Origin of the sequence: Myxococcus virescens, assembly GCF_900101905.1 — a bacterium.
In the GTDB taxonomy this organism is placed as follows: Bacteria; Myxococcota; Myxococcia; order Myxococcales; family Myxococcaceae; genus Myxococcus; species Myxococcus virescens.
In genome coordinates this window covers 1,303,351-1,361,021 of the sequence record NZ_FNAJ01000001.1, presented here as the reverse complement: position 1 = coordinate 1,361,021, position 57,671 = coordinate 1,303,351, and the positions used below count along the sequence as shown (strand labels likewise).

38 protein-coding genes (1 of these 38 running past the window's edge) are annotated in these 57,671 nt (G+C 70.0%); 20 read left to right on the top strand and 18 right to left on the bottom strand.

Going from position 1 to position 57,671, the window contains the following annotated elements; genetic code table 11:
- Both BLU09_RS05530 and BLU09_RS05525 read right to left on the bottom strand, forming a co-directional pair.
- Window positions 1–2,150, bottom strand: partial view of an AAA domain-containing protein gene (locus BLU09_RS05530; protein ID WP_090486450.1) — the 5' end (the start) only. The gene continues 2,443 nt to the left of window position 1, outside the view; only the first 2,150 of its 4,593 coding nucleotides appear in the window; its start codon is at window positions 2,148–2,150; its stop codon lies beyond the left edge, outside the window.
- Window positions 2,151–2,218: 68 nt separating this feature from the next.
- The gene (locus tag BLU09_RS05525) at window positions 2,219–2,671 is read right to left on the bottom strand and encodes an HIT family protein (RefSeq protein WP_090486447.1); all 453 of its coding nucleotides are present in this window, start codon (window positions 2,669–2,671) and stop codon (window positions 2,219–2,221) included.
- A 255-nt stretch (window positions 2,672–2,926) separates the two neighbouring features.
- Here BLU09_RS05525 and BLU09_RS05520 point away from each other — a divergent pair, with 255 nt between their 5' ends.
- The 8 genes from BLU09_RS05520 (at window position 2,927) to BLU09_RS05485 (ending at window position 19,043) form a co-directional block, all read left to right on the top strand.
- Window positions 2,927–4,564, top strand: coding sequence for a carboxypeptidase-like regulatory domain-containing protein (locus BLU09_RS05520; protein ID WP_090486444.1), 1,638 nt, complete (start codon window positions 2,927–2,929; stop codon window positions 4,562–4,564).
- A gap of 423 nt (window positions 4,565–4,987) precedes the next feature.
- Window positions 4,988–6,658, top strand: a complete 1,671-nt coding sequence (locus BLU09_RS05515) for an Ig-like domain-containing protein (protein WP_167371027.1) — start codon at window positions 4,988–4,990, stop codon at window positions 6,656–6,658.
- A gap of 148 nt (window positions 6,659–6,806) precedes the next feature.
- Window positions 6,807–7,268, top strand: a complete 462-nt coding sequence (locus tag BLU09_RS05510) for a response regulator (protein ID WP_090486438.1) — start codon at window positions 6,807–6,809, stop codon at window positions 7,266–7,268.
- A 119-nt stretch (window positions 7,269–7,387) separates the two neighbouring features.
- Entirely contained in the window at window positions 7,388–11,212 is a 3,825-nt protein-coding gene (locus BLU09_RS05505; protein ID WP_090486435.1) for an nSTAND1 domain-containing NTPase, read from the top strand.
- Window positions 11,213–11,290: 78 nt separating this feature from the next.
- Window positions 11,291–12,355: an ADYC domain-containing protein gene (locus tag BLU09_RS05500; RefSeq protein WP_090486434.1), complete on the top strand. Its 1,065-nt coding sequence runs from the start codon at window positions 11,291–11,293 to the stop codon at window positions 12,353–12,355.
- A 208-nt stretch (window positions 12,356–12,563) separates the two neighbouring features.
- Window positions 12,564–13,775, top strand: coding sequence for an efflux RND transporter periplasmic adaptor subunit (locus tag BLU09_RS05495; RefSeq protein ID WP_244171433.1), 1,212 nt, complete (start codon window positions 12,564–12,566; stop codon window positions 13,773–13,775).
- 24 nt (window positions 13,776–13,799) lie between these two features.
- Window positions 13,800–16,994, top strand: a complete 3,195-nt coding sequence (locus BLU09_RS05490) for an efflux RND transporter permease subunit (protein WP_090486427.1) — start codon at window positions 13,800–13,802, stop codon at window positions 16,992–16,994.
- Between the two features lie 84 nt (window positions 16,995–17,078).
- Window positions 17,079–19,043: a 4-alpha-glucanotransferase gene (locus BLU09_RS05485; RefSeq protein ID WP_090486424.1), complete on the top strand. Its 1,965-nt coding sequence runs from the start codon at window positions 17,079–17,081 to the stop codon at window positions 19,041–19,043.
- Between the two features lie 11 nt (window positions 19,044–19,054).
- Here BLU09_RS05485 and BLU09_RS05480 read toward each other — a convergent pair whose 3' ends face one another.
- Complete coding sequence (locus BLU09_RS05480) at window positions 19,055–19,792, bottom strand: AMIN-like domain-containing (lipo)protein (RefSeq protein ID WP_425270573.1); 738 nt, start codon at window positions 19,790–19,792, stop codon at window positions 19,055–19,057.
- A 275-nt stretch (window positions 19,793–20,067) separates the two neighbouring features.
- Here BLU09_RS05480 and BLU09_RS05475 point away from each other — a divergent pair, with 275 nt between their 5' ends.
- From BLU09_RS05475 to BLU09_RS05460, 4 genes are all read left to right on the top strand, one after another.
- Window positions 20,068–21,372 carry a pyridoxal phosphate-dependent aminotransferase gene (locus tag BLU09_RS05475; RefSeq protein WP_090486419.1) on the top strand — a complete coding sequence of 435 codons (1,305 nt, stop codon included), beginning with the start codon at window positions 20,068–20,070 and terminating at the stop codon, window positions 21,370–21,372.
- Window positions 21,373–21,467: 95 nt separating this feature from the next.
- On the top strand, window positions 21,468–22,766 hold the full coding sequence (locus BLU09_RS05470) for an NTP/NDP exchange transporter (RefSeq protein ID WP_244171432.1): 1,299 nt from the start codon (window positions 21,468–21,470) through the stop codon (window positions 22,764–22,766).
- Between the two features lie 46 nt (window positions 22,767–22,812).
- Window positions 22,813–23,988 (top strand): SDR family oxidoreductase, encoded by a 1,176-nt coding sequence (locus tag BLU09_RS05465; protein ID WP_090486413.1) that lies wholly within the window; start codon window positions 22,813–22,815, stop codon window positions 23,986–23,988.
- A 137-nt stretch (window positions 23,989–24,125) separates the two neighbouring features.
- Window positions 24,126–25,625 (top strand): hypothetical protein, encoded by a 1,500-nt coding sequence (locus BLU09_RS05460; RefSeq protein WP_186817734.1) that lies wholly within the window; start codon window positions 24,126–24,128, stop codon window positions 25,623–25,625.
- Between the two features lie 251 nt (window positions 25,626–25,876).
- On the opposite strand, the gene BLU09_RS05455 is transcribed toward BLU09_RS05460, so the two are convergent.
- The gene (locus BLU09_RS05455; RefSeq protein WP_020478295.1) at window positions 25,877–26,161 is read right to left on the bottom strand and encodes a hypothetical protein; all 285 of its coding nucleotides are present in this window, start codon (window positions 26,159–26,161) and stop codon (window positions 25,877–25,879) included.
- Window positions 26,162–26,659: 498 nt separating this feature from the next.
- On the opposite strand from BLU09_RS05455, the gene BLU09_RS05450 reads away from it, so the two are divergent.
- Together BLU09_RS05450 and BLU09_RS05445 are read left to right on the top strand one after the other, a co-directional pair.
- A complete protein-coding gene (locus BLU09_RS05450) occupies window positions 26,660–31,570 on the top strand; it encodes a DNA topoisomerase 3 (RefSeq protein WP_373284007.1) in 4,911 nt (1,636 codons plus the stop codon).
- Window positions 31,571–31,834: 264 nt separating this feature from the next.
- Window positions 31,835–33,229: an MBL fold metallo-hydrolase gene (locus BLU09_RS05445; RefSeq protein ID WP_186817735.1), complete on the top strand. Its 1,395-nt coding sequence runs from the start codon at window positions 31,835–31,837 to the stop codon at window positions 33,227–33,229.
- On the opposite strand, the gene BLU09_RS05440 is transcribed toward BLU09_RS05445, so the two are convergent.
- Window positions 33,226–34,686 carry a phospholipase D-like domain-containing protein gene (locus tag BLU09_RS05440; protein WP_090486404.1) on the bottom strand — a complete coding sequence of 487 codons (1,461 nt, stop codon included), beginning with the start codon at window positions 34,684–34,686 and terminating at the stop codon, window positions 33,226–33,228. The genes BLU09_RS05445 and BLU09_RS05440 overlap by 4 nt on opposite strands.
- Before the next feature lie 539 nt (window positions 34,687–35,225).
- Between BLU09_RS05440 and BLU09_RS05435 the strand changes: the two genes are divergently transcribed.
- Window positions 35,226–36,056 carry a M57 family metalloprotease gene (locus BLU09_RS05435; RefSeq protein ID WP_186817736.1) on the top strand — a complete coding sequence of 277 codons (831 nt, stop codon included), beginning with the start codon at window positions 35,226–35,228 and terminating at the stop codon, window positions 36,054–36,056.
- 127 nt (window positions 36,057–36,183) lie between these two features.
- Here the strand turns inward: BLU09_RS05435 and BLU09_RS05430 are convergent, their stop codons facing one another.
- Together BLU09_RS05430 and BLU09_RS05425 are read right to left on the bottom strand one after the other, a co-directional pair.
- Window positions 36,184–36,564, bottom strand: coding sequence for a DUF5335 family protein (locus tag BLU09_RS05430; RefSeq protein WP_186817737.1), 381 nt, complete (start codon window positions 36,562–36,564; stop codon window positions 36,184–36,186).
- Between the two features lie 108 nt (window positions 36,565–36,672).
- Window positions 36,673–37,818 carry an AAA family ATPase gene (locus BLU09_RS05425; RefSeq protein WP_167371026.1) on the bottom strand — a complete coding sequence of 382 codons (1,146 nt, stop codon included), beginning with the start codon at window positions 37,816–37,818 and terminating at the stop codon, window positions 36,673–36,675.
- A 257-nt stretch (window positions 37,819–38,075) separates the two neighbouring features.
- Here BLU09_RS05425 and treZ point away from each other — a divergent pair, with 257 nt between their 5' ends.
- From treZ to BLU09_RS05410, 3 genes are all read left to right on the top strand, one after another.
- Window positions 38,076–39,935 (top strand): malto-oligosyltrehalose trehalohydrolase, encoded by a 1,860-nt coding sequence (gene treZ, locus BLU09_RS05420; protein WP_167371025.1) that lies wholly within the window; start codon window positions 38,076–38,078, stop codon window positions 39,933–39,935.
- A 309-nt stretch (window positions 39,936–40,244) separates the two neighbouring features.
- A complete protein-coding gene (locus BLU09_RS05415; RefSeq protein WP_090486391.1) occupies window positions 40,245–41,588 on the top strand; it encodes a discoidin domain-containing protein in 1,344 nt (447 codons plus the stop codon).
- Window positions 41,589–41,747: 159 nt separating this feature from the next.
- A complete protein-coding gene (locus tag BLU09_RS05410) occupies window positions 41,748–43,184 on the top strand; it encodes a M20 family metallopeptidase (RefSeq protein WP_186818036.1) in 1,437 nt (478 codons plus the stop codon).
- On the opposite strand, the gene BLU09_RS05405 is transcribed toward BLU09_RS05410, so the two are convergent.
- The 4 genes from BLU09_RS05405 to BLU09_RS05390 all read right to left on the bottom strand — a co-directional run bounded on the left by BLU09_RS05405 (window position 43,174) and on the right by BLU09_RS05390 (window position 47,957).
- Window positions 43,174–45,099 (bottom strand): DUF4135 domain-containing protein, encoded by a 1,926-nt coding sequence (locus BLU09_RS05405; protein ID WP_244171431.1) that lies wholly within the window; start codon window positions 45,097–45,099, stop codon window positions 43,174–43,176. The two genes, BLU09_RS05410 and BLU09_RS05405, sit on opposite strands and share 11 nt — an antisense overlap.
- A gap of 118 nt (window positions 45,100–45,217) precedes the next feature.
- The gene (locus BLU09_RS05400) at window positions 45,218–45,400 is read right to left on the bottom strand and encodes a hypothetical protein (RefSeq protein ID WP_090486385.1); all 183 of its coding nucleotides are present in this window, start codon (window positions 45,398–45,400) and stop codon (window positions 45,218–45,220) included.
- Window positions 45,401–45,452: 52 nt separating this feature from the next.
- Window positions 45,453–46,760 carry a JmjC domain-containing protein gene (locus BLU09_RS05395; protein ID WP_090486382.1) on the bottom strand — a complete coding sequence of 436 codons (1,308 nt, stop codon included), beginning with the start codon at window positions 46,758–46,760 and terminating at the stop codon, window positions 45,453–45,455.
- A gap of 3 nt (window positions 46,761–46,763) precedes the next feature.
- Window positions 46,764–47,957, bottom strand: coding sequence for a cupin domain-containing protein (locus BLU09_RS05390; protein WP_373284083.1), 1,194 nt, complete (start codon window positions 47,955–47,957; stop codon window positions 46,764–46,766).
- 140 nt (window positions 47,958–48,097) lie between these two features.
- Between BLU09_RS05390 and BLU09_RS05385 the strand changes: the two genes are divergently transcribed.
- Complete coding sequence (locus BLU09_RS05385; protein ID WP_090486376.1) at window positions 48,098–48,670, top strand: glutathione S-transferase family protein; 573 nt, start codon at window positions 48,098–48,100, stop codon at window positions 48,668–48,670.
- Between the two features lie 84 nt (window positions 48,671–48,754).
- Here BLU09_RS05385 and BLU09_RS05380 read toward each other — a convergent pair whose 3' ends face one another.
- The 7 genes from BLU09_RS05380 to BLU09_RS05350 form a co-directional block, all read right to left on the bottom strand.
- On the bottom strand, window positions 48,755–49,285 hold the full coding sequence (locus tag BLU09_RS05380; RefSeq protein WP_090486373.1) for a hypothetical protein: 531 nt from the start codon (window positions 49,283–49,285) through the stop codon (window positions 48,755–48,757).
- 27 nt (window positions 49,286–49,312) lie between these two features.
- Window positions 49,313–50,287, bottom strand: coding sequence for a HEAT repeat domain-containing protein (locus tag BLU09_RS05375; protein WP_090486371.1), 975 nt, complete (start codon window positions 50,285–50,287; stop codon window positions 49,313–49,315).
- Window positions 50,288–50,301: 14 nt separating this feature from the next.
- Complete coding sequence (locus tag BLU09_RS05370) at window positions 50,302–51,516, bottom strand: hypothetical protein (RefSeq protein ID WP_244171430.1); 1,215 nt, start codon at window positions 51,514–51,516, stop codon at window positions 50,302–50,304.
- A 95-nt stretch (window positions 51,517–51,611) separates the two neighbouring features.
- On the bottom strand, window positions 51,612–53,282 hold the full coding sequence (locus BLU09_RS05365; RefSeq protein WP_090486365.1) for a serine/threonine protein kinase: 1,671 nt from the start codon (window positions 53,280–53,282) through the stop codon (window positions 51,612–51,614).
- Window positions 53,283–53,406: 124 nt separating this feature from the next.
- Window positions 53,407–54,153 carry an ABC transporter permease gene (locus tag BLU09_RS05360; RefSeq protein ID WP_186818035.1) on the bottom strand — a complete coding sequence of 249 codons (747 nt, stop codon included), beginning with the start codon at window positions 54,151–54,153 and terminating at the stop codon, window positions 53,407–53,409.
- A gap of 24 nt (window positions 54,154–54,177) precedes the next feature.
- Window positions 54,178–55,110, bottom strand: coding sequence for an ABC transporter ATP-binding protein (locus BLU09_RS05355; RefSeq protein ID WP_090486359.1), 933 nt, complete (start codon window positions 55,108–55,110; stop codon window positions 54,178–54,180).
- Between the two features lie 123 nt (window positions 55,111–55,233).
- Entirely contained in the window at window positions 55,234–56,064 is an 831-nt protein-coding gene (locus tag BLU09_RS05350) for a metallophosphoesterase (protein WP_090486353.1), read from the bottom strand.
- 646 nt (window positions 56,065–56,710) lie between these two features.
- On the opposite strand from BLU09_RS05350, the gene BLU09_RS05340 reads away from it, so the two are divergent.
- Window positions 56,711–57,091, top strand: coding sequence for a DUSAM domain-containing protein (locus BLU09_RS05340; RefSeq protein ID WP_090486350.1), 381 nt, complete (start codon window positions 56,711–56,713; stop codon window positions 57,089–57,091).
- Window positions 57,092–57,671 lie beyond the last annotated feature (580 nt).

Genomic DNA, 57,671 nt, shown 5'->3' with positions numbered 1-57,671 from the left:
GCGGTGGCGAGCACACTCAAGGCCTGGGGCTGCTCGCGGTGGACCAGCGCCAGCTCCGCGTCCAGCGGCCCTTCCGCGAGCACCTGCCGCTGTGCCGCCAGCCCGTCGAGCTGTGTCCGCGCGGCCTGGACCGCGTCCGGCGTCGCCGAGCCCCAGCGCGCGAGGACGTCCGGACGGGCCGACTCCAGCAGTGGTGCCAGCTTCTCCGCGAAGGCGGCGCGCGCCGCGCCCTCGGCCCGAGGGTCCGCGCCGAAGACAGGCACGTCTGGTGACACGAGCGCATCCGCGTCCCGTGCCGCGCTGTCGACAGCGCTCAGGCGCTCGCGGTAGGTGGCCAGCGGCGTCGCCAGGTACGTGGCGAGCTCCCCGCCCAGGGCCTCGCGCCACGGGTTCTCCGGATAGCCTTCCTTGCCGCCGCGCTCCAGCACCTCGCGCACCTCGCGCTCGTGCGGCGTCACGTCGCCCAGCCGTGCGTGGGCGAGGCTCGACACGGCGGGCGTGAGCGCGGCGGGGGCCTCCACGGAGAACCACTGGCCCACCAGTTCGTGGAAGGAGGGCGCGGTGCCTCCGTCGGGGCGCTCGGAGAGGGCTCGGTCGGCGGCCGTCAGCTCGTCATGGAGGGACTGGAGCTCCGTGTCGATGCGCGCCAGTTCCTTGGCCACGGCCGCGTCGGTCCGTGTCTCCGGCAACGTGTCGAGCTGCTCGCGGATGCCCATGTAGAGGTCGCGCTGGTCACGCTGGGCGTCGTGGACGACGGCGCACAGGTGTCCCAGGCCGAGATGGTCCAGGCGGTGCTTCACCACGTCCAGCGCGGTGCGCTTGTCGCAGACGAGCAACACGCGCTCCCCGCGCGCCAGGTGGTCGCCAATGGCATTGGCGATGGTCTGCGACTTGCCCGTGCCCGGAGGCCCATGGATGACGAGCCCCCGGCTGCTGCGTGCCAGCCGCACCGCGCGCGCCTGGCACGGGTCCGCGAGTGTGACGAGCCGCTCCTCTTCCGTGCGCTTGAGCCCCTCCAGGTTGGGCTCGCCGCCGCCGTGTCCCGGGGGCAGGCCGAGAGAGACATCCACGCGGAGGAAGCTCTCCAGCGGGCCGGAGATGGGTTCTCCGTCCAGGAGCGCGCGCATGTCGTCCACGAGGCTCTGGTTGGACAGGGGGTACAGACCCAGCACGGCGCTGGGGAGGATGGCGGCCTGGGGCTGGGAATCGTCGCCACGCGGAATGGGGGCCAGGAGGGTTTCCGGCGAGAAGGGGGTGGGCGCGGGCAGCTCCATGGCCTTGCACACGGCGGCCACCAGTTCGTTCAGCTCGCGCCACGGGTCCTCGCCCGCTTCATCCGCGAAGAGGTCGCCCAGCCGCTGGCCCGTCTGCTGCTCCAGCCAGGCGAGCAGCGCGGTGTTGGGGGCCACCCGGTCCACGCCGGCCTCGGCGCCTTCCAGCTCCACCGACGGCACGCGGCCCTTCTTGAGCGTGAGCCGCACGGGGATGAAGGCGATGGGGGCCAGGATTCGCCGGGTGCCGAAGCCACGCTTGTCCTTGGCGCCCGGTGGCAGGTGGAGCAGGGGAAAGCCCACGTGAAGGACGTGCGCGCCGGTGTCCTGCTCGAAGGTACGGGCGTCCTCGACGATGGTGGCCAGCTTGCGGAGCAGGTCCTGCTGCTCCTCCTCCGCGCGGGAAGGCGCGGGGGCCTCATCCGGCGGAGGCGCGTTGTCGGGACGCGCGTGGCGGGAAGGCTCTTGGGGGTTGTCCAGCGGAAGCGCGGCGTCGGAAGCCACGTCGCGGGAAGGGACGTGGTTTTCGTCCAGTGCGTGCGCGGCCTTGGGCGCCGCGTCCAGCAGGTCGTCGGCATCCGTCCCCGTGGCATCGTCGTCCTGGGTGCGAGCGGCGCGGGCCTGGGCGGAGCCCTTGCGAGGGCGAGCCTCGGGAGGCGGAGGCGGCGGCTTCACCACGAGCCGGGCCTGGGCCTTCTCTCCGAGCAGGGCGGCCAGCAAGGTGTGGGGCGCGGTGCCATCCAACCGGCTCAGCGTGGCGAGGTCTACGCGCTGGCGGCTGTTGTGCGGCCGGCTGTTGAGGCTGGGGCCGGATGCGAGCGCGGCGTAGAGCCGCTCAAGCATCTTCTCAAGGACGCGGTTGCGGGGCTCGGGCGACAAGGCGGCACCTCTCGACGGGAGGGGAGGCCGCTGTCTCTATCACGCGAGGGTGGCTCTGGGCCCGGGCTTCAGCCCGCCAGCGCGGCGGCGAGCGCCTGCGCCGCGGCCTCCAGTTGCTGCGCGGGGAGGTGGTCGGAGGCGGGGGCGTCGAAGGCGGCCCGGCCCCAGAGCCGCTGCGGCGTCTGCGAATAGCGGGGGACGAGGTGCAGGTGGAAGTGGCGCAGCACATCGCCAATGGCGAAGGCGTAGGCGTGTTCGGCGCCCAGCACCTCGCGCTGGGCGCGCATGACCCGGGCGGCGAAGGGGCCGAGCTCGCTCGCCGCGTCCGGCTCCAGGTCATACCAGGCGCGCACGTGCCGGGCGCTGGAGATGACGACCCAGCCGGGCACGGGGCTGGGACCCGCCACGCCATGCAGCACCAGTCCCGGTGTGCGCGCGATGACGCCTCCCACGGGTCGTGTTTCACCGCGCACGATGGCGCAGCCGAGACATGGGTCATTCACATCCAAGACATCCGGCATGGGCTCACGCTAGCAGTCCGGGGAAAGCCCGGGTGGGTCACGTCATCGGGTCAACGGTGACTCATGTCCATGAGGGCATACGGGGTTCTCCGAGTGATCCGTGACACACCCGGTTACGGGCGTCTCGGTCGATGAGAACCCGCTTTGAATCAGGGGGGCTTCTTGACGGAACGGGCAAGTGTCGGAGAGTGTCCGGCTGACGCCTCATGAAGTGTTGAGGCGGCGATACTTGGGGACTTTTCTTTCAAGGCGGGGATGATGAAGAAGCATCTGGTAATGGCCGTGGTTCCGTTCCTGGCGTTCGGTTGTGGAGACGACCTGGTTGACGCGGACGGAGACGGAATCGCGGACGGCGTGCGCGAACCGGACACTGTGACGGTGGTGACGCCCGCCAATCCCAAGGGCACGGTGTCCGGCCAGGTGCTGAGCACGGACCTGCGGCCGCTGACCGAGGTCACGGTGGAGATGACCATCGGCAGCTCGGCGGAGCCGGTGTCGGCCATCTCGGATGCGAAGGGCAACTTCACCTACAAGAACGTCCCGGCCGGTTCGCACGTGCTGCTGACGTTCTCCAAGGCGGGCTATGCCACGCTGCGCGCGACGGCGCAGGTTCCGTCGTCCGCGGGCAACGTCCCCATCAACAACGGCAACGCGAGCTTCGGCCCCATCACCCTGGCGCGGCTGGACGGCACGCTGAACTTCCTGGTGGTGACGCCGCAGGGCCGTCCCGCGGCGGGTGTTCGGGCGACGCTGGAGGCCACGCCGGCCGGTGCCATCTCCAACGGCGATGAGTCCTCGTCGATGGTGAGCTCCGTGGTGGTGGAGGCAACCGCGAACGAGCAGGGCCTGCTCACCTTCACGGGCATCCCGAGCGCGTCTGAGCTGGCGCGCCTGCGCAACGGCAATGGCGAGTACAGGCTGTGGGTGTCGCCCATCGACGCCAACGGTGACGGCATCCCGGATACGGGGGGCTACGTCAGCACGTATTCTGGGGCTGAGGTGGTGGCCAACAGCACCACGCGGCTCATCAGCCTGCCGTACTCGCGGCCGCAGAACGTGCCGCTGAGCATCGAGAGCAGCAACGTGGCCAGCCTCCGGGGCGGCGGCGCTGACTTCCATCCTCTGCGCAACCTGGTCCGCCCGGGCGAGCTCATTCACCTGTTCTTCAACCAGCCCATTCAGCAGGGTTCGCTGCTCGTTCGCATGACGGACGAGTACGCGCGGGAGTCGCTGGGCGTGACGGCGACCGTGAACAACGGTGGCTACAGCGCGACCATCAACCCCGGGGGCACCGTCGAGGGCAAGGAGTACAACCTGGACGTGCGCGCGGTCTCCGCGGAGGGCGGTTCGCTCTATAGCACCGTGGGTTACTTCTTCGCCGGTGCTGCGACCGGTCCGCAGCAGGCGACGGCCATCGCGGAGGCTCGCTACCAGGAGACCTCTACCGTTGGAACGCCGACCCTCAATCCGGGTGAGGTCGTCTACATCAACTTCACGCACCCCGTCGCGCGCACGTTCTTCACGGGGCAGTACGTCCAGGTGTTCTTCGACGCGGATATCAACAACAGCGGTGCCCCAGGAGATGCCGTGGGGGAGGTCGGGTACCCCATCGGGTTCGACCTTTACATCGACGAGCCTACTCGTCCGGTGCAGACCCGCACGCCTGCTGAATCCCCTGTTTTCGGCATCAGGTTGTCGAACTACAGCACCCGTTATTACTTCGTGTACGCGGGTTCGGTGGCACTGACGCCCAGCACGGCTCCGCTGCAAGTGAGTTTCTCGACGTTGGGTAGCCGTGGAATCAATGGCACCTACGAGAACATCTGGGGGCAGCCCCTCTCGACGGACCTGTCCGTCCGCGGCATGGCCGTGCAGCCGCCCGCGACCCCGTGAGCTTGCGATACATCAGTTGATGCTGGGCTGAGCCTCAGCACTGCACCCCTATGGAGCGCGTCTCCATAGGGGTGTCGTCTTTTGAAGCTTGGAGCGCACAGGTCGGACAGGGAGTCCATCTATCTGGACCCAGGGTCCAAGGCGTGGCGTGCCTCGGGTGGGAGCGTCCTGCTCCCGCCCTGTAAGTCATCGATTATCCAAGCCTTTGGTGGCAGCAAAGTCCACTTTTGCTGGGAACGGCTGCTGCATCCGAAAGCCAGATACATGCGATTCATCCGACTCCTGTCAGTGTGGTTCTGTTCCTTGCTTTGGGCCTGTATCAACGTGCCGGAAGTCGATGTGGTCCCCCAAACGCCTGACGCAGGTCCTGCGGCTGATGCGGGGGTGTCGACTCCCACGGTGATGCTTGAGTTGTCGCGGACCGTGACGAATAGAGACGTCTGGGTTCGTGCCTCCGTGTCGGGGGATGCGCCAGACGCCGTTGAACTGTTCGTCGACGGGAATTCGGTCGCCTTGCTGCCTCCGCCTCGCTACGAGCTGCGCTGGAGCACGGAGGCTCTGGATGAGGGAATTCATAGCTTTGCAGCGAGGGGCACCATCGGGGAACTCCGGATCATGAGCGATGCGAGCACGCTCACCGTGGACCGGACGGCACCGAGGCTTGTTTCGCAGACCCCCTTGCCGGGGGCTCAGACAGCATTGGTTCGCCATCCCATCCAGGCCGTATTCTCCGAGCCTATTGAGCCCGCCTCTGTCACGACAGACTCCGTGAAGCTCTGGTCGAATGGCAGCGAGGTTCCTGCGGAGTTGCAGCTCTCCCCTGAGCGTACTTCGCTGACGTTGCGGCCTCTGGGGGCCGTTCCGGTCGATACGGTGATGTCCGTGACGCTCACTGAGTCTGTGACGGACGTAGCGGGAAACGCATTTGCCGCCCCCGTGGCCTCCTGGGAGTGGACGTTCCCGGCCTATCTCTCCATGGGCGGTGGTCTTGCTGCTGATCCTGCAGGATATTCCAATGTGTATACGCCGTCGCTTGGGTTTGATGCGGCGGGTGACCCCATTGTTGCGTTTGTTGATGGCGCCAGGCCTGGGAATTGGGGCGTCCATGTCAAACGGTGGAATGGGACTTTGTGGGAGCCGTTGGGAGAGGTGTTGGATGCGAATGACGGTGAGACATTTGTTCACTCATACGTGCTCCAGATTTCTCCAGAAGGAGACCCAGTCGTGGCCTGGACGGAGGGGACGGAGGCTGGGTACATCAATGTGCATGTCCGCCGCTGGTCCGGAAGCCAGTGGGCCGCTGTAGGGGGGCCTGTCGAGACACGCCTGTCACAAGGAATCATCGAGATGTTCCAGTTCAAGGCGAACGCTCGTGGCGACATGGCGATGGCTTTTCGAGAAAAGAACTCGAATCAAGAGTCCCAGATATCGGTCCTGACTTGGGGAGGCTCTGCTTGGGCGCCGATAGGTGGGGCTCTCAAGGTCGACCCCACATGGGAAGTCTCCAATGTGGGGTTGTTGCTGGATGTGTCGGGACGTCCAATTGTCGTCTGGTCCGAGTCCAACCCGGGTTGGAGCGTCTCGAAGACGTATATCCAGAGGTGGAACGGTGGTGCGTGGGAGTCCCTAGTGACGCCCATTGATGGGCCGCATCGCAGATATGGCCTGGATGGGGATGGCAACCTGGTTCGGGCCGTCGCGTATATGGACATCCATGGGGCACAGGCTGGTGGGGTCCAGCGATTTGATGAGGCTCAAGGATGGGTCAACCTTGGTGCGCCTGCCGGCGGCCTGTTTCCGGGGGCTACGGATGCGCTGATCGGGGGGCTTGGTGTCGATACTCAGGGCCGACTGGTTGCGTTGCTGGGCGAGCCTGAGATTGCTGATGGGCCTTGGGTTACCTATCTCCGCCGCTGGGACGGCGTTGCATGGGGACCATTGGGTGGTTTGCTGCGCCCGCTGCCAGGAAGGGTCCCCGTTGGTCATGGTGTTGTTGCGCTGGACGCACACGACCAACCTGTTCTGGCCCGCATAGAGGCGGCCGAAGGCACTCCCAGCCAGCACCACCTCTACGTCTACCGCGCCAACTATTGACCACCCACCATCCACCCCACCTGTTCTCCAATGAACACGTACTGGCACTCCGGTCCGCATTCGTTGAAGAGCCGGGTGGGGTGGGCACGTCGGGAGGGGCGTGTATAGATTGCTCAACGCCCGTTTCAACCCGAGAGGCGTCTGTCCCATGAAGAGCACGGCGATGACAGTCCCGGCAGAAGACATGCCAACCGCCAAGGAGCCCGCGGCGGGGGGGAACAAGAAGCGTGTGCTCGTGGTGGACGACTTCGATGATGCCCGGGAGATGTACGCGGAGTACCTGGAGTTCGTCGGTTTCGAGGTGGACACCGCCCGCAACGGCGTGGAAGCGGTGGAGAAGGCCAGCGAGGGCGAACCCGACATCATCCTGATGGACCTGTCCCTCCCCGTCATGGACGGCTGGGAGGCGACGCGGCGCATCAAGCAGGACTCCCGCACCCGGGACATCCCCGTCATGGCCCTCACCGGCCATGTGCTCGCGGGGAACGCGGAGCATGCCCGGGACGCTGGCGCGGACGAGTTCGTCGCCAAGCCCTGCCTGCCGCAGGATTTGGAGAACAAGATCCGAAACATGCTCAAGCCGAGCAAGGGGAAGGTCCGGGGCGGCTGAGGCCCCAGGACAACACCACTGCTCGGCAACGGACACTCCATCGGCCCTGGCGTCCTGGAGTCTCCTCCCCCGTGGCCCGTTCAGTTGACCCCTGACGGACGGATGCATAGGCACCGGGTGTGGGCTCTCCGGCCGCCTCGCCGCCTCCTGATGCGTGGACTCCTCCCCAGGAGTTCGACGAGTACCGCCTTGTGCGGGCCATCGGGCGTGGGCGCACGGGGCGGGTGTTCCTGGCCCATGACACGTTGCTCGAGCGCCCCGTCGCCGTGAAGTTCATCCCCGCCCTGGGGCCCAACGCCCTGGCGCGGTTCCTCGTGGAGGCCCGGGCGGCCGCGCGCATCCAGCACCCCAATGTCGTCACCCTCTACCGGGTGGGACAATTGGAGGAGCAGCCCTACCTCGTCTCCGAGTTCATCCGGGGGATGAGCCTGGACCGGCTGCCCAAGCCCCAGCCCTGGGAGCGCGTGCTGGCCATGGGGCGGGATCTGGCACGGGGCCTGAGCGCCGCGCACCGGCGCGGGGTGTTGCACCGGGACATCAAGCCCGGCAACGCCGTGCTCACCGAGGCTGGCGAGGTGAAGCTGCTCGACTTCGGCCTCGCGAAGCTCCTGGACCGGGCCGCCGGGGCGGGGGACGGCGCGCCGCCCGCTTCCGGGACTCCGCCGCCGGAGCTGCCTCCTGACCTGGACCCGGAGGCCAGCCCGAACCTGGGCGCGCGCTCGCTGGACGGAATCTTCCTTCCATCGCTGCCGCGCGGCTCGCTGGTGGGGACGCCGTATTACATGTCCCCGGAGGCCTGGGCGGGCGAGGCGCTGACGGCGCGCAGTGACGTGTACTCACTGGGCGTCGTCCTGTACGAGTTGTGCGCGGGCAAGGGCCCCTTCCGGGACGTGCCGTGGCGCGAGCTCCCGGAGCGGGTGCGCCACCGGGATGCCAGACCCCTGGCCCAGGTGGTGGCCGGTGTGGATGCCGGGCTCGCCGCCGTCATCGACAAGTGTCTGCGTCGCGAGCCATCCGAGCGTTACGCCACCGCCTCACAGCTGCTCGATGCCTTGGACGCACTGACGCGTGACGACACCGTCCAGGCGGTGCCGGAGGGCAATCCCTATCGCGGCCTCCAGGCCTTCGAGGCGGAGCACCGCGCCGTCTTCTTCGGCCGCCGCCGCGAGCAGCGCGCGGTGCTGGAGCGGATGCGCTCGGAGCCCTTCCTGCTCATCACCGGTGACTCGGGCGTGGGGAAGTCCTCCCTGTGCCTCGCCGGGCTGCTCCCCGCTGTCAGCGAAGGGGGCCTGGAGGACGGGCGTCGCTGGCGCAGCGTGCGGCTGGTGCCGGGCCGCAGGCCCCTGGCGGCCCTGGTCGCGGCGCTCGCGCCCGTGCTGGAGACGGAAGAGGAGACCCTGGCCGAAGCCCTGCGCGCCGAGCCCACGTCCCTGGTGCGCCGCCTCCGCGTGAAGCTGGGGGCCCAGGAGGGGCTGCTCGTCTACGTGGATCAGCTCGAGGAACTGGTGACGCTGGCGCCGCCGGCCGAGGCGGAGCTGGCGGGACAGGCCCTGGGGGCCCTCGCGGAGGGCGCCAGTGGCGTGCGCCTGCTCGCCACGGGGCGAAGTGACTTCCTCACCCGGCTGTCCGCCGTGCCCGGGCTGGGCGCGGAGGTGCCGCGCGCGCTGTACCTGCTGCGCGCCTTGTCGCCCGAGGAGACACGGGAAGCCGTGACGGGCCCCGCTCGCGTGAAGGGCGTGCGCTTCGAATCCGACGCGCTGGTGGATGCGCTCGTCACCTCCACCCTGTCCGCGGCGGAGGGCGGCCTCCCGGTGCTCCAGTTCGCGCTGGCCGAGATGTGGGAGGCGCGCGACGCGGCGGCGGGTGTCATGACGCAGGCGGTGCTCGATTCGCTGGGCGGCGTGGAGGGCGCGCTCGCGCGGCACGCGGATGCGGCGGTGGCCCGGCTGCTCCCGGACCAGCGGGTGGCGGCCCGGGGCGTGCTCCTGCGGCTCGTCACCGCGGACGGCACCCGCGCGCGGAAGACGGACCGCGAGCTGGTGGGGGACGACGCCCGCTACCGCGCCGCCCTGGAGGCGCTGGTGCACGCGCGGCTGCTCGTGGCGCGCGAGGCCCAGGAGGGCACGTCCTACGAGCTTGCCCACGAGGCGCTGCTCTCCGGCTGGGGCACGCTGGCGCGCTGGCTGGCCGAGGCCTCCGAGCGCCGCGAGGTCCAATCCCGGCTGGAGGCCGCCGCCGCGCACTGGGAGAAGCTGGGCTTCCCGAGCGAATCCCTCTGGGGCCCGCGTCAGCTGGAGGAGACGCAGGTGCTCGACACGGGAGAGCTCACCCGTCGCGAGCGCGACTTCCTGAAGGCCTCGCGCCGCACCATGGTGCGCAGCCGGCGGACGCGGCATGCGCTGGTGGTGGGCTTCGTCGTGTCCCTGGGGCTCGTCTACGGCGGGCTCAAGCTGAGGGAGCGTTGGAGCCTGGACCGGCAGGTGCGCGACGAGTTGGGCCAGGCGGCCCAGGCCTTGAGCGCCGTGCGTCAGGACTGGGGCACGCTGCGCGCCGAGCGTGATGAGGCCTTCCGCCTCTACGACACCGGCCGCCGCGCCGACGCGGACCGGCACTGGAACCGGGCCGGTGCGCAAGCGGGACAGCTGCGCGGCCGCTTCGACGAAGTGGCCGGAAGGCTGGAGCGCGCGCTGGCGTTGGCGCCCGGCCGCGCAGACGTGCGCGAGGCCCTGGCGGACTTCCTCTACGAGCGCGCCCTGTGGGCCGAGCAGGACGAAGACGTCTCGGCGCTGCCCGCGTTGCTCCAGCGTCTGCGGCTTTATGACACGGCGGGCACGCGCTGGCGGCGCTGGAACGCCGCGGCCAGCCTCACCCTGGAGACACCTGTCCCAGGGGCGGAGGTGGAGCTGCGTCCACTGACGCGCGATGCGCAGGGCAGGTTTCAGCTGGGAGAGCCCCTGCAAGCGGACCCGGGGCGCTGGCTGGACGCAGCGGTGGCGCCGGGCACGTACCAGATTTCCGCGCGCTCGCTCGGCTACGAGCCGGTGGTGCAGTGGGTGCTGCTGCGGCGAGGCGAGTCGCGGCGGCTCGGCGTGCCGTTGCCGCGCATGGGCAGCGTGCCGGAGGGCTTCGTCTTCGTGCCGCCGGGCGAGGTGAAGTTCGGCAGCGCGGCCGAGGCCAGCGTGCGCGAGTTCTTCAACGCCGTGCCCCTGCACTCCGTGGACGTCCCCGCCTTCTTGGTGGCCCGGCATGAGGTGACGTATGCCGAGTGGCTGGCCTACGTGGAGGCGCTGCCGCCCGCGCAACGCGCACAGCGGCTGCCGCGCGTGGGAACGGGCGGCTACGCGGGCCTGCTCACGCTGGGGCAGGTGGACGGCGTCTGGCGGTTGCGTTTCCAGCCCGGGAACGAGCCCTACATGGCGCGGGCCGGAGAGCCGCTGCGCTATGCCCGCCGCACGTCGCGCGCGGAACAGGACTGGCTGCGCTTCCCCGTCAGCGGCATCACCTTCGCGGACGCGGAGGCCTATGCCGCGTGGCTGTCGGAGAGCGGCCGCGTCCCTGGCGCTCGGCTCTGCTCGGAGCTGGAGTGGGAGCGCGCGGCGCGCGGCGTGGACGGGCGTGAGTACCCGCATGGCGACACCCTGGCCCCGGACGACGCCAACATCGACACCACCTACGGCAAGCAGCCCGGAGGTTTCGGCCCCGACGAGGTGGGCAGCCACCCCGCCTCGCGCAGTCCCTTCGGCGTGGACGACATGTCCGGCAACGTGTGGGAGTGGACCCGCTCCTGGCTGGAGCCGGGCAAGGCCGTGGCGCGTGGGGGCAGCTTCGCCTTCGCGGCGACCTCGGCGCGCGCCTCCAACCGCGAGCTGCCGGAGCCGTCCCTGCGCGACGTGACGGTGGGCATGCGGGTGTGCGCGGACGTGGCATCCGCCACGCCCCCCTGAGCCCGCCTGCTTGCCCTACATCCGCTCCGCGCGCTACCGGACGGAGGAACCCTGTGTCCGCCCTGGCGTCTGGGGCGGGTGATGCGCAGTGGACGAAGCAAGTGCCTGCGGGTGCTCAGGCGAGTTGCTGGGCGGGCGGCCGCTGCGGACATTGATTCCGTGGTCGGGCCGGGAAGGTGGTGGGTGATGGGTGCTTGGAAGCAGACGGTGGCGGCGCTGGTCAGCGCGGTGAGCATGGCGGGCTGTGCGGGGAACGTGACGGAGCCGGTGGCGCTGCGCTCGGGCGTGGCGGAGCTGGCGGCGCCGAACGGACGGAACCTGAATGGCCGCAACCTGAATGGCCGCAACCTGAACACCCCCGAGCTGGGGCAGTTGCTCGTGTCCGTGGACCTGGCGGGCGCCCGCATCGCGGAGGAAGTCCTCGGCGCGGTGCGGCTGGAGGGCAGCGTCTTCCACGGCGTCGCCTCCAGCGGCCCGGTGTCCGGCCAGTCCTTCCTGGGCGCGCGCTTCACCGGCAACCTGAGCAGTGGTGACACCGTGGAGCTGCGCGTCGACGGCATCGAGCCTGGAGCGGGCGCGGACGCGGACGTCTGGGCGTACCACGTCTCCTACTACGACGCGGCGGATGCCCTCTGGAGGCCCGCGTGCGCGGCGGCGGACGGCTCCGCGCTGGGCGCCATCCCCGTGGCGGGCCGGTGGGACTACCGCCAGGGCGTGGCGGGCGGCGGCGCGAAGGTGGATGACGCCGCGCGCTTCACCTTCGCCTGCGAGGGGGCGGCCATCGCCAAGTGCGTGCGCTTCGGCTACCGGCCCTGGGGCACCACGGCGGACGGTCTGAGCCTGGCGGACCACCATCAGGCGTGCACGCGCATGGTGCGCGCGGACTTCTGCGGCGACGGCACGTCGCACACCACGGATGGCCAGTGGGTGAACCTCCATGACGGCGTGAACGTGCAGACGGATACGGAGGCGTGGCTGCACGAGGCCGAGTGGGACGCCGACGGTGCGCGCTGCTTCACGCAGACGACGCGCGCGGCACAGGCCGTGAGCTGCCCGGGGCAGACGCAGCTCACCCAATGCGGCAAGTGGGCCCACTTCCAGGCCGGCACGCTCATCATGAGCGAGGTCCCTCCCGCGCAGTAGGCGCCGTCCGCTTGGCGTGCCTGAGAAGGCTCGCCAGCCCGTCAGCCCGGCCTGCTTGCTGGCGGTGGACCTCGTTGTCCTCGGCTACCGGGGGCAGGGGGCCGACACCATGGTTAGCCGGCTCGCCGTGGGGGGCGGGGATGGGAGACGCGCTGTGAGACGGGCTCGAATACGACAGGTCTTCGGCGGAACCTCGGCGGGGATTCTGATGGGGCTCTGCGCCCTGTCCGGTTGCCGCGAGGGTGGGGAAGCCGCGCCCGCGCCTCGACAAGAGGAGCTGGAGGTGACGCTGGGCCCGGAGAACGTGGCCCGCGCCGAGGTGCGGCAGCTGCGCTCCGGTCCTGGCATCTCCGGCAACCTGCAGGCGCGCACGGCGGCGGCGGTGCGCGCGGAAGTGGGCGGCACCATCCTCGACATCAAGGCCCAGCAGGGCCAGGTGGTGAAGAAGGGGGAGGAGCTGGCGCGCATCGAGGACGTCACGCTGAAGGACCAGCTCATCGCGGCGTCGGCGGCGGTCCGCACGGCCCGCAGCGCGCTCCAGGTGGCCGAGGCCGAGCAGGAGCGCGCCACGAGGCTGTCCAAGGCGGGCGTCATCACCCAGCGCGACTTCGAGCGGGCGGAGCTCTCCGTGGAGCAGGCCAAGGGGCAGCTCGCGGAGGCGCGCTCCCGGCATGCCCTGGCGCAGGAGCAGCTCAACCGCGCGCGCGTCGTGGCGCCCTTCGCGGGCGTGGTGAGTGAGCGGCAGGCCAGCGCGGGTGACGTCGTCCAGCCCAGCGCGCCGCTCTTCACGGTGGTGGATCCGCGCACGTTGCGCCTGGAGGCCTCCGTGCCCGCCGCGCAGCTCGAACAGGTGAAGGTGGACACGCCGGTGGAGTTCCACGTGACGGGCTACGGGGACCGCGCCTTCCGCGGCACGGTGGAGCGCATCAACCCGGTGGTGGACCCGGCCACCGGCCAGGTCCGCATCTACGTGGCCATTCCCAACACGGACCTCCAACTGCTGGCCGGCCTCTTCGCGGAGGGACGCGTGGCCTCGAAGGGCACGCAGGCGGTCGCGATTCCCATCGACGCCATCGACGACACGGGGACCGAGCCCGCCGTGCTGCGCATCCAGGAAGGGCGCGTGCAGCGGGTGAACGTCACATTGGGCCTGCGCGACGAGGTGGCGCGGCAGGTCGAGGTCCGCTCAGGCCTGGAGGACGGCGACGTGGTGCTGCTGGGCGCCGCGCGGAGCGAGGTGGTGGAGGGCGGGCGCGTGAAGGTGTCGCCCCCGCGGCCTGACTCGAAGCCCGTGGAGGAGGCGGGGCCCGGCGTTGGGGGCTCGGAGGCACCGCCGCCTTCGTCGTCGGGAGCAATGCAGCCCACGCCGCGGCCCGCGTCCACGCAACCACCGGCGGAGGACGCTGCGCCGTCCCACTGATGCGCCAAGCCTGGAGTCACGTCCGTGTTCATCTCAGACTTCGCCATCAAGCGTCCCATCATCACCATCACCTCGATGCTGGCGCTGGTGGTCTTCGGTCTCGTGTCGCTGGGACTCCTGGAGACCGACGAGTTTCCCGACGTCCAGCCCCCGGTGGTGAGCGTCACCATCGTCTATCCAGGCGCTTCACCCGAGACGGTGGAGCGGGAAATCCTCGAGCCCATCGAGGACGCCATCTTCGCCATCAGCGGCGTGGACCCGAAGGAGACGACGTCCATCGCCACCGACGGCCTGGCGTCCTTCACGGTGTTCTTCGACTTCGAGAAGGACATCCAGGAAGCGACGCAAGACATCCGGGACGCCATCTCCAGCAAGCGCGCGGACCTGCCACAGGAGATGGAGGAGCCCATCCTCACGCGCTTCGACCCGGCGGACCAGCCCATCGTGTCGCTGACGCTCACCTCGGAAGGGTTGGACGTTGCGGCGCTGTCCTTGGTGGCGGACCCGACGGTGGTGGGCGAGCTGCGCTCGGTGCCCGGCGTCGCCCAGGCGGAGGTCGTCGGTGACGTGGCGCGGGAGATGACGGTGCAGCTCAAGCCCGAGGCGCTCCAGGCCGCGGGCTTGTCGGTGGCGGAGGTGGTGGCGGCGCTCCAGGCGCAGAACCTGGCGGCGCCGGTGGGCCGCATCAACGCGCCGCTGACGGAGGAGTCCATCCGCCTCAAGGGACGCCTGGAGAAGGTGGAGGACTTCCGGACCATGGTGGTGGCCTCGCGCAACGGTCAGGCCATCCGCCTGGAGCAGGTGGCGGACGTCTTCGTCGGCGCCGAGGAGCCACGCACGCTGGCGCTCTTCAACGGCGCCCAGGCGGTGGGCATCGACGTGCTCAAGGCCCGGGGCTACAGCACCACCGAGGTCGCGGACGCCGTGCGTGAGCGGGTGCAGGCGCTCCAGCAGCGGCTCCCCGCGGGCGTGAAGCTCGAAATCGTGCGCGACGCCGGCGTCCGCGTGGAGAACGCCGTGCACAACGTGCAGTCCGCGCTGGTGGAAGGCGCGCTGCTCACGGTGCTGGTCGTCTTCGTCTTCCTCAACTCGTGGCGCTCCACCGTCATCACCGGTCTGGCGCTGCCGGTGAGCGTGCTGGCGTCCTTCATCAGCGTGTGGGCCTTCGGCTTCACGCTCAACACCATGTCGCTCTTGGGCCTGACGCTGGCCATCGGCATCCTCATCGACGACGCCATCGTCGTGCGAGAGAACATCGTCCGCCACGTGGAGATGGGGAAGGACCACTACACGGCGTCACGCGAGGGCACCTCGGAGATCGGCCTCGCGGTTTCGGCGACCACCTTCTCCATTGTCGCCGTCTTCGTGCCCGTGGCCTTCATGTACGGCGTGGCCGGCCAGTGGTTCAAGCCCTTCGCCCTCACCATCGCCTGCGCGGTGCTGGTGTCGCTGTTCGTGTCCTTCTCGCTGGACCCGATGCTGAGCGCGTACTGGCCGGAGCCGCCCAGGAAGGAGAACCCGGGCTTCATCACCCGGACGCTGAACCGCTTCAACGCCTGGTTCGACCGGCAGGCGGAGCGCTACAAGCACGTCATCGCCTGGGCGCTGGACCACCGGCTGGTGATGGTGCTGGTGGCGGTGGGCTCGTTGGTGGGCGCGTTGGTGCTCCAGGGCACCGTGGGCGGCGCCGGCTTCGTGCCGGTGAGCGACCGCGCGGAGGTGGAACTGCTGGTGGAGACGCCGCCGGGCTCCAGCCTGGAGTACACGCGGCGCAAGGTGGACGAGGTGACGCGCACCCTGCGCGCCCACCCGGAGGTGGACTACACCTACGCCACCATCGGCGTGCCCCTGGCGCTCAGCGCGCCCGGCGTGGACCAGGCCCTGGTGTACGTGCGGCTCAAGCCGAAGGCGGAGCGCGACGTGAGCCAGGACGCCTTGGGCGTCCAGTTCCGCGAGGAGATGAAGCGCATCGGCGGCGCCACCGTCTCCGTCTTCACCTCGGGCTTCGGTGGAGCCTTCAAGCAGCTCCAGTACGAGCTGCGCGGTCCGGACCAGCGGGTGCTCACGCAGCTGGCGCAGCAGGTCCAGAAGGAAGTGGCGCAGGTGTCCGGCGCGGTGGACGTGGGCCTGTCCACGCGAGGGCAGAAGCCGGAGCTGGAGGTGGAGCTGAATCGCGGGCTCGCCGGACAGTTGGGCGTGACGGTGGGGCAGGTGGCCCAGGCGCTGCGGCCGGCCTTCGCGGGCCTGGACGTGGGGGACTGGGTGGACCCCATCGGGGAGACGCGAGACGTCATGGTGCGGCTGGCTCCGGGGGCGCGTGACAACCCCAATGACTTGTCGCAACTGCCCATCTCCGTGGGCGCGGCGGCGGGCGGTCCGCCCCGGCTGGTGCCGCTGGGGCAGGTGGCGGACATCCGTCAAACATTGGGTCCGGCGCAGGTGACGCACTTGAACCGTGAGCGCGTCATCAACGTCCAGGCGAACGTGCAGGGGCGCTCGTTGTCGGAGGTGGGCGCGGACATCCAGAAGCGGCTGGACGGCGTGAAGCTGCCGCCGGGCTACACGCTGACGACGGGCGGCGAGTCCGCGGACCAGGCCGAGGTGTTCATGCGCGTGTTCATCGCGCTCGGCATGGCGTTGATGCTGATGTACCTCATCCTGGTCATCCAGTTCGGCTCCTTCCTGGACCCGTTGGCCATCCTCATCTCGCTGCCGCTGTCGCTCATCGGCGTGGTGCTGGCGCTGCTCATCACCGGCGACACGCTCAACCTCATGAGCCTCATCGGCATCATGCTGCTGATGGGAATTGTCGCGAAGAACGCCATCCTCCTCATCGACTTCGCCAAGTGGTCGCACGAGAAGGGCATGCCCCTGCGCGAGGCGCTCATCGAAGCGGGCCGCATCCGTCTGCGCCCCATCATCATGACGACCTTCGCGCTGGTGGCGGGCATGGTGCCGGTGGCCATCGGCGCGGGCGAGGGCGGCGACTTCCGCGCGCCGCTGGGACGCGCGGTGATTGGCGGCACGCTGACGTCCACGCTGCTGACACTGCTGGTGATTCCCACGGTGTACGAAATCCTGGTGGACGGCCGGACGTGGTCCACCCGCATGCTGCGCAAGCTCTTCCGGATGAAGCCTCCCGAACAGCGGCCTCACGTTCCGGGAGGGGGCGGCGGCCGTGGAGAGCCCCGGCCCGCCCCTCAGGCGCGCCACGATTGAGGGCTCGGCAACGAACGGGCGGGTTCGGGACGACAGGACGGTTGGCGCATCGCACCCGGGGCCGTAGGGTCAGCCCCTTCCGCCATGTCTCGCGCCTTGCTGCCTGAAAATCACCACCGACTCGTCACCGAAGCCCTGGCCGCGCTCGACGTCCGCAACTGGGTGCTCAGCATCCATGACCCGAGCTTCCCCAGCCTTCCAGAAGAGGACACGGGCTGGGGCTCGCCTTACTCGGAAGGGGCGGCGCGCTTCCTCGCGTTCGCCCGGGAGCTGGGCTTCAACGGCATCCAGCTGGGGCCGCAGGGGCAGGTGACGGAGTTCAACGCCTCGCCGTATGACGGCACGCTCTTCTCGCGAAACCTCCTCAACGTGGCGCTCGCGCCGCTGGAGGCCCCCGAGCCCTGGGGCGCGCTGCTGCCACCGGGCCGCGTGGCGCAGCTCGCCGCCAGCCGCCCTTCGGCGCTGCCCCCCGGAGCGCGCTTCCGTCACGCCTTCCGCGCGCAGACCACCCTGCTGAACGAAGCGTGGCGCACCTTCCAACAGAAGCGTGCGGCGCCGGACGCGGCTCCGGCCATCCAGGCACTGGCCTCGCGCTTCGACACCTTCCGTCAGCAGCACCGGGCCTGGCTGGTGCGGGACGCCCTCTTCGACGTGCTGTGCGAGGAGAAGCGCGAGCCGGACTGGCGGCGCTGGGCGGACTCGCTGGACGGTCGGCTGTGGAACCCCCGTCCGGAGGAGGAGGCGGCGGCCGTCGCGCGCCTGACGCAGTTGGAGCTGCGCTACGCGGACACGCTGGAGCGCTACGCCTTCTGTCAGTTCCTGGTCCATGCGCAGCACCAAGGCCTGCGCGAGCGCGTGGGCGCATGGCGGTTGAAGCTGTACGGCGACCTCCAGATTGGCCTGTCGCCGCGCGACGCGTGGGCCTGGCAGGGCCTCTTCCTGCGCACCTACCTCATGGGCGCCCCGCCCAGCAGGACGAACCCGGACGGCCAGCCGTGGAACTATCCGGTGATGGACCCGGAGCAGTACTTCGAGCCGGACGACGCCGGGACGAACGCCGGGAGCCGCAACGGGCCCGTGCTGCGCTTCATGAACGCGCGCATGGACAAGATGCTCGGCGAATACGACGGGCTGCGGCTGGACCATCCGCACGGGCTGGTGTGCCCGTGGGTGTACCGCGCGGACCTGCCGGACGCGCTGTGGTCCGTGCAACATGGAGCGCGGCTCTTCTCCTCACCGGACCTGCCGGACCACCCGGAGCTGGCGCACTTCGCGCTCGTGCGCCCGGAGCAGGTGGACCGCGCCGTGCCGCGCTACGCGGACCGCTGGGTGAAGGACCTCACGCCTGAACAGGTGCGCCGCTACAGCGTCCTCTTCGACACGGTGGTGGAGGCGTCCCGGCGCAACGGGCGGCAAGTGGGCGACTTGCTCGCGGAGGTGCTCAGCACGCTGCCGTACCCGCTGGAGCGCGTGCTGGCGCAGTACGGCCTGGGCCGCTTCCGCGTGACGCAGAAGGCGGACCTGCACGACCCGTCGGACGTGTACCGCAGTGAGAACGTGGGCCCGGAGGATTGGGTGATGGTGGGCAACCACGACACGAAGTCCCTCTGGCGCCTGGTGGCGGACTGGCAATGGAAGGGCTCGCTGCACGCGCAGGCGGAGTACCTGGCCGCGCGCTTGTGCCCCGAGCCCGCGGAGCGCGAGGCCTTCGCGCGCGAGCTGTCCACGAGCCCGGGACGGTTGGCGCAGGCGAAGGTGGCGGACCTGTTCGCCAGCCGAGCGCGCAACGTGATGATGTTCTTCACCGACCTGCTCGGGATGTCGGAGACGTACAACGCGCCCGGCACGGTGGATGAGCGCAACTGGTCCCTGCGCGTGCCCCAGGACTGGGCGCGGGAGTACCGCGAGCGGTTGAAGGGAGACGCCGCGGTGAACCTGCCCGCGGCGCTCGCCATGGCGCTGCGGGCGCAGGGGGCTTTGGCGCGCGCGCGGCATCAGCGCTTGCTGGAAGGACTGGACGCGCTGGCCCGGGAGCTGCGGGCCGGGTGACGCTTGGGCCCTCAGTGCTTCACGTCCACCACGAGGCGAGTGGGGTCGCGCAGCTCCATGACGCGGAAGTCGGTGGGGGCCTTGTTTCCCAGCACCCACGTCACCTCGGCCTCGAAGTCACACGTGCGCACCAGCTCCAGCAGGGTGGGCAGCTTGGGCTTCATCTCCAGCGCGGCCACGGTGGCCCGGCCCTGGTCGTCATGGCCACGCGCGGGGGTCAGCATGACTTGGAGGAAGCCCTTGCCGGCCAGCGGCGTCTCGTCCCCGGAGCCACACTGGATGATGGGCTTGTCCACGTACTGGAGCTGGTAGCCGGGGACCTGCGACCCGTCGAACTCGAACACCACGCGGTCGAAGTCGGCATGCGTGCCAGCGCGCACCGAGCGCAGCGTCACCGTCTGGGCCGGGCGCCGCTTCATCGACACCGGGGTGGTGGTCCACTCGCGGTTCTTCGGGTCCTCGGCGGGAGCGTCTCCCGCGGGGGCGTCCGAAGGCGGCTCTGTCTCACTCGGAGGCGCGCCGGCCACTTCCTCATCACCCATCGAGGCCGTGTGCACGGGTGGCTTGGCGGCGGCCTCGCCCTCGCGGGGAATGGTGCCCAGGGGCGGCGAGGTGGGCGGCGCTTGGACCTCGGGCTGGGGCTGCGCGCCGGTGGGCGCCGCGGCGGGTTCCTCCTTCTTGGAGCACCCGGCGAACGCCAGACACCCGGCCAACCACAGCGACGTCATCCTGCGTCCGGACCGCGTCATCATTCCCCTCCTGCCAGGGCCTGCGAGTTCGGGACTGCGGCCCCTCGTCTCGCACGAGCGGCGGCCCGGGGGCCAGTGTCACGAGGGGAAAGCGGGCAAAGATAACACCCGTGGACGGCCCCGGGAGCGCTGGAAATTTCCACGGAGAACCGGTTGCCCCGGAGGGCCACCGTCACCACGAATGGATGACACAGGACGATGGGGCCGCGACTATCGTCCGCGCCGCAAGTCGTCCGCGCGGCCCCCGAACGCGCACGCACCGGAAAGCATCCCCCATGGCCCCCCTCGACCTGACCTCTCTTCCCCGCCCCTCCAAGGACGACGCCACCGTGGGAACGATGGCGCGTGGCATCGTCGGCAGCGAAATCCTCCGCATCGCGGCGGAGATTCGCGAGCGGATCGCCGAGGGCCAGAAGGTGTGCAACCTCACCGTGGGCGACTTCAACCCGCGCGAGTTCCCCATCCCCGACCCGCTGCGGGAGCACATCACCGCCGCGCTCCAGGCGGGCGAGACGAACTACCCACCGTCGGATGGCGTGCTGGAGCTCCGTCAGGCCGTGCAGCGCTTCTATGAGCGCTCGCTGGGCCTGAAGTACCCGCTGGAGGGCATCGTCATCGCGGGAGGCGCGCGGCCCATCATCTACGGCACGTACCGCAGCGTGCTGGACGCGGGGGAGACGGTCGTCTACCCGGTGCCCTCGTGGAACAACAACCACTACGCGCACATGATGGACGCGAAGAGCGCGGTGGTGGTGACGGACGCCGCGCGGGGCTTCATGCCCACCGTGGAGCAGCTGGCGCCGCACCTGGGCGCCGCGCGCCTCTTGTGCCTGTGCAGCCCGCTCAACCCCACCGGCACCATGATTGAGCCGGATGCGCTGGGCGCCATCTGCGAGCGCGTCGTCGCGGAGAACCGCGAGCGCGAGAAGCAGGGCCGCAAGCCGCTCATCCTCATGTATGACCAGATTTACTGGGTGCTGAGCTTCGGCGCGGCCCGGCACGTCACGCCGGTGTCGCTGGTGCCGGAGGTGGCGCCGTACACGGTGTTCGTGGACGGCATCTCCAAGGCCTTCGCCGCCACGGGCGTGCGCGTGGGCTGGGGCGTGGGGCCGCCGACCATCATCGCTCGCATGCGGGACGTGCTCGGCCACGTGGGCGCCTGGGCCCCCAAGGCGGAGCAGGTCGCGGTGGCGCGCTACCTCGACGACACGGCGGCGACGGAGACCTTCCTGGAGGGGATGCGCAAGTCCGTGGAAGCGCGGCTGGAAGCCTTGCACAAGGGGCTCACGCGCATGCGCGAGGCGGGGCTGCCGGTGCAGCACATCGCGCCCCAGGGCGCCATCTACCTGTCGGTGCGCTTCGACCTGGTGGGCAAGGGGGGCCTGCGCTCCAACAATGACATCCGCAAGCTCCTGTTGGAGAAGGCGAACCTGGGCGTGGTGCCCTTCCAGGCCTTCGGACTGGACGCGGACACGGGCTGGTTCCGCCTGTCGGTGGGGGCCACGTCGGTGAAGGAAATCGAGGAGGCGCTGCCCCGGGTGGAGGCGGCGCTCCGCGAGGTCCTCTCTTCCGGCGCGTAATCCTTGCGACATCTTCCCGCCGCGCTCGTTCCATCATGGAGGTCCTGGGAATACGTTGCCCGGGGCCTCGTTGGGCCGCTCACGTGAATTCCTCCATGCTCAGGCGATTCGTGGACGTTCGGGACGAGGAAGTCGGCGCCGTCCGCTGGTCGTTCCTGTATTTCTTCACCCTGATGTGTGGCTACGCCATCCTCCGGCCCATCCGCAACGAGATGGGCACGGCGGGCAGCGTGAAGGGCTTGGATTGGCTCTTCACCGCCACCTTCCTGGTGATGCTCGCGGCGGTGCCTGCCTTTTCCGCCCTGGTGTCGCGTTGGCCCCGGCGGGTGGTGATTCCTCGCATCTACCGCTTCTTCCTGCTCAACCTGCTGGGCTTCTTCGTGCTCTTGAAGCTCGGGGTGGCGCGGGAGGCGGTGGCGCGCGTCTTCTATGTCTGGTTGAGCGTCTACAACCTGTTCGTCGTCTCCATCTTCTGGAGCTTCATGGCGGACGTCTTCGCCAGCGGACAGAGCAAGCGGCTCTTCGGCTTCATCGCCGCGGGTGGCACCACGGGCATGCTGGTGGGGCCCTTCCTGGTGGGGCGGCTCGCCGAGCCGGTGGGCCCGGTGAATCTCATCCTCATCTCGGTGGTGCTGTTGGAGGTGAGCGCACAGTGTGTGCGCCGGCTGAGCGGCTGGGCCCAGGACGTCCAGCAGCAGCCCGCGGCGGCGCAGGGCCCGGTGGGCGGCGGCGTGCTCGCGGGGTTGCGGCTCATCGTGACGTCGCCGTTCCTGCTGGCGCTGGGGCTCCAGGTGCTGCTCTACGCGGCGACCTCCACGTTCCTCTACTTCCAGGAGGTGCGGCTCGTCGCCGCGCTCGGCAACGACGCGGCCAGCCGTACCGCCCTCTTCGGTGACATCGACTTCTACGTGCAACTGGCGACGCTGGGGTTGCAGACGCTCGTCACGGGGCGCGTCATCTCCTGGCTGGGGCTGGGGGCAGGGCTCGCCGTGGCGCCGGTGGTGACGGGCCTGGGCTTCCTGGGGCTGGCCGCCATGCCGGTGCTGACGGTGCTCATCCTGTTCAAGGCGGTGCGCGGCGCCAGCCACTACGCGCTGGAGCGGCCCTCGCGCGAGGTCCTCTTCACCACCGTGGACCGCGAGGCGCGCTACAAGTCGAAGAGCTTCATCGACACGGTGGTGTACCGCGGCAGCGACACGGTGAGCGCCTGGCTCCAGGGGGGCCTCACGAAGCTGGGCCTGGGCATGACGGGCCTGTCGCTGGCGGCGGTGCCCCTGGCCGGGCTGTGGCTGGGCGTGTCGCTGTATCTCGCGCGTCACCAGCGGAGGCTGGCGGAGCCGGTGCCGGCCGCCGCGCCCGAGGCGCCGGTGTCCGAAGAGGTCGCGGCCCGCTAGCGGTCATCCACACGAAGTCAGTCCACACACGCAGGAGGAATCCCGCATGACGCTGTCTCGCAGGAGTGTGATTCAGGGAGCGGCCGCGGTCGGCTCGCTCTGGGCCATGGGGTGCGCCACCACGGGCACGTCCGGCACCGCCGCGTCTTCCACCCAGGGTCAGGGGGAGCAGTCCTCCGCGCCCGCCGCGCCGTTGCGCATCCTCATCCTGGGCGGCACCGCGTTCCTGGGGCCGGCGCTGGTGGAGTTCGCGCGCTCGCGCGGCCACACCATCACGCTCTTCAACCGGGGGAAGACGAAGCCGGGCCTCTTCCCGGACGTGGAGAAGCTGACGGGCGACCGCGACCCGAACAAGGGCGAGGGCCTGAAGGCGCTGGAGGGCCGCAAGTGGGACGCGGTGGTGGACACCTCCGGCTATGTGCCGCGCATCGTGCGCGCCTCCGCGGAGCTGCTGGCGCCGCACGTCCAGCACTACACCTTCGTGTCCTCCATCTCCGTCTACAAGGATTTGTCACGGCAGGGGCTCGACGAGACGGCCCCCGTGGCCACGGTGGAGGACACGGCGACCGAAGACGTGGAGAAGCACTACGGCGCGTTGAAGGCGCTGTGCGAGCAGGCCGCGGAGACGGCCATGCCGGGCCGCGTCTTCAACGTGAGGCCGGGCCTCATCGTCGGGCCGGATGACCCGTCCGACCGCTTCACCTACTGGCCGCTGCGCGTGGCGCGCGGGGGCGAGGTGCTGGCGCCCGGCGACGGCGTGGACCCGTTGCAGTTCATCGACGCGCGGGACCTGGCGGCGTTCATCATCCGCTCCGTGGAGGCCCGCACCACGGGCATCTTCAACGCCACCGGCCCCAGCCAGGACCTGCTGATGCGGGACTTCCTGGAGGCGAACAAGACGGCCCTGGGCAGCGACGCGCGCTTCACGTGGGTGGACACCGACTTCCTCACGAAGCACAAGGTGGAGGCGTGGTCGGACATGCCCGCCTGGATGCCGCGCAACGGGAAAGAGGGCGGCATCGGCAAGGTGAGCATCGCCAAGGCGCTGGCGGCGGGCATCACGTTCCGTCCGGCCGCGGAGACGATTCGCGACACGGTGGCCTGGTTCAAGACGCTGCCTCCCGAGCGTCAGGCGAAGCTGCGCTCCGGCCTGTCCGCCGAGCGCGAGAAGGAAGTGCTGGCCGCGTGGCACCAGGAGCACGGCACCGCCAACGCGGGCTGAGCGGGCCTTCGAGCGCGGGGACGGGCGGATGGGGGCAGGTGAAGCGCCTCCTCGCACTGCCCGTCCTTGCGTCCGGGGATGCGGGTTTGGCAGGAAGGGTGGGGCAGCGCGGCTTGCTGCCTGGGGGAACGACCATCATGACGCCCGACCTGCTGAAGGACGCCGTATCACCCATCCTCCGTGCGCGCGGCACGTCCGTGCTGGTGGCCGCGCTGGTGGCCGCGTGCGGCGGCAAGGACGTGCGGCCGGAGACGCCGCCCGCGGGTGACTGTGCGCCGCTCCGACTGGAGCGGGATGTGAATCTGGAAGGCTTCCGCACCGACCGCTTCGAGTGGCGCGACGCGGACTGCAAGCCCCGCTCGGCGTCGCTGGTGCGCAATGACGCCACGGACCCCAAGGGATGGACGGGCGGCTACCTGCGCCGTTACACCTACGAGGTCGCGGGCGCGACGCGCGTCTGTGATGGCTCGGACGGCATGGTGCCGGGTTGGGGAATCGTCGCGAGCCACCTGCGCGTCAGCCCGCCGTGGGGCAACTGGACGCAGGGCATCCGGGGCACGTGGCGCACGCGCTTCGAGGGCCGCCACCACGCGCTGCATGAGTTCCGCTGGCCCATGGAGCTTGGTGGCCACGTCGTCAACGTGACGGTGCATTACCTCTTCGCCACCGGGCGGAGCCATCCGCTCTATGCCATCACCCATGATGCGTCCGGCGCGCCGCCCGACGTCATCAACGCGGACGTGCGCTCGCCCTACGGCGACATCGTCTTCGATGGGGACGGCAACGCGGACATCTCCGGCGTGGGCTGGGGAGACCGCTACCGCTTCGTAACGCTCGGGGCGGGGCCGCTGACGCGGGCGAGCGGCTGGGACTACCGCGAGCCCAACGTGGTGCCCTACACCCGCATGTGGATTGCGTCGCCCGACGCGGAGATGGGCGTGGTGCAGACGCAGACGTGGGCGCAGAAGCCCGCGGGCGGCTACTGGCAATACCCGTCCTGGGGGCAGGTGGACGAGGACGGCCCCATGCCCGAGGACTGGAACTGGACCTATCAGCTCAACCAGTACGAGCTGCCCGCGCAGGGCCCCACGCGCTCGCACCGGATGGCGTGGGGGAGCAACTTCGGCGCGGTGGGCTTCCGCGAGTACCCGCGCTACAGCGACGACGCCATGCTGTCCGGCTACCCGTACCAGAGCTACTCCGTCTTCATGGTGCTGGGCACGCACACCTCGAACCCGGTGCTGCGGCTGGCGGCGGAAGTGGAGGCCTGGCAGGGCGTGCGGCTGACGGCCACCGAGGGCCGCGTCCTGGACCGGGGCCCCGGTGGGGTGGGGCGGGATGACTCCGTGGCGCGGGATGTGCCCGGCTACAACCCGGTGTACGCCACCTGGGAGGCGGAGGTCGGCGTCAACAACCGCGCCTCGCTGCGCTTCGAGACGAACGGCCGCGCCCTGGCGAATCCCGTGCTGGTGCTGCGCGGTTACACCGCGTCCACGCCGCCCACCCGCGTCACCCTGGATGGCCAGGCGCTCTCCGCGGACGTGGACTACTTCGCCTCCGTGGACGACGCCGGCAACGCGCTGTGGCTCACCCTTCACCGGACCGTGACGGGCTCGGCGGCGCTGTTCGTGGAGTGAACACCCGGGCCGGGTGCCCCGCAAAGCAACGAGGGATGCCCCGATGGACTCGGAGCATCCCTCGGATTTCGACCCATCTATCGGGTTCGCCCTCCCCCTCTGGCGAGCGTGACCCCGGGTCCCCCTTCCACAGACGTTGCCGCCCCCGCGGCGCCGTCTTCCTACCCGCCCTTGGTGTGTGTCCGGAGGGCCTTGGACCCCTCCAGCGAAACTGCGTGTGACACCTTCCCCCTACACCGCTTACGGCCCCTTCAGGTGCGCGTGCCCGGTGCCCCCAGCACCGTCACTCGGGGGAGCCGAGGCCCCCCCTTCACCTGTCCTGCTGCGTCCCAGGGCACCGCGGGCCGTGAGAGCGCCCGCAGCCGTGCCTGTGTCTGAGCGCGTCCGAACGTCTGCGGGCGCATGGACGCCACCCGCGTTACGTCCCTCGACTGGATTTGGATGGCTGCCGTCACGGCTGAATTCGCCAGGACCGCCAGCTGTGCCCGCTTCGCCCCCGCGAAGGTGGCCAGCTCCGGAATGACGATGCCCTCCAATGCCCCCCCAGTGGCCTCGAGCCACTCCCCCCGGGAAAAGCGCCTCGGCCGTTGAGCCGTGGCCCTGCTTCCCTTGTCGCCGTGCGACACTGCACCGAGCCTCGTGTTTCCCCCAGATGCCCCCCGGCCCGGTCCATACGCGACGTGCGACATGCGTCTTCCCCCCGTTCGGTCCGCCGAAGTGACTGGCGACAAGGGCATACTGGCTCAGACCCAGGATGGAGTTTTCCGCCTCCGCGCCAATTGCTTGCGTGAGCGCGCCAGCGTGTCTGGCGTGTTTCAGTGGGTGTTGGCGGGGTGGATTTTCCGCGTCTTCTCAGAGACCTGGAAGGTGGCGGGTGGGACGTGGGGCGAGCAGGCGCCACGGGTAGGGCGAGGCGGGACTCGGAGATGTCAGCCTGACACGATAGGGGAGTGGCTCACACTGCGTCTCCAGGCTCCCTCCCTGGGGGGTGGTGTGGTGGGCGGGAGGGGACAGGGCACATGAGGTGGGAAGAGATGGGCGAGACGCCCCGGGAGGACAGGCGCGGAGGCAGGGACGGCGGTGCGAAGGCGTCCTCCGGTCGCCCCTCCTTGCTGGCTGTGCTGGCGGAGAAGCCCTCGGTGGCGCGCGACATCGCGCGGGTGCTGGGGGCGAACGAACGCGGTGAGGGCTGGCTGCGCGGCAATGGCTACGTGGTGACGTGGGCCATCGGGCACCTGGTGGGCCTGGCGCAGCCCCATGAGATTCGCGCGGACTGGAAGAAGTGGAGCCGCGCGCTGCTGCCCATGCTCCCGGCGGACTGGCCGCTGGTCGTCTCCAAGGAGACGCGGAGCCAGTTCGAGGTGGTGAAGCAGGTGCTCAACGCGCCGGAGGTGTCCTCGGTGGTGTGCGCCACGGACGCGGGGCGCGAGGGCGAGCTCATCTTCCGGTACATCTACGACGCGGCGAAGTGCCGCAAGCCGGTACAGCGGCTGTGGGTGTCGTCGCTGACGGAGCGGGCCATCCAGGACGGCTTCCGCCGGCTCGCGGACGGCCGTGAATACGAAGCGCTGGCCGCCGCGGCCATGGGGCGCAGCCGGGCGGACTGGCTGGTGGGGATGAACCTGTCGCGCCTGTACACGCTGGCGCACGGGGGCCATGGAGAGATGCTGAGCGTGGGCCGGGTGCAGACGCCCACGCTGGCCATGGTGGTGGAGCGCGAGCTGGCCATCCGCGACTTCGTGCCGCGTGACTACCTGGAGCTCGTGGCCACCTTCGCGCCCAGGGCGAAGGGGGTTCCGCCGGACGCGCTGTACAAGGGCACGTGGTTCCGCTCGGGGCCGGATGGCAAGCCCGTGGCGCCGCCGGGCTTCGAGGGCGTGCGCGAGGCGCGGCGGCTGGATGCGAACGGCGTGGAGGCGCAGGCCATCATCGACCGGGTGCGCGCCGGGCGGGCCCTCATCGAATCGCTGGAGTCGGAGGAGAAGAGGATGGCGCCTCCGCTCCTCTACGACTTGACGGAGCTGCAGCGGCACGCCAACCGACTCCACGGCTTCAGCGCGCAGCGCACGCTGGAGGTGGCGCAGGCGCTCTACGAGAAGCACAAGCTGTTGAGCTATCCGCGCACCGCCAGCCGGCACCTGTCGCGCACCGTGGCGGACACGCTGCCGGAGGTGGTGAACGCCATTCGCGGGCCCTACGAGGAGGACCTGGCCGTCGGTACGGGGGCTCGGGCGCTGGGCAAGCGCTATGTGGATGACGCGAAGGTGACGGACCACCACGCCATCATCCCCACGCCCACGGCGCCGGGCGGGGTGCGGCTGTCTCCGGACGAGCAACGCGTCTATGACCTGGTGTGCCGGCGTCTGCTCCAGGCGTGGCACGAGGACCACGTCTGGCGGGTCACCACGGTCATCACCGCGGTGACGTCGGCAGGGGCGCCGCCCGTGGTGGACCGCTTCCAGAGCACGGGCACCCAGGTGGAGCAGGTGGGCTGGAAGGTGCTGGACATTGGCGGCGGACAGAAGGCGCCGCGGCTGAAGCCGGAGGGGCGCAAGGGCGAGGACGCGGAGCGGGAGCCGGAGGACGAGCCCCAGACGCTGCCGTCGGGGTTGGCGCGCGCGCAGCCGCAGTCCGTGGAGGACGTGGAGGCGGTGAAGAAGCGCACGCGTCCGCCTCCGCGCTTCACGGATGCGACGCTGCTGACGGCCATGGAGTCGGCGGGGCGGGCGCTGGATGAGAAGGAGCTCGCGGACGCGATGCGCGAGACGGGCCTGGGGACTCCCGCCACCCGCGCGGCCATCATCGAGGTGCTGCTGGACCGCGAGTACCTGCGCCGCCGGGGCAAGGTGATGGAGGCCACGGAGAAGGGCATCCATCTCATCCAGGTGGTGCACCCGGATGTGAAGACGCCGGCCATGACGGGCCAGTGGGAAGCGTGGCTCCAACGCATCGAGCGCGGCGAAGGCCAGCTCGATGAGTTCATCCGTGGCATCGAGGCGTATGTCATCGAGGTGGTGGGCCATGGCGCCACCGCGCCGCAACGGCCTCCGCGCAACGAGGTGTTGGGGGCTCCACCTGGAGCAGGTTGGGGGCAGGGCGGCGCGGCGCAGGTGGCGAACGAGGGCGCGGCTGCGGCGCACGGCGCTGGCGCGGGAGCGCGTGGCCCTGGCGGACAGGCTGTGCTCGCGGAGTCCTCTGCTGAGCGTTTCGGAGATGCTTCGGCGGGGGGGGCGGGGCGTGGCCGGCAGGGGGCGCTCACGGAGGCTTCTGCCGAGCGCTTCGCGGATGCTTCGGCGGGTGTGTCGGGGCATGGCCGACAGGGGGCGTTCGCGGAGGCGTCTGCCGAGCGCTTCGCGGATGCTTCGGCGGGGGTGTCGGGGCGTGGCCGGCAGGGGACGTTCACGGAGGCGTCTGCCGAGCGCTTCGCGGATGCTGCGCCGGGTGTGCAGGGACAGGGACGCCCGGGCGCGTTCTCGGACGCTTCGGAACCACTCTTTGGGACGCGGCGGAGCAGGACCTCGGGCTCTATGGGGCGCTCGGAGCCTCATGGCGAGCCGCTGTCCTCCACCATGTCACCGGGCGGAGGCGCGGCCTCGCGTCTTCCGCGGGCGGACGGCGCGGGCTGGAACGCCGGGGCCTGGGAGAACACGGGCGCCGCTCGCGCTCCAGTGAACCGTGCGAGGACCCCGGCGTCAGCCGCGTCCACCGGGCAGCGGCCGGAGCGCGTGCGGCGCGCACCGACGGCGCCCGAGGCGCTGCGTCCGCTGCTGAAGGAGGCGTTCGGCTTCTCGGACTTCCGGCCGTATCAGGAGGCCGTGTGCCGCGCGGCCACGGCGGGAGAGGACCTGCTGCTCGTGATGCCCACGGGCGCGGGCAAGTCGCTCTGCTATCAGTTGCCGGGTCTGGCGCGCGCGGGCACCACGCTGGTGGTGAGTCCGCTCATCGCGCTGATGGAGGACCAGGTGGCGCGGCTCCAGTCGCTCGGCTTCGCGGCGGACCGCATCCACTCCGGAAGAGACCGGGCCATGTCGCGGCAGGTGTGCGCGGACTACCTGGAGGACCGGCTCGACTTCCTGTTCATCGCGCCCGAGCGGCTCGGCGTCCCGGGCTTCGTGGAGTTCCTGGCTCGCCGCACGCCCGCGCTCATCGCGGTGGACGAGGCCCACTGCATCTCCCAGTGGGGGCACGACTTCCGCCCGGACTACCGGCTCCTGGGCGCACGTTTGCCCCTGCTGCGCCCCGCGCCCGTGGTGGCGCTCACCGCCACCGCAACGCCGGACGTGCAGCGGGACATCGTCCAGCAGCTCGGCCTGCAAGGCCCCGGGGGCAAGGCGCGCACCTTCATTCACGGCTTCCGCCGCACCAACATCGCCATCGAGGTGCGGGAGCTGAACCCCGGCGCGCGCGGCGACGCCATCCAGGGCCTGCTCGAGGACGAGGAGAACCGGCCCGCGATTGTCTACGCGGCCACGCGCAAGCACGCCGAGCAGCTCGCGGACCAGCTCGCGGGCGAGTTCCCCGCGGCCGCCTATCACGCGGGGCTCCAGCCTTCGGAGCGAGACAGGGTGCAGGCCGAGTTCCTCCGGGGCTCGCTGGAGGTCATCGTGGCCACCACGGCGTTCGGCATGGGCATCGACAAGGCGGACGTGCGCACCGTCATCCACGCGGCGCTCCCCGCCAGCCTGGAGGGCTACTACCAAGAGCTGGGCCGCGCGGGCCGCGATGGAAAGCCGTCGCGCGCGGTGCTGCTGCATTCGTACATCGACCGGCGCACGCACGAGTTCTTCCACCGGCGCGACTACCCGGAGGCGTACGTGCTGGAGCGGCTGTTCAAGTCCACGGCGCCGCAGCTCGAGCCCAAGGCCGTGCTCCAGGGCCGCGTGCGAGGAGATCCCGAAGTTTTCGACAAGGCACTGGAGCAGCTCTGGATTCACGGCGGCGTCGTCATGACGCCTGACGAGACGGTGATGCGCGGGAAGCCGGGCTGGTCCGCGTCGTACTCGGCCCAGCGCGATCGCAAACTGCTGCACCTGGAGCAGATGGGGCGCTACGCGGAGGCCCATGGCTGCCGCATGAAGCAGCTCGTGGGGCACTTCGGTGACACCCAGGATTCGGGTGAGCCGTGCGGCCTGTGTGACGTCTGCGCGCCGGAGGACTGCGCCACGCTGCGCTTCGCCGAGCCGACCTCCGCGGAGCGGCACTGGCTGGAGCGCATCCTGGAGTCGCTCCAGGAGCGGGACGGACAGGCCACCGGACGGCTCCACCGCGAGTTGTTCGGAGAGTCCCTGCCACGGCGCGACTTCGAGCGACTGGTGGGCGGACTGGTCCGCGCCGGGCTGACGCGCTTGGAGGTGGACTCGTTCGACAAGGACGGGCAGGTCATTTCGTTCCAGCGCCTCGCCCTGACGGACGAGGGCCGGCGCACGCGCGCGGTGGACCCCCAGCGGGTCGCCCTACCGTTGCCCCTGGAGAAGGCCGCGAAGCGCAGGCGGGGCAAGGGCGCGGAGAAGGGCACCGCGAAGCGGTCCTCGGCCAAGAAACGCACGGTCCGCGCGAAGGCCGGGGCCGCGACGCGGCGCACGGCATCCGAATCCGATGAGGAAGACCCGCCGACGCACTGGCGCGCGAACGCTCCCTCGAAGAGCACCGTCGGGGCGCCGCGTGCGTCCCGGAGCACGGGGGCTCCGAGTGCCTCCGCGCCGGGCCGCCGCGCCGCGGCCGAGCCTTCTCCGAAGATGGTGGAGGCCTTGAAGGCCTGGCGGCTCGCGGAGGCGCGCAAGCGGCGCGTGCCCGCCTTCCGCATCCTCACGGACCGGGTGCTGGAGGCCATCGCGTCGGCCTGTCCGGAGAATGGCTCGGAGTTGATGGCCATCCACGGGGTGGGGCCTTCCCTCACGGAGCGCTACGGCGCGCAGATTCTTTCCCTCGTGGCGCGCAGGAGCTGAGCCCGGGCGCCTCGCGGAAGGAGGCGTCCTTCCCACGAAGGGAAGGGCGCTTCCCTCCGCGCGCCACGGAGATTCCAGCGCAAGCCCGAGGGCGGGGCGCAAGGGGCCGCGTCTCCACGCCCGCAGGAACGGGCAGCGTGCGTCCAGGCAACGAATCATCTTCACCGTGCTGCCGGGCAGTGCAGGCGGCGTCCGCCCATCGTCACGTTGGACCGGCCAAACCAGCGGACTTGTGCGCGGACGCAGGGCGAAGGGGGGCACGCGATGGAACTGGGCTTCGAGACGATTGGAAACGCCACGCTCATCTGCCACGACCACGGTCCGGTGCTGGTGACCGACCCGTGGACGGACGGCAGCGCATACTTCGGGAGTTGGACGCTGTCGCATGAGATTCCGGCGGCGCAGCGCGAGGCCATCCAGGCCTGTTCCTACGTGTGGCTGTCTCATGGCCACCCGGACCACCTGAGCATGGAATCGCTGGGCGCGCTGCGCTCGCGCACGCTGCTGGTGCCCAACCATTTCGGCCACCGCATGCGCGATGACCTGCGAGGGCAGGGCTTCAAGGTGCACGTGCTGGCGGACCGGGTGTGGACGCAGCTGTCACCGCGCATCCGCGTCATGTGCCTGCCGGACGTGAACCAGGACGCCGTCCTGCTGGTGGACATGGACGGGCGGCTGCTGGTCAACCTCAACGACGCGGGGGACCGCGGGGCCAGCCACTTCGTGCGCAAGGTGGTCAGCGGGTATCAGGAGTCGTATCTCCTGGCCCTGTCCGGGTATGGCGACGCGGATATGATCAACTTCTTCACCGAGGACGGGCAGCGCATCGCGCCCCATGCCGCGGCGAAGACGCCCGTGGGGCGGACCATTGCCCGGCAGGCGGAGTTCTATGGGGTGCGCTACTTCATCCCCTTCAGCTCGATGCACAAGTACCAGCGGGCCGACAGCGTCTGGGCCTCCGAGTACACCACCCGGCTGGAGGACTACGGCCGGGGCTTCGAGTCGCGCACCTGCTCGCTGCTGCCCGCGTTCATCCGCCACGACTTCAGCCGCGGTCAGACGGAGCGCATCCAGCCTCGGGAGCGCGTCCTGCGCCCGGTGGACCCCAAGGCCTTCGGTGACGACTGGAGCGATTCACTGGACACGGACGATGTGACGGCGCTCACCACCTACTTCCTCGGTGTGGAGCACCTGGGGCGCACGCTCGACTTCCTGCGCTTCCGCGTGGGAGGCCGGGAGCACGTCATCGAATTCCAGAAGCGCCGCTTCCGCCGGGGCATCACCTTCGAGGTGCCACGCGGCTCGCTGATGTCGGCCGTGCGCTACCAGGTCTTCGACGACCTGCTCATCGGCAACTTCATGAAGACGACGCTGCACGGCGACTTCGGGGCGGGGCGGCTCTACCCGGACTTCAGTCCCTATGTGGCCAAGTACGCGGACAACGGGCAGGCGCGCACGCGCAACGAGCTGCGGACCTATTTCGCGGACTACCGCAAGCGCGACCCGCTGGGCTTCCTGCGCGCCAAGGTGGAGACGCATTGCGTGCGGCCCCTGCAGACGCAGTCCGCGGAGCTGCTGCGCATGCTGCTGCCCCAGGACTCGCGGGGCTACCGCGCCGCCAAGGAGACCTTCTGGCGGGTCCGGCGCGCCCTGCTCTAGAGGTACGGCGACAGCAGCCGCGCCAGCCCATCCCGCAGGCGGATGGGCAGGGCGCGCGCGTCCACCTGCTCCAACGTGAGGGGCCGCGCGTTGCGCAGCCGCGCGGCCACCACGCCCTCCAGCTGCGTGGCCAGCGCGGTGTCGTAGCACTCCACGTTGAACTCGAAGTTGAGCCGCAGCGAGCGCGGGTCCCAGTTGGCTGAGCCGATGAGCGACCACACGCCGTCCACCACCATCAGCTTCGTGTGGTCGAAGGGCGGGGCGGTGAGGAAGATGCGGCAGCCCGGCCGCAGCACCTGCCACAGCTGCGCCCAGGCGGCCCACTGCACCAGCGGAAGATTGCCCTTCTCGGGAAGGAGGATGTCCACCTGGACGCCGCGCAGCGCCGCCACGCTCAGCGCGGTGATGAGCGCCGTGTCCGGGAGGAAGTAGGGCGTGACGATGCGCACCGACGTCCGCGCCGTGGCCAGGGCCCCCAGCAGCACCGTGCGCAGCGTTTCGAAGTCCTCGTCCGGGCCGTCCGCGATGCCTCGCGCGAGCACGGTGCCCACTTCGGTGAGCGGCGGGAACCAGGCCTCGCCGGTCAGCCGCTCGCGCGTGGTGAAGGCCCAGTCCTCCGCGAAGGTCTCCTGGAGTTGCCCCACCAGGGGTCCTTCGACGCGGAAGTGCAGGTCCACGGCGGCATGTTCGCCGGGCCAGAAGGCCTTGCGGATGTTCATGCCACCCGTGAAGCCCACGCGCCCGTCCACCACCATCAGCTTGCGGTGGTTGCGCAGGTTGGCGAAGGGCAGCCGGTAGGGCATCAGCGACGGCAGGAAGCGCGCGGCGCGAACGCCGGCTCGCCGCAGCCGGCCCAGGATGGGCGGCCACGTGTAGCGCGAGCCCACCGCGTCCACCAGCACCCGCACCTCCACGCCCCGCTTCACCGCCGCGCTCAGCGCCTCCACGAAGCGCCGGCCCGCCACGTCATTGTCGAAGATGTAGCTGCACAGCGACAGCGTCGTGCGCGCCGCGTCAATCGCCTCCAGCATGGCGGGGTAGGCGTCCCGGCGGGACTCCAGCACGGTGACGCGGTTGCCCGGCAGCAGTGGCCGTCCCACCACCGCGTCCCCCAGCCGCACCAGGGGTGCCAGGGGAGCGGCCTCGGGGTGGGGGCCGCTCACCGTCTCCGCCTTCATGGGCGCCACCTGGAACAGCGGCGGAAAGCGGCCGTGCTCTTGTTTCAGCATCAAGGACCGTGCCCGGCGCCGGATGCGGTTGATGCCCAGCAGGACGTACAGCACCCCGCCCAGCACCGGCACCAGCCACGCCAGCCCTACCCAGCCCACCGCGGCCCGCACGTCCCGCTTGTGCAGCACCGCATGGGCGCTGGCCACCACGCTGATGAGCACGGTCAGCGCCGCCACCACATGGGGCCAGGCCACCTCCAACCACGCGGGGATGTCGAACAGGTGCATAGCGAACGGCGGGGTCCTCCTGTTCCGCCTATCACGCCCGCACGGAGCGCGCAGTCCTCGGCGCCCCCATGCGTCGGGAATCAACCCCCCGCGGCCGTCTTCCCCGTGTGCCGACGCTGGCTGAACCAATCCGGCCCTGCTGCGGTGAGAGGGTTGACGCAGGCTGTCTGGGAATGCATCTTGCCAATGTCTGGCGTTTTGCAACGGGTGGTTTTCTCCCCGGGCGCAGCGGACCTGACCCACGGGGCAGGTGACCGACAACCAGACAGCACTGTCTGGTTTGGATGCAAGTCCCTCGGAAGACGCGATTCCGCCGTGCCGACGCCACGTTGCCGGGCGCGCCGTCAGGAGCCTTTACGTCCTTTGACTCCAAACATGGAATGTCTTTAGTCCACGCAATGTCATGAAAGCTTGATTTGTCCTCTGGGCGTCGGATTGGCGCGGCGGTTGCTCAAGGGCGGAGCGCTCCAGGCCGCGGCTGGCGGAATCGCCGGGCGGCGGGTGCGTCCCCCGAAGTAGGCGTCAGAGGAAACCCCAAGATGCTCAAGTTCCGCTCCGTTGCGCTGGTTGCTGGTGTGGCCCTTCTCGGTTCCGCGTGCGGTGGCCCGGAGGCCTCCGAGTCCGAGCCGACGAAGATGACGTGGGAGGAGTTCCGGGCCTCGGTGTACGAGGATCCCGAGGGCAAGCTGATTTTCGACGGCGACCTGGCGCTGGACAGCGAGGAGGAGCTGCGCGCCTTCTTCGACAACCACGTCGCGGCGGAGACGGGCACCAGCCGGGGCGGCCTGGCCGTCTACAACACCAGCCCCACCAAGGCCACCAGCGGAGACGTGAAGTGGAGCGCCACCCAGGCGCGCAACCTCACGTACTGCGTCAGCAGCACCTTCTCCGGCAACAAGTCGCGCGTGGTGACGGCGATGAACAGCGCCACGGCGGCCTGGGAGGCCACCGCGAACGTCAACTTCATCCACGTGACCGCGCAGGATGGGGCCTGCACCGCTTCGAACAACAACGTGCTCTTCGACGTGCGTCCGGTGAACTCGGGCGGCCAGTATCTGGCGCGCGCCTTCTTCCCGAACTCGGGGCGCTCGGGCCGCAACGTGCTGGTGGACAACACCGCCTTCGGCCCCATCTCGCCCTGGACGCTGGAGGGCATCATGCGCCACGAGCTGGGCCACGTGCTGGGCTTCCGCCACGAGCACACCCGCTCCACGGGCAGCGGCTGCTTCGAGGACAACGCGTGGCGCGCCCTGACGTCGACGTATGACCGCGCGTCCGTCATGCACTACCCGCAGTGCGCTGGCACCCAGACGGGCGACCTGGTGCTCACCACCCTGGACAAGCAGGGCGCTCGCGCGCTGTACCCGTAGTCCCACGATGCAGGACCGCCGCCCTGGCCGCGCCGTGAGGCCCGGTCAGGAAGGCGCGCTGGCTGGAGGGCACCCCGTGCTCGGGCGGGTGCCTTCCGGCCTCATCGTGCTCGCGTGGGGCCCGTCGTCAGGACGGCGCGCCGATGCTCGGCTCTTCGCCCGCGCGTTGCGACTCGAAGAAGATGAGCGTCTTCACGTGGTCCGCGTCCTCGATGTCCAGGCACTCCAGCTCGCCGCTCTCGCTCTCGTCCGCGTAGATGTGGTCGGGCTTGAGGATGCGGTGGGTGACTTCTCCGCCCGGCCGGCCCACGATGATTTCCACGGAGCCCTGGTCGCTCCCCTTCGACTCGAGGGCAATCTCCACCAGCGGCAGCCTGCCGGCGAGCGGCTGGTCGCCGAAGTCGGTGCTCTCCGTCTCGATGCGCACCCAGTGGTCGCGCTCCAGGTTGCTCAGCAAGGCGAGGTAGTCCCCCCAGCCTTCCCTGGGTATCTCCCGAGTGTGATGCATGTGTCTGCCCTCCGGATTCCGTTGCTCAGCAAAACCGTAAGGCTTGTGCGTGCGGGGTGTGGAACGGGCCTGCTTCCCTGGCACGTCAGCTGGCCGGAAGGCGCGCGGCTACACCCGCCGCGCCTGGACCTCGCCGCCCTCCAGTGTCAGCCGGAGCGTGCCGTCGTTGCCCCGGTGGCCAAAGTGCTCGTAGGCGGCCCGCTCCAGCAAGGGGGCGAGGGTGGTGTGCAGCCCTCGCGCGCCCGTCTCCCGCTTGAGCGCGCGGGCGACCACGAACTCCCGCACCTCGGTGTCCACCTGCAGGCGCAGCCCTTCCTGCTCGAACTCGCGCTCATAGGCACGCAGCACGTTGTGCTGGAGGATGTCGCCCAGGGTACCCGCGTCCAGGGGCGAGAAGGAGACCAGCCGGTTGAAGCGGCCAATGAGCTCCGGGATGAAGCCGTAGCGCGCGAAGGCGGTGGTCTGTTCCAGCTGCTCCTCCGTCACTCGCGTGGCGATGCTCTCCGACCGCGCCGGGAGCGGTTCGCGGCCGAAGCCCAGGTGTTCGCTCCGGGCCAGCCCCTCCGCGGTGGCGCCCAGGCCACTGAAGGCGCCGCACGCGATGAAGGTGACGCAGGCCAGCTCCATGGTGTCGGGCCGCTGGCGGCTGGTGAAGCCGAAGTCGGGCGGGAAGTCCGCGCTGGGGGCGGACAGCATGTGCAGCAGGCTGCGCTGCACGCCGAAGCCGCTGACGTCCTTCGTGGTCTGCTGGCCGGCGAAGCGGCTGTCGGAGCGGCTGGTGGCGAGCTTGTCGAACTCGTCCATGCACACCACGCCGCAGCCGGCCCAGGCCGCGTTCCGGTCCGCGGCTTCGTACAGGCGCGACAGCAGCGTGCTCACGTCGTCGCCCACGTAGCCGGTTTCGGAGAACTGCGTGGCGTCCGCCAGCACGGTGGGGACGGCGAGGATTTCGCGGAACAGCAGCTCCACGAGGAACGTCTTCCCCGAGCCGGTGGGCCCCAGGAAGAGGCAGTTCTCCCGCATGCCCGGTTCAGGGGCGAGCCCCTCCAGGAACAGGTGGCGGATGCGGCGCAGGTGCCGGTACGCCAGCACGGATGCCGCGCGGCGCGCCTCCGTCTGCCCCCGGTAGCCCAGGTCCGACAACCGCTCGTCGATTTCGCGGGGAGAGAGGACCTCGATGGCGGCGACGCGCGCGCGCACGTCCTCGTCAGGCGATTCGGGCAGCGGCTCCAGGCCAGGGTGGGTGATGCTCATTCCAGGGGACTCCAATCAGGGGCGGGTGGCCGCCGGAGGGCGCATCATCCTGGCGGGGCGCGGGGCCGACAAGGCGGGCCGCGCGCCCGCTCACGGCCGTCGTCCAGCCCGGAGTGTCGTCGTCACGAACACCGTCGGCCGGTCCCCATTCCTTCCGGGCACCATGCCTACCCGTGAACATCCGCCGCGCGGCGGGCGCGTCCGGCCGCACGGAGTGCTCCTCAAGGGCAGGGGTGACGCATTACAGGGACGTGCCCATGGGTCCAGCGGATGAGTCTCGGGCAGCGCGGTCGAAGGCCCCTCTCTTGGGGGCGTGGGTGGAGGCGGACGGGCGGGTGCGGTGGCGTGTCTGGGCGCCCGGCCACCAGCGCGTGGAGGTGGTGCTGCACGACGCGCATGGCAATCCCGGCCGCGTCTTGCCGATGACGCCGGAGCCCGGCGACTGCTTCGGCGCGGTGTTGGAAGGGCAGGGCGCGGGGCTCCGCTACAAGCTGCGCGTGGACGGCGAAGGCCCCTTCCCGGACCCGTGGTCGCGTTCGCAGCCCCAGGGCGTGCATGGGCCGTCCGAAGTGGTGGTGCCCGACTTCGCCTGGACGGACGCGGGCTGGAAGGGCGTGGCGCCGCAGGCGCTGGTCATCTACGAGGTGCACGTGGGCACGGCCACGCCCGAAGGCACCTTCGAGTCGCTCATCCCGCGTCTGGCTGGCCTCAAGGAGTTGGGCATCACCGCGCTGGAGCTGATGCCGGTGGCGTCCTTCCCGGGACGCCGCAACTGGGGCTACGACGGCGTGAGCCTGTTCGCGCCCCAGCAGGCCTACGGCGGTCCGGAGGGGCTGCGCCGGTTGGTGGACGCCGCGCACGCGCATGGGCTCGCGGTGCTGATGGACGCCGTCTACAACCACTTCGGACCGGATGGGAATTACCTGCGGGTGTATTCGCCGCACTACTTCACCGGCCGCCACCACACGCCGTGGGGTGACGCGGTGAACTACGACGGCGAAGGCAGCGCCCACGCGCGGACCCAGGTGCTGGCCAACGTGGAGATGTGGATTGCCGACTACCACCTGGACGGCCTGCGCCTGGACGCCGCGCACGCCATCATCGACGACGGCACGCCGCACCTGCTCACCGAAGTCGCCGAGCGGGCGCGGGCCTGCGCGCCGGGCCGGCAGGTGCATGTCATCGCCGAGGACGAGCGCAACGAGCGGCGCCTGCTGCGCCCCGCGTCGGAGGGCGGCCTGGGGCTGGACGGCGTGTGGGCGGATGACTTCCACCACCAGCTGCGCCGCGCCTTCGCGGGGGACAGCGAGGGCTACTACCAGGACTACACGGGCAACACGGAGGACCTGGCGCGCACGCTGAACCAGGGCTGGTTCTACGAAGGGCAGGTGTCGAAGAACCTGGGCCATGCGCGAGGCACGAAGGCGGAGGGGCTGGAGCCCTGGCGCTTCGTCCACTGCATCCAGAACCATGACCAGGTGGGCAACCGTGCCTTCGGCGAGCGGCTGGGGCACGACGTGAGCCCCGCGGCCTTCCGGGCCATGAGTGGACTGCTGTTGCTGTCTCCCTACACGCCCATGCTCTTCATGGGGCAGGAGTGGAACGCCAGCACGCCCTTCCTCTACTTCACCGAGCACAACGCGGCGCTGGGCAAGCTCGTCACGGAGGGCCGGCGAAAGGAGTTCGCCGGCTTCGCGCGCTTCGCGGGCGCGGAGGTGCCGGACCCGCAAGCGGAGGACACCTTCACCCGCTCCCGACTGGACTGGGCGGAGGCGGAGAAGCCAGGGCTTGCGGGCGTGCGGGCGCTCTACCGGGAGCTGCTCCGTCTGCGCGCGTCGGAGCCCGCCCTGCGCGAGACGGGGCGGGGCTCCTATGCGGCCCGGGCCCTGGGGCCGGACGCCCTGGTGCTCGAACGGCGTGGGGGCGGCCAGCGCCTGCAGGTGTTGCTCAGCCTGCGCGGCGCGCTGGATTATCCGGTGCCCGCCGGCTCGGCGCTGATGCTGTGGACTGAAGACGCTTGCTTCGGCGGCTCCGAAAAATTGCAGCCATTGAAGCAAGACACCGTGCGGCTGAAGGGTTCGGCTCTGGCTGTGATAAGACTTCCCGCCAAAGACTGATAAACGCGCCGTGTTTCATTGCATGTATCGCCGCAGGGCGAGCGGGCATGGCTGAAAACATGCTCAAGAAATGTCGTGGGAATTCCATATCGACTCAAAGGGTATTGGGGCGCGCAGTCCGTCGTTGAGTCGGTAACACCTCTGTTCGCTCCTGGAGAAAGCCTCCGCGCGCAAGCGCGGGTGCCTCTTTCCGTGCGGCCGGGGAAAAAATGGAAGTCCACGCGCCGCGGGGGGAACGCGGCGCTCCGGAAAGGCTCTTGGCCGCTCCGATGTGTCGCGGAAGCTCGCGGCCTCACTTGAGGTAGTCACTTGAATCGACAGCACTCGACTTCGTCCCTGGGGGGATGGAAGCGCTTCCGCACGTCTGTCACCGCGTTCTCGCTGGCCGTCGGCGCGTTCGCGACGCCCGCGCTGGCCGCCGGAGGCTTCGTCTCCGCCACCGCCAGCTCCTATGACGCTCCCACCCCTCCTTCGATGGCGGTGGATGGCAACAAGGCCACGCGTTGGTCGGCCTCCGGTGCGGGCCAGTGGATTCGCGCAGACATGGGGTCGGTGAAGCCGCTGAACGGCCTGGACATCGCCTGGTTCCGTGGCAACGAGCGCATCAACCTCTTCGACATCTCCACGTCGACGGACGGGACCACGTTCACCCGCGTCTTCGTGGGCATCTCCTCCGGGAAGACGGCTGAGTTCGAGCGCGTCACCTTCCCCACGGTGAACGCCCGCTACGTGCGCGTCACCTTCTACGGCAGCACCCAGACGACCTGGGGCAGCATCACGGACATGGCGGCCCTCTCCGGCGCCACCATCCCGGACCCGGACCCGGACCCGGAGAACCCGGACCCGGAGAATCCGGACCCCGGCCCCACGCCCACGCAGGACAAGTTCGGCGTGACGATGATCTACCCGACCAAGTCGGGCGGCGAGCAGTGGTTCCTGGCGGACAACGCGACGTCCGACAATCGCTTTGACCCGCAGAACACCATCACCCGCAACTCGGACGGCTCCTGGAAGATGAAGAACAGCAAGGTGCGCATGTCCGTGTTCACCTCCACGGGCTACAGCGCGTCCAAGATTCCGACCTACGACCGTGACGTGCTGGCCAGCCGGGGCTACATGCAGGCGGCGAACGACTGGCGGAACGTGGAGATGACGGGCTTCATCAAGGTCAACTCCACGTCCGACAACTCGGACAACTTCGCCTGGTACGCGCGAGGCGGCAAGCACAACGACAACCACTCGGGCTGCGAGGGCAGCGCCTACAAGGGCTCGCTGCACTATGACGGCCGCGTGCGCTGGCAGAAGGAGACGTGGCACGTCTCCTACGAGCAGGCGTCGTACAAGACGGGCACGTCCGCGCTCCGCGGCCGCTGGGTGGGCTTCAAGTCGGTGATGCGCAACACCAAGGTCAACGGCAAGGACGCCGTGCGCCTGGAGATGTACCTCAACGAGAACGCCGACAAGAAGACCTGGAAGAAGGTCTACGACATGGTGGACTCGGGCAGCTGGGGTGGCGACGCCAGCCACTGTGGCGGCGCGGTGAACGCCATGCCGATTACCTGGGGCGGCCCCATCGCGGTCTTCCGCTGGGACAGCGCCACCGACGTGGACTTCAAGTGGCTGTCCGTGCGCGAAATCCCCGCGGAGCAGTGAGCGGCTGACGGCAGTTGGCGCCCTACCCCGGTACTCCCAGGAGTGCTGGGGTGGGGCGTTTTCAGCGCATCCGATGGGGGCCATCAACGCCATCCGGCCTCCTGGTGGATTCCCGCTGTCGACAGGGGCCCCTCTCCCGTGTTCTGGATTCGGCCCGATATGGCCATGAACGTCCAGACCGCCACCGACTCGTCCGACCGCATCTGGGAGCAGGAAATCCTCCCCGCGCTCGAGCGCTACATCCGTATCCCCAACAAGTCGCCCGCCTTCGACCCGGACTGGGTCCGCTCCGGCCACATGGAGGCCGCCGTTCAGCTCGTCGCGGACTGGTGCCGCGCGCAGGCCCAGCACCTGCCCGGCCTGGTGCTGGAGGTGGTGCGCCTCAAGGACGAGAAGGGCCGCGAGCGCACGCCGGTCATCTACATGGAGGTGCCCGGGACGAAGGGCGACGACACCGTCCTCTTGTACGGCCACCTGGACAAGCAGCCGGAGATGACGGGCTGGCGCGAGGGCCTGACGCCGTGGACGCCGGTGCGCGAGGGCGACAAGCTCTACGGGCGCGGCGGCGCGGATGACGGCTACTCCGCCTTCGCGTCGCTCACCGCCATCCGCCTGCTGCGCGAGCAGGGCCTGCCGCACGCGCGCTGCGTGGTCCTCATCGAGGCGTGCGAGGAGAGCGGCAGCTACGACTTGCCGGCCTACATCGAGGCGCTGGCGCCGCGCATCGGCAAGCCGTCGCTGGTGGTGTGTCTGGATTCCGGCTGCGCCAACTACGAGCAGCTGTGGATGACCACGTCGCTGCGCGGCATGGTGGCCGGCAACCTGCGGGTGGACGTGCTCACGGAGGGCGTGCACTCCGGGGACGCGAGCGGAATCGTCCCGTCGTCCTTCCGCGTGCTCCGGCAGGTGCTGTCTCGCGTGGAGGAGGAGGGCACGGGCAAGGTGCTGGTGGAGGCCCTGCACACGCAGATTCCGGAGGCGCGGCGCGACCAGGCCCGCGCGGCGGCCAAGGTGCTGGGGGAGGAGGTCTTCACCAAGTTCCCCTGGGTGCCCGGCATCCGCCCCATGTCGGACGACGGCGCGGAGCTGGTGCTCAACCGGACGTGGCGTCCGGCGCTGTCCGTGACGGGCGTGGACGGCATGCCGGCGCTCAACAGCGCGGGCAACGTGCTGCGGCCCTTCACCACGGTGAAGCTGTCCATGCGCATCCCGCCGCGCGTGGACCCCAAGGCGGCCATGGAGGCGCTGACGCAGGCGCTGGTGAAGGACCCGCCCTACGGCGCGACGGTGACGTTCGAGGGTGAGAAGTCCAGCACCGGCTGGGACGCGCCGCCGCTGGCCTCGTGGCTGTCGAACGCGGTGGAGTCCGCGTCCGACACCTACTTCGGCCGGCCGGCCATGGCCATGGGCGAGGGCGGCACCATCCCCTTCATGGGCATGCTGGGCGAGCGCTTCCCGGAGGCGCAGTTCCTCATCACCGGCCTGCTGGGCCCGGGCAGCAATGCCCACGGCCCCAACGAGTTCCTCCACATCCCCACGGGCAAGAAGCTCACCTGCTGCGTGGCCAGCGTCATCGCCGACCACTTCAAGCGGTAGGCGGCTTCCGCCGGGCCCGCTTCCCAGTCCGGGGGGCGGGCGCCTCGTCCAGCGCCTCGTCGGTGAGGCGCACGGTGCGGCGGTTCCAGGAGAACGTCAGGCGCTTGCCCGTCTCCGGCCAGTCGAAGGACACCGCGCCCGTGCGGCGGTCCTTCGTCAATGACAGACGCACGCCCCACTGGGGCGCCTCCTGGACGCGGTGGCGCAGGTCCTGGGCGACGGCGTCCACCGCGTCCCGCAGGGCCACGCCCAGGTTCATCAGGCCGAGCTGTTCGCCGTTCAGGATGTGCGGGGCAGGGGGCGGCGTGGACCCCAGGAACTGTTGCTCTCCCACGGGCCGGAAGGCCGCGGACGTGGGCGGCGCATCCATCATCAGCAGGGGACCGCCGTCCGCCTTGCGGAAGAAGTACGGCACGTCATAGCGGCCCAGCTGCTCGCGCTCCTCGGGGCTGAAGCGCACGCGGCCCCGGTCGCTGGCGCCGGGCACCTGCCCTGGGGACGCCAGCATCAGGTGCTCCAGCGGCGCGTCATACGCGTCCGAGGGTTTGACGAGCACGCGGACATGGTGCCGCCGCGCCGCGCGCGCGAGGAAGGCCGTCACGCGTTCGTGCTCCATGAGCAGCTTGGTCCACACGTCGAACATGCCGCGCAGGAAGGGCAGCAGGTGGGCCGCGTAGCCCACGTGGCCGTCTGTGTCCGCCACGACGGAGCGGGCTTCCTCCCGGGCCCACGCGCGCCTTCGCGGGCGAAGCTGGAGCGCGCCGTTCCGGGCGGGGAAGAAGCACAGCAGCGGACCGCCGGTGGTGCACCACCACGCGCGCCACTCGAAGCCGACGTGGTGGTTGCCGCGCCGGTTCCCCGCTGAAATCAGCCCTGTCTCCGGGAGCCGGCGCACGGGACAGAAGAACAGCTCCAGGTCCACCAGGTAGGGCAGGGGCTCGCGTTGCCCGCGCCGGACGCCCACCACCAGGTTGCTGCCCTGCAGGTCCGCCGCGCCCACGGCGAAGCACGTGCCGGTGAGGGCGCCCGCGTGGTGCCAGAAGCGCGCGGCCTGGGGCGGCGGGAGTTGGCAGCCGTGGAGCCTCAGTTGGGGCGAATCGCGGAGGACGCCCCACTGGCGGGGGCGTTCAATCCAGTCCTGCCAGCTGTATGTGAAGGCGTCCCTGCCTCGTCCGCGCAGGACGCGCAGGGTGGGGAGCCGCACCGCTCCCGAGGCCGCCGGGAGCTGGTTGACCCAGGCGAAGAAGGCGCGTGGGCCACGCCGCTCCGGCTCCGCCAGGAAGAGGGCCTCTCCGCTCGCGGGCCGGGGCTTGTACGCCAGCGCGCCGCCCCGGCGGAACTGGACGCGGAGGACGTGCTGCCGTCCGTTGTGCGTCTCCTCGGGGTTGGCCCAGAGTTGGGTGACGGGGCCCTCGAAGCCCGCGCGGCGGAAGACGCCGGCCTTCAGGTCGCGTGCGAGCCGCTTCGCGAAGAGGCCGAAGAAGGCCAGGAACCCGTCCCTCAGGCGGAGCAGCCCTGGGTGGGGCCCCTGTGTCGCCGGGGTGGCGGCGCACAAGGCGAAGGCATCCGTCAGCACCGGGCCGAACAGCGCCGCGTTGGCGAGCCGCACGACGCGCGCGCCGAACAGGCCCGGGCACCGCCGGGCAATGGCGTCGCACCCGTCGCCCAGGGCTTCATAGAAATCCACCAGCGGCTGGAAGGCGGGCTGTGAGAGCAGGGCGCCCAGCCGCGCGGCGTCACGGGCGCCTTGGAAGGCGCGGGCCACCCGCAGCACGCGCTCAGGGCCGGGCCGGACAATGGGCGGGAAGCAGTCGCTGGCCTCGGGGCCCTTGCGGACGGCCGCCAGGAGGCGGCGGGTCTGCGGAGGAAAGCGGGGTGGGGCGGCTGGAGGTGTCGGTGCAAGGGATGGCAGCACATGCGCCCTACGCGTCATCAGTCGGCCCTGGCCCGGTGGGGCGAAAATAGAAACGCGCGGCCCGGCGAGGCCGGGACGCGCGTGTGACGTGTCCAATCAGGCGCCAGCGGCGCCTGTCCTAGACGCAGTACAGGAAGCGCGAGCAGGTATTGAACACGTTGGCGGAACCCGCGGGCTTCGTCGTCTTGTTCAGCTCCCGAAGCGCCTGGGTCAGCTTCTTGGTCTGCTTGGACGCCTTCGTCTTCGTCTTCGCCTTCACCATGGGAATCCTCCACACGTTGGGGTCAGACAGCTCAAGCATGGTAAAGTGTGTAATTCGATTGAGTCAAGTTGAGATGTCTTTGCTTGCTACGTCATCGGCCCGCCAGTTGGATGGCTCGAAATGTCAGTAGAATTTCCAGCATCCGGCGCATGCCCGCCCGCGTCGCGGGCAGCGGTTTCAAGGCGCGGAGCGGCAGGTCGCCTCGCGAGGGGAAAGGGTGCAAGAGTTCACCCACGCTCACCGTGCGCGCCGTGTTCAATGTCGCGACAAGTTTATTCACCGGCTGCCGAAGGCCTGAGACATGCAATGCGTTGCCGTTGGCTGAGCAACACCAACCCGTGCCTGTTTTCTCCAGCAGGATGGGGAAACTTTTATTCCCGTGAAGAATGTCTGTGTCCTCGAGGGGCCGCCGCCTCGCGGGAGGTGGTGGGGGCTCGAAGCCGCCCGCGGAGCGCCGGTTGAGCCACAGGGTGCGGATGTGGGCCTGCGTTCGTGCGTCGCGGCTGTTTTCACGCAAGGTGTTCGCGGCCTGCCGCAGGGCCGCGGGCAGCTCACGCGGCAGCACGCCGTCACCGTCGAGCACGCCCGGTACCAGCGCACGGCCACGCGCCGCGTCGCGAGCGCGTGGGGCGTGGCCGCGGCCTGTGCCCACGAGGTCCTCCACGTCATAGCGGGCCTGGTGTCCGGTGACGGGGATGCCCACGTTGACGCTGGTGGCGACGTCCCGGCTCGCGCTCTCTCCGACGTGGTAGTAGCTGGCGGGCCAGTAGAGGATGTCGCCGGGCCCCACCTCCGCGGTGAAGGACTTCGCCAGATAGGGCGCGTAGTCCACCAGGGTGGTGACGGGCATGCTCCAGGGACGCCTGGCCCAGAAGCGCATCCGCTTGCGGCCCCGGATGGCGAAGAGGAACGTGGTGAAGCGGTCCAGGTGGACGCCCACCGGACTGTGCTCGTAGTTCCCATGGAACAGCGTGGTGATGCCGCCTGACAGGGGCAGCCCCACGCGCCGCCAGAGGTCGGAGAAGAAGGCCCGCTCGCGGGACCAGAGTCCGAAGCCGTGGGAATGCAGCAGGGAGATGATGAGCGCGTAGCGGCGTGTTCCCAGCGCATCCGCGAGCCGCGAGTCGTAGCCGTCCAGCGAGCCGTCGGTGTCACGGGGAAGCCAGGGCCCGAGTTGGACGGGCTGCCCCTGGTCGATGGTGAACTGGACGTCCGTGCGCGCCTCGAGCGCCGTGGGTGGGGCCATGGCGCCGCGCGAGGCCCCGAGCGCCGCGTCGAACACGTCCGTGGCCATGAACGGATTGACGCCCGTCGCCTGGTAGAGCACCGGCCGCTGGTTCCAGTAGCGCGTGACGAAGGTGTCCCAGTCGAACCGGCGTTGGATGTCGATGCGGGCCATCCGTCAGTCCTCCTTCGCCGGCACGCGCTCGATACCGCGCAGCGCATGAAGGGTTTCCAGCAAGGCCCGCACCTGCTCGCGTTGGGACGCGCCTCGCCCCAGGCCGCACAGGGCGCCCACCCGCACGGGGACGCCCGGTGCCAGCGCGTCCAGGACGTGCGCCGCGAAGGGGCCTGGACCGGCGAAGGCGTGGCCGTTGACGGCCCAGAGCCACTGCCCCGGGCTGTCCAGCATCCGCACCACGCGGCCCGGCGGCGTCTTCCGCACGTAAGCGTCTTCTTCCAGGGGCTCGAGGGCACGCGGCGGAGGCACCGGCTCCAGCGCGGAGGCGCTGACGCGCTGGGCCCACGCGATGCGCAGCAGTTGCCGCAGGTCCGGGCCGTGCGTCACGGCCCGCAGCGCGCTCGCGGTGTGCGCCAGTCGTGGCACGGGCGTGCGTCCACGCGTCCCGGGAAAGGGCAGGTACGGGACGGTGTCATCCGCCTCGCCCTGGGCCTCCAGGAGCTTCACCGCCAGGGCCTTCACGGCCTCCAGGGGCTCGCTGCCGCGCACCGGAATCCACAGCCGCAGCACCAGGGCGCCCTCGTCGCTCGCCTCCTCCTGCCAGACGTGGGATGGCGCGTACAGCACGTCCCCTGCCTGGGCCTCCACCGTCCGGACCTTGTGGGCGTCCTTCGTCCATTGGCGCACGCGCAGCCGCCCGTGGAGCACCGCGGTGAAGCGGGCATGGTGTTCCCGGCGCGCGGCGCCCTGCGGCGGCTCGGTGAAGCGTCCCAGCCACAGGTCGCTGATGATGGGCAGCACGGGCACGCCGACTCGCGTCAGCACGCCGTCGACGAAGGCGCGCACCCGCTCCCACTGCGCGTAGTCCAGCATGAGCGGCTGTTCCACGAAGCACTGGAAGCCGCGCGCCGCGCCGAGCTCGCGGCCGACGCGCTGGAGATACGCGGTGGCGTCCGCGTCCTGCTCCCCGGGCAGGAGCGTGCCGGGCGCGCGCATCCGCGAGGTGTCCGCGAAGAAGCGCACGTCGGGCAGGGCGCGGAAGCGCGTGCCGAAGCGGAAGGGCGCGCTGATGGAGACGAGCCCCCGGAAGGCCTGCTCGGGCGGAATGAGCGGAGTGCCCAGCCGCAGCCGCGTGGGGGACTGCTCCCAGTGCGTGCTCGCGAAGCGGGCCCAGTCTTCGGGTGCGAGTCTCATCGGCGGGGATTCCACCATCGGCGTCTGACGGGTGGGCGAGCGCCCAGCGGTGGATTTCTTCACGCGCATGATGCCGTGCCCCGTGCCGGCGTTCTGGTAGGAGACAGCGCTGTCCTCCATCCGAAAGGTCAGGTCCGACGATGAAACTCTATTTCAACCCCAGAAGCCGCGCGGTCATCGCCAAGTGGATGCTGGATGAGTGTGGCGCGCAGTATGAAATCGTCCCCATCGACCTCGAGAAGAAGGAGAACAAGTCGCCTGAGTTCTTGAAAATCAACCCCGCTGGGAAATTGCCAGCCTTGGTGGACGGAGACACGCGGCTGTTCGAATGCGCGGCCATCTGTCTCTACCTGGCAGAGAAATTCCCGGACGCGCAGCTCGCGCCGAAGCCGGGTGACAAGGACTGGGGGCGCTACCTGTCGTTGATGGTGTACTCCTCGTCGCAGCTGGAGCCCTCCATGGGGGACCACCTGATGAAGCTGCCGACGGGGCCCGCGCGGGGCTGGACGGACTTCGAGACGGTGCTGAACGTCATCGAGGGCGAATTGGGACAGGGCCCCTACCTGTTCGGTGAGCGCTTCACCGCGGCGGACGTGATGGTGGGGTCGATGTTCATCTGGATGCGCATCTTCGGCGGCCAGACGGGGCGTCCCGCGCTGGATGCCTACATCGAACGGCTGCTGGCCCGCCCGAAGGGCATGAAGCTGGGCTGAGCGGCGCCGCGCGCGAGGTCGAAGGCCCGGACCTTCCGATGAGGATGTGTCCGGGCCTCCTGGCGGCCCCGGTGGGCCCGTGCGTCAGTCCAGAACGCCGATGGTCTTCGCGCGCGTGACGGCGCTGCCCACGCTGACGTAGCCCTTGTACCAGGACGTGTTCTTCGTCCCCAGCTTGTCCTGCTGGAGGTGCGCGTGGGGGCCGGTGGAGTTGCCGGTGCCGCCGATGTTGCCCACCTGGCAGCGGTCACACGTGCGGCTGCGGGAGTCCGCCGTCTTGATGAAGTGCCACTGACGGAACGTCCAGCCGCTCGCCCAGACGTGGCGCGCCTCGTTCTGGTTGCCGCTGCCGCTGCCGTTGCAGACGACGCCGGTGGTGCGGATGGTCACCGCCCAGTAGACGGAGCCCACCACGCCCGTCTCCGCGCCCCAGTAGTTGCAACGGCCGCCCGCGCCGATGTCCACCGCGCCGTGGAACTTGCCGCTGCTGTAGTTGGTCAGGGCCGTCACCGAGCCGGTGTGGGTGCCCTTGACGGTGTGCGCCGTCACGGACGCGGGGATGAGTGCCAGCGCGGCCAGCGCGGCCAGGGAGTTCTTCCAGGTGCTGCTACGCATGAGGTGTTCCTTTCAATGGACTGCCTGTCACGGAGCCTGCTGCAACCGCTGCTTCTCCCTCAGGAGCAGGCTCCACTCCTGAAGGCCCATGCCGAGAACCTGAATCCACGCGTCGGCCTCCTGCGCCAGGCGCGGGTCCATGGCGCGCAGGCGTTGGAGGTCGGGAATCGCGCCCTCGAAGCCGAGCTGCGCGACGCTCTGGAGCAGCGCCTTGCGCACGCCGTCGTCCGTCTCCTCGCGGTACATGGCGAGCAGGGACTCGCGGGCGCCCTGCATCTGCTCCGCCGGGACGCCGCCCAGCGCGTTGACGGCGGCCTTGCGCACGCTCGCGTCATCGCTGCGCAGCAGGGACGTGATGCGGTCCGCGGACTCGGCGCTGATTTTCTCAGTGGAGAGGTTGTCCAGGATGCGCGCCGTCACCGCCGGGTCCGTGGAGGCCACCGCGGCCGTCACCGCCGTGTCCGCCGCCGGGCCGTACTGGCCGGCGTACACGTGCGCGTTGTCCTCGATGAGGTTGGTCGCCGCCTCCTGCCGCACCTGGGGCGACTCGTCCCGCACCATGCGCTCGTACAAATCACCGGTGCGCTCCAGCGCGCTGGTGCGCCGCATGGCCCGCAGCGTGGCGGCGCGCACGGACGGGTCCGCGTCGTGCAACGCGCGCTGCGCCACCACGTCCATGGCCTGGGTGTCCGCTTCACGTTCCGCGCGGGCCACCAGCGCCGCCGCCAGGTGTTCGGCCATGACGGGGTCTGTCTCCCGCGCGAAGGCGTCGCGCAGCTCCGCGTCCGGCAGCGTGACGGCGGCCTCGCGCAGCAGGGTGCGCAGGTAGCGCTGGTAGGACGGTGAGCCGGAGCCCAGTCCGCGGCGGATGTCATCCATCAACCCGCGCACGGAGCAGGTGCTGGCCCGGAGCGCGGGCTGCGCGTCGGTGGAGGCCGCGTGCGCGTGGGTGGACAGCAGGGGGAAGAGGGGCAGCGTGAGCAGAAGGCAGAGGCGTTTCATGGAGGCTCCCGTGCTCAGTCGTGACCGACGAGGCAGCCGAAGGGGTCCTGGTCGGGCAGGCTGTTCCAGAGCCGGACGAAGTCGTGGAGCCCGCTCGCGTAGCGCTGTTCGAAAACCTGGTAGAGGGGCTGGAAGCGCGGGTCGGCCATCGCCATGTTGGCCATGACGGGCAGGGCCTCGCGGCCGGATGCGCGGGCGGCGAAGCGGAAGAGGGCCCACCGCACGCACGTCTCCTGCTCCCGGGCGAAGGCATCGGCGAACAGCTCCAGCACCTGCTGGTTGTCTCCGGAGATGGAGAGGTTGTGCGCGGCGGCCTCGCGTCCGTCCGGGCTGCCCTCCTGCGTGAGCACCTTCGCGTACTGCGCGCGGGTGCGCTCATTCAGCACGGGCGTGGCGTGCATGGGCGTGGACAGCGCCAGGTAGCGAATCTGCTCGTCGGGGGACTCGGTGCCGATGGTGAGCAGCGCGTCCATGTAGGGCGCGGCGTTGCCCTTCGCCTCGAAGTCGCGCTTCATGACGCGGGCGATGGTGCGCGTGGCGGCCCAGCCCGCTTCGCCGGAGACGGGGTCCTTCGCGAAGGACGTCAGGGTGTCCAGCGCCGCCGGCTCGAAGCGCTTCTGTGTGTCCAGCGCGGACAGGAGGCCCGCGCGCCGACCGCCGTCGAGCGTGGCGTCCATGCCCTGCGCCAGCAGCCGGGTGGCCACCTGGGCGTGGTGCACCGCCTCCGAGCCACGCAGCGCCCTCAGGAGGACGTCGAACTCGTCGGGTCCCGCGGTGCGCGCCCAGGACAGCACCTCGCTCGCTCGGCCCGGGTCCTGGCCAATCAGCTCCGTCAGGCGCCCCGCCAGGTAGTCCGCGACCAGCGAATCCCCCGACGCGAGCAGTGGCGCGGCCCACGCGCGGAAGTTCTCCAGCGTCACCGCCGCGTCGAAGCGCTCCAGCTCGCGCCAGCACACGGCCTCGTCGAAGCGAGGGGGCGGCGGCTCTTCGTCGTGCGTCCCACCCGCGCCCGCGCGCCCGCCGTGGCCTCGCCCGCCAGAGGCGGCCTCGCGGGACGCCGCGGCGGTGCCGCCGGCTTCGGCATCGGACGACGCGCCGTCGCCGCCACGCGACGACAGCAGCGCCGCGCCTCCCACGAGCAAGGCCGCGCCCGCGAGCCACGTCAGCGCCTTGGGCACGCGACGGCCCGGAGCGGGGCCGGCGGAACGGTGGAGGGATTCTGGAGTCATGGCGCCTGGGCCTGTGAGGGGGTCCAATCCCCCTGAGGGCCCGGCGCGCGCGCCGTCTCAGAAAATCATTTCGCGCGGATTTTCCCGCGCGAGGCTCAGCGGCCCGTCTTGATGCCCAGGCCGCCGCCGCCCTGGCCGGGACTGGCGGGCCGCTTCGTCCCGGCGGTCGGTGTGCCCGGAACGGACTTGCCGCCTCCGGCGCGCCGCAGCTCCAGGCGCAGCTCCTCGTCCGTGGCGGACACCTGCCGTGTCACGGGCTCGTAGCCGTTGAGGGCCAGTGTCACCGACACCGGGGCGGCCCCGGCCTCCAGCTCCAGGCGCAGCGGTGTCTCGCCGCGCTCCTCGCCGTTGACGCTCACCCGGGCTCCAGGGGGCTCGGTGATGACGGGCAGCTTCACGTGGCGCACCGGCTCGGGGGCCCTGCGTGGAGGCGGCTGCACTTCCGGCGCGATTTCCGGCTGGTGCGGCACGGCCACTTCCACCGGCGGACGGACCGGGGTGGCGTCCGCGGGCGAGCGGAAGAAGACGATGCCCGCGCCCGCGATGAGCAGGCCCAGCCCCGCCGTGGCCACCGGGAGCCAGGGAATGCGCCGGGCCGGCTCCGGAGGGGGGCGGGCCAGGGGCGCGGTGCCTCGCGTCTTCTCTTTCGGCTGCGGCGGGGCGGCGGCCTGCCGCGAGCGCGCCCCGGGGACGACGCCATGGGGGGAGCCGCGCATGGCCCGCGACGCGGAGGAGCGCCCCGCGGGGCCCATCAGCCCCGGCACGCCGCTGAGCGACGAGTTGGAGCGCGAGTCCAGGTCCGCGTCCTCCGCGAGCTGGTCCAGCTTCGCCGGGTCCGTCTCATGGGCGATGCGGTCCGCGTAGAGCTCCCGCAGGAAGGCGGCCAGGTGCGCGCTGCTGGAGGGCAGCCGCAGGTTGAGCGCGTAGTCCTCCAGCGCCAGCCGGAAGGCGCCGCAGTCCGGGTAGCGCTGGTCCGGCGAGGGCGCCAGGGCCTTGAGCACCACTTCATCCAGGCCCGGCGGCAGGCGCGGGTTGAGCTGCGACGGCCGCGGCACCTGGCAGTCCTTCACCAGCCGCAGCGTCATCATGTCCGACTCGCCCTTGAAGAGGCGCTTGCCGGTGAGCAGCTCCCACATGACGACGCCCAGCGCGAACAAGTCACTGCGCGCGTCGATGGCGAGCCCGCTGGCCTGCTCCGGGGACATGTACGGGTACTTGCCCTTGAGGACGCCGGTGGCGGTGTTCTGGCTGCTGGTGGCCGCCTTCGCCACGCCGAAGTCGATGACCTTCACCCCGCCGTCGAAGCCGACCAGGATGTTCTGCGGCGACACGTCGCGGTGCACCAGCCGCAGCGGCTTGCCCTGGGCGTCACGCGCCTGGTGCGCATAGTCGAGCCCGGCGGCCGCGTCCGCGATGATGCGGAGGATGAGTCCCACCGGCAGCGTCTTGCCCTGCGCGCGGGACGTCTTGTCCAGGCGGCGCACGTCGTCGCCCTGCACGTACTCCATCGCCAGACAGTGGCGGCCCTCAATCTCTGTCAGGTCGAGGATGGTGATGAGGTTGGGGTGCGTCAGGCGCGCTACGAGCCCGGCCTCGTCCAGGAACATGGAGAGGAACTCATCATCCTCCGCGAGGTGGGGAAGGATGAGCTTGAGGACGACAAGTCGCTCGAACCCCGTCCCATGTTCGCGGGCCAGAAACACCTGACCCATTCCCCCAGAGGCAATCTTGCGTAGTAGCTCGTACTTACCGAATGGCACAGCCATGTGTGCCCGCCAGGATATCGCTCTTTCTTAGCTCGTGGGAATTGCTCAGTCGCGAATTACCCCACAGGGTTGGGAGCGAGCAGGCAGGCAGGCGTGAGTCGCCTGCCCGGCTTTCCGGGGTGAGTCAGGCTTTCATCTTGTAGCCGGAGCGCAGGACGACGTACGTGAGCGCGGTGGCCCCCACGGCGACGGCGAAGAGGATGCTCCCGGCGCCCAGCGGCGAATAGATGCTGCGGCCGAGCATGCCGTAGCGCAGCCCTTCCACCATGTAGACCATGGGGTTGAAGAGGCTGACGGTGTTCCAGGGCGCGGGCAGCTCGCGCACGGAGTAGAAGACGCCGCCCAGGAAGGTGAGGGGCAGCATGACGAAGGTGGGGAAGAAGTTGATCTGTTCGAACTTCTCCGCCCACACCGCAGCGAGCATGCCCAGCACACTGAAGACGTAGGACGACAGGATGAGGAAGTACGCGGCCACTCCCGCGTGCTCCAGGCTGAAGCCGGTGAAGAAGGTGGCCACGGCCCAGGTGAGCAGGCCCACCACGAGCCCGCGCACCATGGCGCCGCCGATGAAGCCCGCCATCAGCTCACCGGGCCCCAGCGGCGCCACCAGCAGGTCCACCACGGTGCCCTGAATCTTGGTGATGAACAGCGAGGAGGAGCTGTTGAGGAAGGCGTTGTTGGCGATGCCGAGGAAGACGAGCCCCGGCACGATGAAGTGCAGGTAGGGCACGCCCTCCACCGTCTGGACGCGGCCGGAGATGGAGACGCCGAAGACGATGAAATACAGCGTGGTGCTGATGAGGGGCGACAGGACGGTTTGACCCGGCACGCGCATGAAGCGCCGGACCTCCTTCGCCAGAAGGGTCTTCATCCCAAGGACGTTCATGATGTGGGCTCAGGCGGCCTGCTGTGGGCGGCCACGGAGGATTTCGATGAGCACGTCCTCCATGCGAGAGCGGCGCGTCTCCACGTCGGAGATGAGCTGCCCTTCGGCGTAGAGGGCGCGGAGCAACTCGCCGGACGGGGCGCAGCCGTCGCGCTCCACGTAGGTGAGGGTGCGGCCGTCCTCGCTGAGGCGGGCGGCGAAGCGCTTGCCGGCCTCGGACAGGCCCGGCTGCGGCTGCTCGAAGGTGATGATGACGCGGCGCTCGCCGAAGCGGCGCAGCAAGGTGGCCTTGTCCTCCACCATGAGGAGGCGGCCCTCGTTGATGATGCCCACGCGGTCGGCCAGCTCCTCGGCCTCTTCCAGGTAGTGCGTGGTGAGGACGATGGTGGTGCCCTCCGACGCGAGCTTGCGCACGTAGGTCCACAAGTCGCGGCGCAGCTCCACGTCCACGCCCGCGGTGGGCTCGTCGAGGAAGACGAGGCGCGGCTTGTGCACCAGCGCCTTGGCGATGAGCAGTCGGCGCTTCATGCCGCCGGACAGTGCGCGCGTGTACGCGTCCTTCTTCGCGTGCAGGTTGAGGGCGGTGAGCACCTCGTCGATGCGCGCGTCATTCGCGGGGCGGCCGTAGAAGCCCATCTGGATGCGCAGCGATTCGGCCACGGTGAAGAAGGGGTCGAAGTTGATTTCCTGCGGCACCAGCCCGATGTCGTAGCGCGGACCCACCGGGTCCTGGTCCAGGTCCTTGCCGAAGACGCGGATGCTGCCGGAGGACTTCTTCACCAGGCCGCAGACGCTGCCAATCATCGTCGTCTTGCCCGCGCCGTTGGGGCCCAGCAGGGCGAAGATTTCACCGGGACGGATGGCGAGGTCCACGGTGTGAAGTGCCGTGAACTCTCCGTAACGCTTGGAGAGTCCCTGGAGTTCGAGGGCGGGGACGGACATGGGGCCCTTCCTGTAACACCTCCGGTCGCGCGGCGCTCGGCTTGTGTGCGGGCGTCGTGTCCGTCCCTGGCGACTCGCTAGCGCACGTCGGGCAGGGTGGCGCGTCGCGTTGTCCACCCGGTGTCACTCCCGCATGGCGATTTCCTGGAGCGTGCCCTCGCGGCACTGGAAGACCGCGAACGCATCCGCGCCCTGCTCCACGCTGGCGAGGCACCGCACGAGCGAGCGCTGGCCGCTGGGGTGCTGGACGGTGCCGGTGTAGCGCCGGTGCAGGTGGCCACAGAGGACCAGCCGGGGTTGGAGCGCGTCCACCAGCAGCCGCGCGTACGCGTTGCCGACGAGGTCGTGGCTCGCGCCGCGGCGCTGTCCCTGGAAGTCGGCGGCCTCCTCGGGCGGGATGATGCCGGAGGGCCAGTCATGCAGCAGGAGCACGTCCGCGCGCCCGAGCGCCAGGACTTGCTCGACGTCCTGTTCGTTGAAGAAGGTGAAGTCCTTGTTGGACACGTCGCCCATCGAGGCCAGCGGCGGGCGGGACTTGCAGAAGGTGGCTTCTCGGTGGATGCCGGACAGGCCCGCCACGCGAAGGCCGTTCAGCTCCACCACGCCGCTCCGGCCCAGGTAGTGGCAGTGCGGCACCAGCGCGAATCCCTCTGGGTGCAGGTCGAGGTGTCCGTAGGGCTCGTGGTTGCCGCCGATGAAGTAGACGGGCCAGGGGAAGCGGCGCCGTCGCTGGTGGTAGGCCGCGAAGTCCCCCAGGTGCCTGTACTTCGTGGGTGCGGCCATGGTGGCCAGGTCGGCGTCGTGACGGTGGGGCTCGAAGTCGCCCACCTGGAGCACGAAGTCGAGCGGCCTTTGGCTGCGTTCCTCCCAGGCGGTGAGGTGACTCACCATCCGGTGCATGTGCCCGTGGACGTCGCCCACCCCGGCGAAGAAGAACGTCTGGGAGGAGGACATGGCGGTTTCCGTTCCGGTTCAGGCTCGAGTCGCGGGCGCGGACGGGAGCGGTGCTTCGGGACTGACGGGAGGCGGCGCGTGCGGTGGTCTCAGAGGGTTCTGGCGAGCCGTGCTCGCAGGCGCCGGAGTCCTTCGTCGATGCGGTCCAACCGGGCGCCGCCTCGCGTGAAGGTGGCTCACAGGTGCAGGCCGGCGACGGAGGGTCGTTGCTCGAAGGCGTCTCAAAAGAGGACGCGACCCGGAGGGTCTGACGGTCGTGTCGCTGGGCTGCTCCAGCGGCGCCACTGACGCCTCCACGCGCCGCGCTACGAACCATCGTGATGCCTACGCGCAGGCCGCCTGCCTGGACAGCGCAACGTGTTGCATCCAGCGCCTTCGGCCCGGATGGGTGCGGCCTCTCCGCTGCTGAAACCGCAGTGCACATGACGGGCGCGCAGGCGGCCGCCGAGGGAGACATTCCGGACGCAGAGGCGGCACAGAACAGCAGTCTTCCCGATTGAAAGCGGCGTTGCGTTGCATCCAGAACTACGTCAATTGCAAGGAGTACGACTGGATGGGCTCTTGCTATGACTGCATGCGCTACTGCGAGGGGTAGCAGGAATGGCCGGACGACAAGTGCAGGCCGCGCGGGAAGAGGAAATAGGCCATGCCCGAAACACTTGACTGGGGCCCCATTCGAGCACTCGCGCGGCGCGTCCTTCGCGAGGGGGCGCCACTTGCCTTGACGGACGAAGTGTGTGCGCTCCTTGCTCGCTCGGCACGTGATGTGGCAATCAGCGATGCGGTTGCCTCTCGCGCTTTGTCCACGGAGGACGGGGCGTTGGACCTGCTCCGCGAGATTGCGCGCCGCATCCGCGACGGCTCCGCGAGAATCTCCGATGCGCTGAACCGTATGTATCAACACAAGGCGGCCGGTGACTTCGACAGCGCCCGCCAGGAAATGCGGGATGTGCTCGCTGTCGAAGTCGTACCGCTCTACCGCGAGATAGCGGAAGGTCAGCTCGAAGACATGGCGGACGAGCCGTAGCGACAGAGGGCCACGGACACCGAGCCCTCCGTGTCGCCTTGGGGCGCGTGACACGGACACGTCGAGCAGGCCACCCGCGAGGCGGCAACCGGCCCTGTCGAGGCCACGAGGGCGTCCGTGTTTCAACCCACGCTCCCGCGTTCACGGGGATCGATCGCCTATGGCGCGAAGCGCGCGCTCACGAGGCTGCGTTTCAACCCACGCTCCCCGCGTTCACGGGGAGCGACACGCGGAGCTGTACCGGGCCGCTGGCGAACTCGGGTTTCAACCCACGCTCCCCGCGTTCACGGGGAGCGACGCATTGAGACCGCCGGCGAAAGGGGTTGGACGGTGATTCAACCCACGCCCCCCGCGTTCACGGGGAGCGACTGCCCGCAGCGACCTGCGAGCGACTGAAGCCACAGTTTCAACCCACGCGCCTCGCGTTCACGGGGAGCGACGGGCAGCGTCTCCACGTGCTCTCAGCGAATGTCGTTTCGACCCACGCGCCCCGCGTTCACGGGGTGCGACCTCGTGGAGTACATCCGCACGTTCCTGGCGACGGTTTCAACCCACGCGCCCCGCGTTCACGGGGAGCGAC

Excerpts from the sequence above, each read along its gene's own strand:
- BLU09_RS05450 (WP_373284007.1), top strand. The coding sequence starts at position 26,660 with ATGGGCGAGACGCCCCGGGAGGACAGGCGCGGAGGCAGGGACGGCGGT.
- BLU09_RS05525 (WP_090486447.1), bottom strand. The coding sequence starts at position 2,671 with ATGCCGGATGTCTTGGATGTGAATGACCCATGTCTCGGCTGCGCCATC.
- BLU09_RS05340 (WP_090486350.1), top strand. The coding sequence starts at position 56,711 with ATGCCCGAAACACTTGACTGGGGCCCCATTCGAGCACTCGCGCGGCGC.
- BLU09_RS05510 (WP_090486438.1), top strand. The coding sequence starts at position 6,807 with ATGAAGAGCACGGCGATGACAGTCCCGGCAGAAGACATGCCAACCGCC.
- BLU09_RS05470 (WP_244171432.1), top strand. The coding sequence starts at position 21,468 with ATGCTCAGGCGATTCGTGGACGTTCGGGACGAGGAAGTCGGCGCCGTC.
- BLU09_RS05355 (WP_090486359.1), bottom strand. The coding sequence starts at position 55,110 with ATGTCCGTCCCCGCCCTCGAACTCCAGGGACTCTCCAAGCGTTACGGA.
- BLU09_RS05445 (WP_186817735.1), top strand. The coding sequence starts at position 31,835 with ATGGAACTGGGCTTCGAGACGATTGGAAACGCCACGCTCATCTGCCAC.
- BLU09_RS05435 (WP_186817736.1), top strand. The coding sequence starts at position 35,226 with ATGCTCAAGTTCCGCTCCGTTGCGCTGGTTGCTGGTGTGGCCCTTCTC.
- BLU09_RS05410 (WP_186818036.1), top strand. The coding sequence starts at position 41,748 with ATGGCCATGAACGTCCAGACCGCCACCGACTCGTCCGACCGCATCTGG.
- BLU09_RS05365 (WP_090486365.1), bottom strand. The coding sequence starts at position 53,282 with ATGGCTGTGCCATTCGGTAAGTACGAGCTACTACGCAAGATTGCCTCT.
- BLU09_RS05370 (WP_244171430.1), bottom strand. The coding sequence starts at position 51,516 with ATGACTCCAGAATCCCTCCACCGTTCCGCCGGCCCCGCTCCGGGCCGT.
- BLU09_RS05390 (WP_373284083.1), bottom strand. The coding sequence starts at position 47,957 with ATGAGACTCGCACCCGAAGACTGGGCCCGCTTCGCGAGCACGCACTGG.
- BLU09_RS05520 (WP_090486444.1), top strand. The coding sequence starts at position 2,927 with ATGATGAAGAAGCATCTGGTAATGGCCGTGGTTCCGTTCCTGGCGTTC.
- BLU09_RS05495 (WP_244171433.1), top strand. The coding sequence starts at position 12,564 with ATGGGGCTCTGCGCCCTGTCCGGTTGCCGCGAGGGTGGGGAAGCCGCG.
- BLU09_RS05465 (WP_090486413.1), top strand. The coding sequence starts at position 22,813 with ATGACGCTGTCTCGCAGGAGTGTGATTCAGGGAGCGGCCGCGGTCGGC.
- BLU09_RS05375 (WP_090486371.1), bottom strand. The coding sequence starts at position 50,287 with ATGAAACGCCTCTGCCTTCTGCTCACGCTGCCCCTCTTCCCCCTGCTG.
- BLU09_RS05475 (WP_090486419.1), top strand. The coding sequence starts at position 20,068 with ATGGCCCCCCTCGACCTGACCTCTCTTCCCCGCCCCTCCAAGGACGAC.
- BLU09_RS05425 (WP_167371026.1), bottom strand. The coding sequence starts at position 37,818 with ATGAGCATCACCCACCCTGGCCTGGAGCCGCTGCCCGAATCGCCTGAC.
- treZ (WP_167371025.1), top strand. The coding sequence starts at position 38,076 with ATGGGTCCAGCGGATGAGTCTCGGGCAGCGCGGTCGAAGGCCCCTCTC.
- BLU09_RS05385 (WP_090486376.1), top strand. The coding sequence starts at position 48,098 with ATGAAACTCTATTTCAACCCCAGAAGCCGCGCGGTCATCGCCAAGTGG.
- BLU09_RS05360 (WP_186818035.1), bottom strand. The coding sequence starts at position 54,153 with ATGAAGACCCTTCTGGCGAAGGAGGTCCGGCGCTTCATGCGCGTGCCG.
- BLU09_RS05395 (WP_090486382.1), bottom strand. The coding sequence starts at position 46,760 with ATGGCCCGCATCGACATCCAACGCCGGTTCGACTGGGACACCTTCGTC.
- BLU09_RS05460 (WP_186817734.1), top strand. The coding sequence starts at position 24,126 with ATGACGCCCGACCTGCTGAAGGACGCCGTATCACCCATCCTCCGTGCG.
- BLU09_RS05380 (WP_090486373.1), bottom strand. The coding sequence starts at position 49,285 with ATGCGTAGCAGCACCTGGAAGAACTCCCTGGCCGCGCTGGCCGCGCTG.
- BLU09_RS05350 (WP_090486353.1), bottom strand. The coding sequence starts at position 56,064 with ATGTCCTCCTCCCAGACGTTCTTCTTCGCCGGGGTGGGCGACGTCCAC.
- BLU09_RS05485 (WP_090486424.1), top strand. The coding sequence starts at position 17,079 with ATGTCTCGCGCCTTGCTGCCTGAAAATCACCACCGACTCGTCACCGAA.
- BLU09_RS05440 (WP_090486404.1), bottom strand. The coding sequence starts at position 34,686 with ATGCACCTGTTCGACATCCCCGCGTGGTTGGAGGTGGCCTGGCCCCAT.
- BLU09_RS05480 (WP_425270573.1), bottom strand. The coding sequence starts at position 19,792 with ATGACGCGGTCCGGACGCAGGATGACGTCGCTGTGGTTGGCCGGGTGT.
- BLU09_RS05400 (WP_090486385.1), bottom strand. The coding sequence starts at position 45,400 with ATGCTTGAGCTGTCTGACCCCAACGTGTGGAGGATTCCCATGGTGAAG.
- BLU09_RS05430 (WP_186817737.1), bottom strand. The coding sequence starts at position 36,564 with ATGCATCACACTCGGGAGATACCCAGGGAAGGCTGGGGGGACTACCTC.